At 31.0% G+C, this 57,671-nt stretch carries 57 protein-coding genes, 1 riboswitch and 1 other annotated feature (1 of these 59 running past the window's edge); of the genes, 24 read left to right on the top strand and 33 right to left on the bottom strand.

The annotated features are described in order from the left end of the window. Window positions 1-269 carry the 3' end of a DEAD/DEAH box helicase gene (locus LGK95_RS09505; RefSeq protein WP_226124509.1) on the top strand. 1,303 nt of this gene lie to the left of the window's left edge, so the window shows 269 of its 1,572 coding nt (coding positions 1,304-1,572); the start codon falls outside the window, past its left edge; it ends in the stop codon at window positions 267-269. Between the two features lie 259 nt (window positions 270-528). Here the strand turns inward: LGK95_RS09505 and LGK95_RS09500 are convergent, their stop codons facing one another. From LGK95_RS09500 to ilvB, 17 genes are all read right to left on the bottom strand, one after another. After that, on the bottom strand, window positions 529-1,233 hold the full coding sequence (locus LGK95_RS09500) for an MgtC/SapB family protein (protein WP_226124416.1): 705 nt from the start codon (window positions 1,231-1,233) through the stop codon (window positions 529-531). A gap of 273 nt (window positions 1,234-1,506) precedes the next feature. Next, on the bottom strand, window positions 1,507-2,013 hold the full coding sequence (locus LGK95_RS09495) for a UPF0158 family protein (RefSeq protein WP_226124415.1): 507 nt from the start codon (window positions 2,011-2,013) through the stop codon (window positions 1,507-1,509). Window positions 2,014-2,115: 102 nt separating this feature from the next. Beyond that, complete coding sequence (locus tag LGK95_RS09490; protein WP_226124414.1) at window positions 2,116-2,364, bottom strand: DUF1292 domain-containing protein; 249 nt, start codon at window positions 2,362-2,364, stop codon at window positions 2,116-2,118. Window positions 2,365-2,493: 129 nt separating this feature from the next. Then, window positions 2,494-3,483, bottom strand: a complete 990-nt coding sequence (locus LGK95_RS09485) for a biotin--[acetyl-CoA-carboxylase] ligase (protein ID WP_226124413.1) — start codon at window positions 3,481-3,483, stop codon at window positions 2,494-2,496. 54 nt (window positions 3,484-3,537) lie between these two features. After that, window positions 3,538-4,407 carry a radical SAM protein gene (locus LGK95_RS09480; RefSeq protein ID WP_226124412.1) on the bottom strand — a complete coding sequence of 290 codons (870 nt, stop codon included), beginning with the start codon at window positions 4,405-4,407 and terminating at the stop codon, window positions 3,538-3,540. 157 nt (window positions 4,408-4,564) lie between these two features. Further along, on the bottom strand, window positions 4,565-5,194 hold the full coding sequence (locus LGK95_RS09475) for an HDIG domain-containing metalloprotein (RefSeq protein ID WP_226124411.1): 630 nt from the start codon (window positions 5,192-5,194) through the stop codon (window positions 4,565-4,567). A gap of 154 nt (window positions 5,195-5,348) precedes the next feature. Then, complete coding sequence (locus tag LGK95_RS09470; protein ID WP_226124410.1) at window positions 5,349-5,525, bottom strand: hypothetical protein; 177 nt, start codon at window positions 5,523-5,525, stop codon at window positions 5,349-5,351. A gap of 67 nt (window positions 5,526-5,592) precedes the next feature. Beyond that, on the bottom strand, window positions 5,593-5,823 hold the full coding sequence (locus tag LGK95_RS09465; protein ID WP_226124409.1) for a DUF1292 domain-containing protein: 231 nt from the start codon (window positions 5,821-5,823) through the stop codon (window positions 5,593-5,595). A gap of 288 nt (window positions 5,824-6,111) precedes the next feature. Then, a complete protein-coding gene (locus LGK95_RS09460; RefSeq protein ID WP_226124407.1) occupies window positions 6,112-7,446 on the bottom strand; it encodes a CCA tRNA nucleotidyltransferase in 1,335 nt (444 codons plus the stop codon). 68 nt (window positions 7,447-7,514) lie between these two features. Further along, a complete protein-coding gene (locus LGK95_RS09455; protein ID WP_226124405.1) occupies window positions 7,515-8,378 on the bottom strand; it encodes a DUF6414 family protein in 864 nt (287 codons plus the stop codon). Window positions 8,379-8,495: 117 nt separating this feature from the next. Further along, window positions 8,496-9,701, bottom strand: coding sequence for a DNA polymerase Y family protein (locus LGK95_RS09450; RefSeq protein ID WP_226124403.1), 1,206 nt, complete (start codon window positions 9,699-9,701; stop codon window positions 8,496-8,498). A 217-nt stretch (window positions 9,702-9,918) separates the two neighbouring features. Continuing rightward, a complete protein-coding gene (ptsP, locus tag LGK95_RS09445) occupies window positions 9,919-11,628 on the bottom strand; it encodes a phosphoenolpyruvate--protein phosphotransferase (protein WP_226124401.1) in 1,710 nt (569 codons plus the stop codon). Window positions 11,629-11,639: 11 nt separating this feature from the next. Next, on the bottom strand, window positions 11,640-11,903 hold the full coding sequence (locus LGK95_RS09440; protein WP_226124400.1) for an HPr family phosphocarrier protein: 264 nt from the start codon (window positions 11,901-11,903) through the stop codon (window positions 11,640-11,642). A gap of 13 nt (window positions 11,904-11,916) precedes the next feature. Beyond that, window positions 11,917-12,408, bottom strand: a complete 492-nt coding sequence (locus tag LGK95_RS09435) for a PTS sugar transporter subunit IIA (RefSeq protein WP_226124398.1) — start codon at window positions 12,406-12,408, stop codon at window positions 11,917-11,919. Window positions 12,409-12,655: 247 nt separating this feature from the next. After that, window positions 12,656-13,492, bottom strand: coding sequence for a PRD domain-containing protein (locus LGK95_RS09430; protein ID WP_226124396.1), 837 nt, complete (start codon window positions 13,490-13,492; stop codon window positions 12,656-12,658). Between the two features lie 474 nt (window positions 13,493-13,966). Further along, the gene (gene ilvN, locus LGK95_RS09425) at window positions 13,967-14,455 is read right to left on the bottom strand and encodes an acetolactate synthase small subunit (protein WP_226124395.1); all 489 of its coding nucleotides are present in this window, start codon (window positions 14,453-14,455) and stop codon (window positions 13,967-13,969) included. Window positions 14,456-14,471: 16 nt separating this feature from the next. After that, window positions 14,472-16,082, bottom strand: a complete 1,611-nt coding sequence (ilvB, locus tag LGK95_RS09420; RefSeq protein WP_226124394.1) for a biosynthetic-type acetolactate synthase large subunit — start codon at window positions 16,080-16,082, stop codon at window positions 14,472-14,474. A gap of 103 nt (window positions 16,083-16,185) precedes the next feature. Beyond that, window positions 16,186-16,433: a binding site (T-box leader), on the bottom strand. A gap of 210 nt (window positions 16,434-16,643) precedes the next feature. On the opposite strand from ilvB, the gene LGK95_RS09415 reads away from it, so the two are divergent. After that, on the top strand, window positions 16,644-16,826 hold the full coding sequence (locus LGK95_RS09415) for a plasmid mobilization protein (RefSeq protein ID WP_226124393.1): 183 nt from the start codon (window positions 16,644-16,646) through the stop codon (window positions 16,824-16,826). Window positions 16,827-16,977: 151 nt separating this feature from the next. Here LGK95_RS09415 and hcp (LGK95_RS09410) read toward each other — a convergent pair whose 3' ends face one another. Beyond that, window positions 16,978-18,621 carry a hydroxylamine reductase gene (hcp, locus tag LGK95_RS09410; RefSeq protein ID WP_226124392.1) on the bottom strand — a complete coding sequence of 548 codons (1,644 nt, stop codon included), beginning with the start codon at window positions 18,619-18,621 and terminating at the stop codon, window positions 16,978-16,980. A 289-nt stretch (window positions 18,622-18,910) separates the two neighbouring features. On the opposite strand from hcp (LGK95_RS09410), the gene LGK95_RS09405 reads away from it, so the two are divergent. From LGK95_RS09405 to LGK95_RS09385, 5 genes are all read left to right on the top strand, one after another. Continuing rightward, complete coding sequence (locus LGK95_RS09405) at window positions 18,911-19,477, top strand: ECF transporter S component (RefSeq protein ID WP_226124391.1); 567 nt, start codon at window positions 18,911-18,913, stop codon at window positions 19,475-19,477. A 169-nt stretch (window positions 19,478-19,646) separates the two neighbouring features. After that, on the top strand, window positions 19,647-21,242 hold the full coding sequence (locus LGK95_RS09400) for a Na/Pi cotransporter family protein (RefSeq protein ID WP_226124508.1): 1,596 nt from the start codon (window positions 19,647-19,649) through the stop codon (window positions 21,240-21,242). A gap of 168 nt (window positions 21,243-21,410) precedes the next feature. Then, window positions 21,411-21,812, top strand: coding sequence for a YtxH domain-containing protein (locus LGK95_RS09395; protein ID WP_226124390.1), 402 nt, complete (start codon window positions 21,411-21,413; stop codon window positions 21,810-21,812). Window positions 21,813-21,834: 22 nt separating this feature from the next. Beyond that, entirely contained in the window at window positions 21,835-22,176 is a 342-nt protein-coding gene (locus LGK95_RS09390) for a hypothetical protein (RefSeq protein WP_226124389.1), read from the top strand. Between the two features lie 158 nt (window positions 22,177-22,334). Beyond that, complete coding sequence (locus LGK95_RS09385) at window positions 22,335-24,101, top strand: M3 family oligoendopeptidase (protein WP_226124387.1); 1,767 nt, start codon at window positions 22,335-22,337, stop codon at window positions 24,099-24,101. Between the two features lie 87 nt (window positions 24,102-24,188). Here LGK95_RS09385 and LGK95_RS09380 read toward each other — a convergent pair whose 3' ends face one another. Continuing rightward, window positions 24,189-25,505, bottom strand: coding sequence for a replication-associated recombination protein A (locus tag LGK95_RS09380; RefSeq protein ID WP_449727677.1), 1,317 nt, complete (start codon window positions 25,503-25,505; stop codon window positions 24,189-24,191). A 279-nt stretch (window positions 25,506-25,784) separates the two neighbouring features. Between LGK95_RS09380 and LGK95_RS09375 the strand changes: the two genes are divergently transcribed. Continuing rightward, window positions 25,785-27,083: a dicarboxylate/amino acid:cation symporter gene (locus tag LGK95_RS09375; protein WP_226124383.1), complete on the top strand. Its 1,299-nt coding sequence runs from the start codon at window positions 25,785-25,787 to the stop codon at window positions 27,081-27,083. A gap of 133 nt (window positions 27,084-27,216) precedes the next feature. Here the strand turns inward: LGK95_RS09375 and LGK95_RS09370 are convergent, their stop codons facing one another. Together LGK95_RS09370 and LGK95_RS09365 are read right to left on the bottom strand one after the other, a co-directional pair. Next, a complete protein-coding gene (locus tag LGK95_RS09370; RefSeq protein WP_226124381.1) occupies window positions 27,217-28,317 on the bottom strand; it encodes a toxic anion resistance protein in 1,101 nt (366 codons plus the stop codon). Between the two features lie 76 nt (window positions 28,318-28,393). Further along, window positions 28,394-30,040, bottom strand: coding sequence for a YceG family protein (locus tag LGK95_RS09365; RefSeq protein WP_226124379.1), 1,647 nt, complete (start codon window positions 30,038-30,040; stop codon window positions 28,394-28,396). Between the two features lie 434 nt (window positions 30,041-30,474). On the opposite strand from LGK95_RS09365, the gene rsxC reads away from it, so the two are divergent. Genes rsxC through LGK95_RS09335 form a run of 6 tightly spaced genes read left to right on the top strand, consistent with a single transcriptional unit; the run spans window position 30,475 to window position 35,478 of the window. After that, window positions 30,475-31,797, top strand: coding sequence for an electron transport complex subunit RsxC (gene rsxC / locus LGK95_RS09360; RefSeq protein ID WP_226124377.1), 1,323 nt, complete (start codon window positions 30,475-30,477; stop codon window positions 31,795-31,797). 15 nt (window positions 31,798-31,812) lie between these two features. Continuing rightward, window positions 31,813-32,733: an RnfABCDGE type electron transport complex subunit D gene (locus LGK95_RS09355; RefSeq protein WP_226124375.1), complete on the top strand. Its 921-nt coding sequence runs from the start codon at window positions 31,813-31,815 to the stop codon at window positions 32,731-32,733. Next, window positions 32,734-33,306: an RnfABCDGE type electron transport complex subunit G gene (locus LGK95_RS09350; RefSeq protein ID WP_226124373.1), complete on the top strand. Its 573-nt coding sequence runs from the start codon at window positions 32,734-32,736 to the stop codon at window positions 33,304-33,306. Beyond that, window positions 33,306-33,998, top strand: coding sequence for an RnfABCDGE type electron transport complex subunit E (locus tag LGK95_RS09345; protein WP_226124371.1), 693 nt, complete (start codon window positions 33,306-33,308; stop codon window positions 33,996-33,998). Before LGK95_RS09350 ends, LGK95_RS09345 begins: the two co-directional genes overlap by 1 nt. A 34-nt stretch (window positions 33,999-34,032) precedes the next feature. Continuing rightward, window positions 34,033-34,620, top strand: a complete 588-nt coding sequence (gene rsxA / locus LGK95_RS09340; RefSeq protein WP_226124370.1) for an electron transport complex subunit RsxA — start codon at window positions 34,033-34,035, stop codon at window positions 34,618-34,620. A gap of 6 nt (window positions 34,621-34,626) precedes the next feature. Next, window positions 34,627-35,478, top strand: coding sequence for an RnfABCDGE type electron transport complex subunit B (locus LGK95_RS09335; RefSeq protein WP_319001913.1), 852 nt, complete (start codon window positions 34,627-34,629; stop codon window positions 35,476-35,478). Window positions 35,479-35,700: 222 nt separating this feature from the next. Here the strand turns inward: LGK95_RS09335 and LGK95_RS09330 are convergent, their stop codons facing one another. The 4 genes from LGK95_RS09330 to LGK95_RS09315 all read right to left on the bottom strand — a co-directional run bounded on the left by LGK95_RS09330 (window position 35,701) and on the right by LGK95_RS09315 (window position 38,056). Continuing rightward, entirely contained in the window at window positions 35,701-36,195 is a 495-nt protein-coding gene (locus tag LGK95_RS09330; RefSeq protein WP_226124367.1) for a Gx transporter family protein, read from the bottom strand. A gap of 24 nt (window positions 36,196-36,219) precedes the next feature. Continuing rightward, window positions 36,220-36,606 carry a NusG domain II-containing protein gene (locus LGK95_RS09325; protein ID WP_226124366.1) on the bottom strand — a complete coding sequence of 129 codons (387 nt, stop codon included), beginning with the start codon at window positions 36,604-36,606 and terminating at the stop codon, window positions 36,220-36,222. Beyond that, window positions 36,590-37,519, bottom strand: coding sequence for an FAD:protein FMN transferase (locus LGK95_RS09320; RefSeq protein WP_226124365.1), 930 nt, complete (start codon window positions 37,517-37,519; stop codon window positions 36,590-36,592). The genes LGK95_RS09325 and LGK95_RS09320 overlap by 17 nt, the downstream gene beginning before the upstream one ends. Window positions 37,520-37,849: 330 nt before the next feature. Further along, on the bottom strand, window positions 37,850-38,056 hold the full coding sequence (locus LGK95_RS09315) for a hypothetical protein (protein WP_226124364.1): 207 nt from the start codon (window positions 38,054-38,056) through the stop codon (window positions 37,850-37,852). 470 nt (window positions 38,057-38,526) lie between these two features. Between LGK95_RS09315 and LGK95_RS09310 the strand changes: the two genes are divergently transcribed. Further along, a complete protein-coding gene (locus tag LGK95_RS09310) occupies window positions 38,527-39,108 on the top strand; it encodes a 5-formyltetrahydrofolate cyclo-ligase (RefSeq protein WP_226124363.1) in 582 nt (193 codons plus the stop codon). Between the two features lie 136 nt (window positions 39,109-39,244). Then, on the top strand, window positions 39,245-39,913 hold the full coding sequence (locus LGK95_RS09305; RefSeq protein ID WP_404814414.1) for an HAD-IB family hydrolase: 669 nt from the start codon (window positions 39,245-39,247) through the stop codon (window positions 39,911-39,913). A gap of 78 nt (window positions 39,914-39,991) precedes the next feature. Here the strand turns inward: LGK95_RS09305 and LGK95_RS09300 are convergent, their stop codons facing one another. The 5 genes from LGK95_RS09300 to ribD form a co-directional block, all read right to left on the bottom strand. Continuing rightward, a complete protein-coding gene (locus tag LGK95_RS09300; protein ID WP_226124361.1) occupies window positions 39,992-40,291 on the bottom strand; it encodes a hypothetical protein in 300 nt (99 codons plus the stop codon). Between the two features lie 17 nt (window positions 40,292-40,308). Next, entirely contained in the window at window positions 40,309-40,770 is a 462-nt protein-coding gene (gene ribH / locus LGK95_RS09295; protein ID WP_226124359.1) for a 6,7-dimethyl-8-ribityllumazine synthase, read from the bottom strand. 105 nt (window positions 40,771-40,875) lie between these two features. Next, the gene (locus tag LGK95_RS09290; protein WP_226124357.1) at window positions 40,876-42,078 is read right to left on the bottom strand and encodes a bifunctional 3,4-dihydroxy-2-butanone-4-phosphate synthase/GTP cyclohydrolase II; all 1,203 of its coding nucleotides are present in this window, start codon (window positions 42,076-42,078) and stop codon (window positions 40,876-40,878) included. A gap of 124 nt (window positions 42,079-42,202) precedes the next feature. Beyond that, entirely contained in the window at window positions 42,203-42,850 is a 648-nt protein-coding gene (locus tag LGK95_RS09285; RefSeq protein WP_226124355.1) for a riboflavin synthase, read from the bottom strand. Window positions 42,851-42,879: 29 nt separating this feature from the next. After that, window positions 42,880-43,995, bottom strand: a complete 1,116-nt coding sequence (gene ribD / locus LGK95_RS09280; protein ID WP_226124353.1) for a bifunctional diaminohydroxyphosphoribosylaminopyrimidine deaminase/5-amino-6-(5-phosphoribosylamino)uracil reductase RibD — start codon at window positions 43,993-43,995, stop codon at window positions 42,880-42,882. Between the two features lie 231 nt (window positions 43,996-44,226). Beyond that, a riboswitch (FMN riboswitch) is annotated at window positions 44,227-44,340 on the bottom strand. Between the two features lie 195 nt (window positions 44,341-44,535). On the opposite strand from ribD, the gene LGK95_RS09275 reads away from it, so the two are divergent. The 4 genes from LGK95_RS09275 to LGK95_RS09260 all read left to right on the top strand — a co-directional run bounded on the left by LGK95_RS09275 (window position 44,536) and on the right by LGK95_RS09260 (window position 47,874). Beyond that, window positions 44,536-45,345, top strand: coding sequence for an amino acid ABC transporter substrate-binding protein (locus LGK95_RS09275; RefSeq protein ID WP_226124351.1), 810 nt, complete (start codon window positions 44,536-44,538; stop codon window positions 45,343-45,345). Between the two features lie 98 nt (window positions 45,346-45,443). Beyond that, entirely contained in the window at window positions 45,444-46,085 is a 642-nt protein-coding gene (locus LGK95_RS09270; RefSeq protein ID WP_226124349.1) for an amino acid ABC transporter permease, read from the top strand. A gap of 33 nt (window positions 46,086-46,118) precedes the next feature. Continuing rightward, window positions 46,119-46,859, top strand: coding sequence for an amino acid ABC transporter ATP-binding protein (locus LGK95_RS09265; RefSeq protein WP_226124347.1), 741 nt, complete (start codon window positions 46,119-46,121; stop codon window positions 46,857-46,859). Between the two features lie 442 nt (window positions 46,860-47,301). Then, window positions 47,302-47,874, top strand: a complete 573-nt coding sequence (locus LGK95_RS09260; RefSeq protein WP_226124345.1) for a phosphatase PAP2 family protein — start codon at window positions 47,302-47,304, stop codon at window positions 47,872-47,874. Window positions 47,875-47,942: 68 nt separating this feature from the next. Here LGK95_RS09260 and ptsG read toward each other — a convergent pair whose 3' ends face one another. The 3 genes from ptsG to LGK95_RS09245 form a co-directional block, all read right to left on the bottom strand. Continuing rightward, window positions 47,943-49,478, bottom strand: a complete 1,536-nt coding sequence (gene ptsG / locus LGK95_RS09255; protein WP_319001912.1) for a glucose-specific PTS transporter subunit IIBC — start codon at window positions 49,476-49,478, stop codon at window positions 47,943-47,945. Window positions 49,479-50,061: 583 nt separating this feature from the next. Continuing rightward, on the bottom strand, window positions 50,062-51,204 hold the full coding sequence (thiI, locus tag LGK95_RS09250) for a tRNA uracil 4-sulfurtransferase ThiI (RefSeq protein WP_226124343.1): 1,143 nt from the start codon (window positions 51,202-51,204) through the stop codon (window positions 50,062-50,064). A 38-nt stretch (window positions 51,205-51,242) separates the two neighbouring features. Then, window positions 51,243-52,385 (bottom strand): cysteine desulfurase family protein, encoded by a 1,143-nt coding sequence (locus LGK95_RS09245; protein WP_226124342.1) that lies wholly within the window; start codon window positions 52,383-52,385, stop codon window positions 51,243-51,245. Window positions 52,386-52,761: 376 nt separating this feature from the next. On the opposite strand from LGK95_RS09245, the gene hcp (LGK95_RS09240) reads away from it, so the two are divergent. The 4 genes from hcp (LGK95_RS09240) to LGK95_RS09225 all read left to right on the top strand — a co-directional run bounded on the left by hcp (LGK95_RS09240) (window position 52,762) and on the right by LGK95_RS09225 (window position 57,518). Further along, window positions 52,762-54,480 (top strand): hydroxylamine reductase, encoded by a 1,719-nt coding sequence (hcp, locus tag LGK95_RS09240; RefSeq protein WP_226124340.1) that lies wholly within the window; start codon window positions 52,762-52,764, stop codon window positions 54,478-54,480. Between the two features lie 173 nt (window positions 54,481-54,653). Next, a complete protein-coding gene (locus LGK95_RS09235; RefSeq protein ID WP_226124339.1) occupies window positions 54,654-55,559 on the top strand; it encodes a DMT family transporter in 906 nt (301 codons plus the stop codon). Between the two features lie 61 nt (window positions 55,560-55,620). After that, window positions 55,621-56,967 (top strand): MATE family efflux transporter, encoded by a 1,347-nt coding sequence (locus tag LGK95_RS09230; RefSeq protein ID WP_226124338.1) that lies wholly within the window; start codon window positions 55,621-55,623, stop codon window positions 56,965-56,967. 119 nt (window positions 56,968-57,086) lie between these two features. Next, window positions 57,087-57,518 (top strand): CBS domain-containing protein, encoded by a 432-nt coding sequence (locus LGK95_RS09225; RefSeq protein ID WP_226124337.1) that lies wholly within the window; start codon window positions 57,087-57,089, stop codon window positions 57,516-57,518. The last annotated feature ends 153 nt before the right edge of the window (window positions 57,519-57,671 follow it).

Genomic DNA, 57,671 nt, shown 5'->3' with positions numbered 1-57,671 from the left:
CAGATGATACTAATACAACAACATCAGATAATGTTAGACTATTCTTATCTATAGGAAGAATGGATGAAGTTATGACTAAAGATATTATATCTTTCTTATGTGAAACTGCTAATATTAATAAAAATGAACTTGGCCGTATTGATATCTTAGATAAATTTTCTTTCTTAGATGTACCTGGCAACTTAGTTGATTCTATTTTAAATAATAGTTCAGGTAAGAAGTTAAATAGTAGAAAAGTAAACATTGAGGTTGCTAAATCTAGAAGATAGTTTTGGTAAATCAAAAAAGCACTTATTTATAAATAAGTGCTTTTTTTTTATAGATTTTTATTTTATGCTTTTAATTATGTTATCACCCCCTTTAACATACAATATTAATGAGGTGATAAATATGAATAAGTTTAACAAACTTCTATGCACTCTAACTTTTATATTATTAATCGAGATATTTCTAATATACATCGTAAATAAATAAGTAAACTTTAAATTCTTTTTTTATGTCATAACGTCCTTATTACAATGTCTTTTTTTATAATATTGTAGCTTTGTATATTTCATCAAATGCACATAATTTTTGCACAATTTCACTGCTCTTAAGGTGTCTTGGTGCTAAAACTGTATACATTGTTGTATTATATTTTGATTTTTCTTCTTCATCATCCTCAATTAAAAATTCTATATTCTTAACTTTTATGTTCATGCCCTCAAAATACAGTTCTAATTTTTCTACCATATCTCTCTTGTTAATATATTCAATTTCTAATTTAAGAATATTAGTATTTTTAAAAAACCTAGATTCAAAAGTTTTAAGAAATACTAATACTATAAAAACACATATAGTAGATAATATGGTTAAAGTATAATAGCCCAGTCCAACTGCAAGTCCAATGCATGCGACTGTCCATATACTTGCTGCAGTTGTAAGCCCTTTTACCGATCCCTTCTCATGTATAATAGTCCCTGCCCCTAGGAATCCTACCCCTGTTATAACTTGTGCACCAAGACGACCTATATCCGCTTTCATAGCATTTTGTAGTTCTGGATGCTGAATTATCATATTGGTTGCATCTTCAATTGAATATAATTGAATCATTGACGTAATTGCCGCACCTAAACATACTAATATATGCGTTCTAAAACCCGCTGGTCTGTTTTTAAACTCTCTCTCATACCCTATTAAGCCACCAACTACAACTGCAAGAGCAAGTCTTATTGCTACTTCATATACTGACATTTACATACCTCCAACAAATTGATCATCATCTTATATTACCATAGTTTAAAATGTATAATGAAGTATTTTTTATATATTATAGTATATCACACTAACGTATCACACATTTTAGCCCATTATACATAATATTCAAAACATACCACTTTTCCACTACTTATGTTTTATAACTTTGCTACGATAACTATACCTTTTAATTTTACTGAAGTTTTGAAAACTAAAGATACTAACATATATGATAATAAAAAAAGGCAACCAACAGGTTGCTTTTATATATTAATTTAAATATTTTTGCTCTATGTCATTTGAATTTAACCATGATTTAATGAATTCCTTTATACAACCGTCTTCATATTCATACCACTGCTCTGTCTCAGATTCACCTGTTGCATTTTGGTTATCCATTAGAACGTGCTTAAAATTTTTTATAGGTTCTTTATTATTTAATGCCTTTTGTAATTCTAATTTCAGATCGGTTTTGCTAACTAACTTACTAACGTATTTTTTCATCGCTCCTATATAAAACTCTTCATCTATGAGAGGAGCACTTAAATATCTATTAACCTCATCATCGTTAATAAGTATGGCAACACTAACAAATTCCTTTAACCAACTATCAAAACTACATTCTTTTAAAGTTCCGCTTTCTAGAGCTGAACTTACTTCTGTGGGAATATATATAACCTCACCAGTAATTGTATCTAAGAAACTTTTACCTAAATTATCATCAACATGCGAAATTGTTTCTATAAGTGCTTCCATATTAATTTCTACTTGTATCACAATTCACCCTCCTTTAGTCACAATAGCATTAATTTTATATAAAAAAATTATCCTATTCGTAACGAAAAACCAATAAACCTTAATGGTTTACTGGTCTATTATTTACTGTTCAAAAGTCGATTCGTATTTTTCTAATACCTTTGCGAATTCTTCTTCATCTTCTACCGAAATATATTGTTCTTTTCCGTCTACTATTTCTATTTTATAAACAAAAGCATCATCTTCTTCTCCAATTGGAGCTAATAAAGCATATCTATTTTCATCTAATTCAATGATTTCAATTAATTCAAAATCAACTTTTTCGCCATCTTCATCTACCATTGATATAATTTTATTTTCTTCCATGTCCATTCCCCTTTCAAACGTAATAATCACATTATACCGTTAATTCGGCTAATATGTCTATATAAAAATATGGATTTCGATCATATTATTCTCTAACCGTATGCTCCTTATAATTTAGAAATTTTATAAATTAGCCTATTTATTATATCCATAAATTCCTCTTACAGAGACTTCCCCCGAAACAACATATTCTATTATCCCTTGGCTATTTTCAATAACTAATTCTCCTTTGTCACTTATATCTATAGCTCTCGCTGTTGTTACTTTTCCTCTATTAATTAGCTGAATTTCTTTTCCTATAAGATTGGAGTTTTTCCTACATATCTCTATAGTTTCATTTATATTATCGTTTTTTACATACTCAATATACAGCTTTTCAAAAATGTTTAATATATTAGCAATCAAAATTTTTCTCTCCATATATCTACCACTCTCAAGCTTAATAGACGTAGCCACATCTTTTAATTCATGTGGTATATCTTCCTCTTCCAAGTTTACATTTATACCAATTCCCATAACTAGATAATTAATATGATTTATTTCTCCACTCATTTCTGTTAATATGCCACATACCTTTTTACTATTGAGTATTATATCATTCGGCCACTTAATACTAGTCTTAATTCCCATTTTCATAATAGCACTTTGAACAGCAGCTGCTCCAAGTAAAGTTATTTGTGATATGTTTTCTGTAATAATGTCCGGCCTAAGTATTATCGACATCCATATGCCCTTATATTTGGGTGATATAAAATTCCGTCCAAGCCTTCCACGTCCTGTAGTTTGTTCTTCACTTATTACAACTGTGCCATGTTCTTGCCCAATTTCGGCTAATTCCTTAGCTTTAGAGTTAGTTGAACCTATAGAATCATAATATATAATGTTTTTACCAATACATTCTGTAAATAGATAACTTCTAATCTCTTCAAATGTAAGTATATCCGGAGATGAGATTATTCTATAACCTTTTCTTGAAATTGCTTCTATTTCATAGCCATCTTCTTTAATTACATTTATATGTTTCCATATAGCTGCACGGCTAACTCCTAAAGCTTCACTAATTTTTTGACCAGACACAAAATCATTTCCACTATCTTTAAGTAGCTTAATAATTTTTCCCTTCATAACATCCACACCTTTTCTTGTTTTACAAGTTTCTAAGTAAGATAGTTTATTACCCTATAATCTTCTATTTTCTTCTTGCTTATACTTATGTTTGCCATTTAGAGCAAGGTCAATGTCATTTAATAACTGAGCTTTGTCTCCTGGTAATGTTCCAGCAAGTGACATATAATTTGAAGCATGATTACTTCTAAAAATGCAATTAGTAACCTCTACATTTTGCAAGAATTCTCTTAACTCATACATTATTTCTTTTGGAGTTAATAACTTAAATACACCATTTTGTATGTCTTTATATATTGGTGTTCCAGGCTCTAACATTAAAGTTAAAAATCCTACATAATCTGGATTTATAGCACTTATTAGTTTTGCGGATTCGATTGCATTTTCACTGATTTTTTCTTTGCCGCCTATACCTGATATTAAGGTAGTAGATAATTTTATTCCACTTTCTTTTACCTTACGCCCTGCCAGAATCAAATTTTGCGCAGTTACACCCTTATTTATACTTTTTAATATTTCATTACTTCCGGATTCAACACCTAGATACAAAATACCTAAACCACAATCTCTAAGTTCACGAAGCTCATCTAGAGATTTTCTTATAATATCATTCGGAGTAGCATAAATACCTACTCTTTTACAATCAGGAAATAATTCTCTTATTTTTAATAGAATTGCTTTTAATTTACTAGTTTCAAGGACTAAAGCATCCCCATCAGCTAGAAATATTTTTTTAACTACCCCATAGTCTAATTTTGCCTGCTCCAAATCTTCCATAATTTCTTCTAAATTACGTACTCTAAACTTCTTATCTTTGTACATACCACAAAAGCTACACCCATTATGTGAGCATCCTATTGTGACTTGCACTATAAGACTATAGGCCTCACTAGGTGGTCTATATACCGTTCCTTCATATCTCACTGTAATCATCTCCAATTTTATAAATTTGATGAATATATTCGATGAATATTTTTAGTTATATACATTATCAGTATACCATAGGTTTTCCTATAAAAATAAAACCTTTTATACTATTGTTATTAATCTAGCTTAAATTTCACATTAAAGTGTATGTAAATTATTTAGAGATTGACAAGTACTTCTCACACGTGCGAATAAAATGTTTAATACTTTCCTTCTCCTCTTTAATTTTACTCTCACTGATTCCACCTCTTCCAAGTCTATCACACTGAGATAATAAAGCAATTTCTTTAAAATATATTTCAGCTACCATTCTTTTCATATCTCCAAAAGGTAAGTTTTTTATCACAAAGAGAGGTTGCATATGCCACCTAACCAAAGCTATAACCTGGTTAATTAATTCCTTATCATCTGTAATTGCTTCAAGGAATTTTCTACTAAGTTCTGCACCAACCTTGTCATGATCATAAGATGTTATTTTCCCTTTTTTAATTTTTGTAGTAGGTGTTTTCCCTAAATCATGTAATAATGCGCCCCACATAAATGCTCTCGCATTTTGACTTAGTTTTTTTACTTTTGCTGCATTATCTACAACTAACATTGTGTGTTTCCATACATTTCCTTCTGGATGATACTGTGGAGATTGCGGGGTGTCTACTAAGCAGCTTAATAATGTAAATGGATAATTTGTAAATATCCCTTGTTTATTTATCATTTCATTAAAATAAACAGATGGACTCTCGTCTTCCATTAGATGTCTTTCAATTTCTTCAAAAATTTTCTCCATATATTGATTCCTTTCTTTTTATTAATTTATTGTTTTTATATTTACCTCACTTTTTTATTATGACAAAAAGAGCAAGCTATACTTACCTAAACTATATACTAACATAGTTTAGGTAACAACCACTTGCCCCTTTTGTTAAGTTACGTTTTAGTAGTTATTCGGACTTAGTTCCATAATACTCGCTTTTATTAGTTTTAAGAACACTGTCATTATATGCACTTTCCTCAATAGTTTGAATAATTTGATTTTTAGATACTCCATTTTGTGTTCTATTGCCTTTCTTAATATAATCGCGCCTATTTTCCTTACTAGCTTGCTCCCGATCCATCATATAAAAACCTCCTAATTACTTATTATATAAATATACTTACTAAAATATTTTCTGTGGCTCCGCAGTATTAATTCTCGCTAAACTTCTTTAACACTTTTTTAAACTCTTCTCCCTGACCAATTGATAAGTATTCTGTTTCACCATTAACTACAACTGATTTGTAAGCATATGCCTCATCTGAATCTTTTGGACCTACTATAACATATTGATTTCCATCCAACTTAATGGCCTCAATTAATTCTAAATCTACTTTCTGACCATTTTCGTTTAGTACAGTAATTATCTGATTTGTTTCCATATATACATATCTCCTCTCACTTAAGCACTTCCAAATAAATACGAAATAAGTATGCTACTTTGTTTTGTCTCATACGCAGCCATCAGATTTTGTGTATAGTTATTTCTAAATTCAAAATCTGCATCCTCGCTCTGATTAAAATGATTTCACATACTTGCCTCTTATTTGTTTAACGTACCTTATTATCTTTTACCTAAGTAAATGTTTTATACTAAATTCTTATAATAACATAGCACAAAAATCCCCCCAGACTTTAAGTCTGAGGGAACATAGGAACTAATCGATTAATTATTTTATATATTTTTCATAAATAATGGCTAAAAGTTCTTCTTTGATGTTAAGTTTTGGATCTTCTAATACTTTTACTAAAAGAAATTTAAGCATATCACCTATTTCTTCCCCTGGTTTCATAGAAAATTGTTTTATTAAATCTTTACCGTTTACTGCAAGGTCTTTTACAGATAAAGGAACTTTAGATGCTATAATTTGTATTGTCTTTTCTTCTACTCTATCAATCTCGCTTATGCGACTCTCGTTAAAACGTGAACCTAAAGCATCTGCTCTTTGCAATGCAAAAAGGTCAAAAATTAAATCAGCACCAACTCTATTAATAAGGCGTTTTACAGAAGCATCTGTTGGTTTTGTAAGTACATTCATATGCTCTTTCACTAAAATTTTAATGTCTCTAATACTTTTATTATCAAATTTAAGCCTTCTTAATATTTTCTCGGATAGTACAACTCCCTTTTTATCATGCCCATAAAAATGTCCTATTCCTTGCGTGTCAATAGTAAAACATTCCGGTTTAGCTATATCATGTAATAACCCTGCTACTCTCAAATTAAGCTCTGGTGGGCATTTTTCAACAACTGCTAGAATATGTTTAAATATATCTTTATCATGATGTGGATTTTGTTGGTTAAATCCTACTGCTATTTGAAGTTCCGGTAATATATACTCTAATAGTTTAGTATCTTTAAGTAAATCTAAGGCACTTGTAGTATTATGGGATACTAGCATCTTACATAATTCATCTCTAATTCTTTCATTACTTACATTTGATATAAGTTTACAATTAGCTTTTATAGCTTTCAGCGTTTTTTCTTCTATATTGAAATTAAGCCTAGCTGAAAAACGAATAGCCCTAAGCATTCTTAGAGCATCTTCTTTAAACCTTTTGTTAGGCTCACCCACGGCTCTAATTATTTTATTTTCTAAATCTTTTACACCACCAAAATAATCTACAAGACCATCATCCTCATTAAAAGCTAAAGCATTTATAGTAAAATCTCGTCTTGCCAAGTCTTCTTTTAAACTCGAAACAAAAGTTACATGCTCCGGTCTTCTATTGTCTAGATATTCACCATCTATTCTGTAGGTTGTAACTTCATATCCATCTCCATTTATTATAACAGTAACAGTTCCGTGCTTTATGCCTGTAGGCACCGTTTTTTTAAAGAGTGAAATTATTTCTTCTGGTAATGCATTAGTGGTTATATCATAATCTTTAGGCAAAGATAATCCAATTTCAAAATCACGTATACTCCCGCCAACTATATAAGATTCATATCCATTGTTTTTTAAAGTATTTAATATTGTTTTTACATCATTTGGTATAAACATATATCCTCCAATATTGCATTTTGTTTATTATTACAATTATTCTTAGCTGTTTATTGAAAGGCCATAGATTAAATGTACATTGCTATAGGTATAATTTCAATTACAGGTCCATCAATTACTAGATTATTTGAATCATAATCTCTAATTAGGGCTGTGTCCTTTAGAAATCTATTTTTAAATTCTTTAAAATACTCCTCATTCAAATAATCAAAGTAGGTTCCACTGAGCATATTATTGTTAGTAATTTGATTTCCATTTGGGACTCTTGTCACTTTACCAAGAACAGTAATCCTAGCACCTTCAACATAGTCTAAATTATCTGCCATATGTTTTATCTCTAATGGCACTATAACTTTTGTATTGCTATTTGCTATAGTACCACTAATAAACTTGATACATTTCTCCGCTCTGCAGCATTCCATACCGTCTTTTAAAACTTTTAAAACTTGCCTTTTAACTTTATGTTCTTGAGTTTCATCGCCGTTTTCTAAGGGCTCCGGTGAAAATGCTAATTGCATTTCCATGACTCTAATTATATCTTCTATATACTCTAAAACTGGATTTTTATACAATTCTCCAGTAAACTGAACAAAATCAAATTCCTTTATATTTGCTACATCGTTCTCATTTGTTATGACTTTTAGCATGCTTTGCTCATTTAGCATGTTTTTTAATCTTGACAAAATTGTTATTACGATTGAAACCCTTTCTTCAATTTTCTGTGAAGTGAATTCATTTAGAAGTTGAACATTTAAGTCACCTTGCATTATTTTACCACAAGTGGCCTCATATAAGGGTGTAATTGCACTAACGGTCAATAGCTTTCTAGTACTTTCGCTTTTTATTTCGGCAAATTCCTCAATTACAACTGTATATAAATTGTTTATCATATCTCCATTAGTATATAAAGGTATTAGTGCTCTATTATCCATATTTACATATACCTCCAATAAAGTATCTTAAATTATACTTCTTACCTATCTTATACTAATTTAAAATAATTTAGAACAACTACTTATCATAAATTTTAATCCTGCCAGTTAAGTACACTATTTATCTTTTAGTAATACAGATTTTATAACTATAGTTTTGCCATACTTGAGCCTCAAATCATCTATAGTTTTGTCTATAGCTCTTTTCTTTTCAACGTATAAATTATCAACATCAAATATGGATATTTGTTTAAAATTACTCTCACATAAATTATTAAGAGAAACACCCAATAATCTTATTGGCTCTCCCTTCCATAATTCATCAAATAGTTTTTTTACTGTCTTTACTATTTCCTGCGTTAAATCTGTTGCACTTTTTAAAGTTATACTTTTAGAGTAATCAATAAATTCCTGATTTCTTATAGTTATTGATATAGAGTAGCAACACTTCTTTATATTCCTTAGTCTAGTAGATGTGTGCTCTACCAACTCTATTAATACTTTGTACGCTTCATTTTTATTTTTTATATCTTCAGATAGAGTAATTGAATTATTTATCCCTTTTAGTTCACGTTTATGAAATCTTACCCTTGAATTGTCTATACCATTCGCATATTCCCACATCATATGCCCACTGCTTTTAAAGTGGTATTCTAAAAACTTAACATCGTACTGAGCTAAATCCCCTATGGTAAATACATTTAAATTATTAAGCCTTGGAACAGTTCTTCTTCCAACCATGAAAAGTTCTCCAACTGGTAGATGCCACAACTTCTTCTTAATTTCATTTTTATAAAGCGTATGCACTTTATCAGGTTTCTCAAAATCGGATGCCATCTTAGATAAAAGTTTAACATCTGACATGCCTATATTTACTGTAAAACCTAATTCTTTCTTTATCCTGCCACTAATATCATAGGCTAACTTTAATGCGGCTTCTTTTGAAGTGTTATAACTTGTAACATCTAAAAAAGACTCATCTATTGAGAAATTCTCCACATAAGGTGTATAGTCTCCAAAAATTTTTCTCATATCACTGCTACATCTTTGGTATAATCTAAAATCTGGTGATACTACTACAAGATTGCTACATTTTTTTCTAGCACTAAATAAACTCTCTCCTGTTATTATTCCACTTTTCTTAGCTATCATAGATTTCGCAAGAACTACTCCTCTTCGTGACTCTTCATCCCCACCTATTACAGCTGCTATATTCCTTAAATCAATATCTGAGCCTTGCAGAAGTTTATCAGTAGCAGTCCAAGAAAGAAATGCTGAGTTAACATCTATATGAAATATAAGTTTTTCTTTATTTTTAACCATCTAATCTCATCCTTTATATAAAAATAATTCAATAAAATCTTACGACAGTATTTTGCCTATATTGAGCCAATTATAACTAATATTTTACACATAAATATATTATATATAATTTCACTGCAAAAAAGCAACCTATCCTTAATTAAAGAATAGATTGCTTTGAAAAACATTTTTAATGTACCGTATAAGTTAGCATAAGCATTATCCATTTACATGAGTATTATGCCTTAAAACTAGTTTTTATATATCCCTTTATTTCATCTGCATCTCCAAATGATAATACAGGTACTGACAGTTTTTTGCACTCTTCAAAGCTCGAATTTGTAATAGTTTTACGTGCTCTTAATATTGAAGAAGCACTCATGCTGAATTCATCCAGTCCAAATCCAAGTAGTACAGGAATAAGATTTGTATCTCCTGCCATTTCACCACACATATTTACTGTTATTCCAGCCTTGTGTCCATTATCTATAACAGTTTTAATTAGTCTTAAAACAGCTGGGTGATAAAAATCATATAAATATGATATTTTCTCATTCATTCTATCTACTGCTGTAGTATATTGGATTAAATCATTAGTACCAATGCTGAAGAAGTCTACCTCTTTTGCTAATATATCTGATATTATTGCAGCAGATGGTATTTCTATCATTATACCTACTTCTAGTTTTTCATCAAATACTACTCCTTCAGATTTTAATTCAGTTTTACACTGCTCGAGTATTTTTTTAGCCGTTCTTAATTCTTGAATATTACATATCATAGGAAACATGATTTTAAGCTTTCCATGTGCAGATGCTCTTACTAAAGCCCTTAATTGAGTTATAAATATGTCTGTTCTATCAAGACAAAGTCTTATAGCCCTATAGCCTAAAAATGGATTCATTTCCTCGTCCATTGGTAAATAATTTAGTTTCTTATCTCCACCAATATCTAAGGTTCTTATAATAACAGGTTTTCCATCCATCTTTTCTACAACTGACTTGTACTCGTTATACTGTTCTTCCTCTGTTGGAAGTGCATCCTTTGACATATATAAAAACTCTGTTCTAAATAATCCTATAGCTTCTGCTCCATTTTTTAAAACAGATTCTAAGTCTTCGGCCGATCCTATATTTGCAGCGAGTTCTACTGACTTGCCATCCACCGTAGTAGATTTCATAGTTGCATATTTAAGTAGCTGATGTTTAGCTTCGATGAAGTCTTCTCGGCGTTTTTCATAATCTTTTAAAGTCGCTTTGTCTGGATTAATGATAACTATACCTTCTTCTCCATCAACAACAATTAAGTCTCCGTCTTTAATTTCACGTATACCCTTACCTGCCCCTACAACTGCAGGCAACTCTAAAGAACGTGCAATAATTGAGGTATGAGCAGTTTTACCTCCTATTTCAGTTACAAAAGCTAAAACTTTAGCTTTATCAATTTGTGCTGTGTCTGATGGAGTAAGGTCCTTTGCAACTATTATACATTCTTCTTGAATATCTGCAATTGAAGCTACTTTTATTCCCATTAGTACATTTAACACTCTTTTGCTTACATCTCTGATATCAGCTGCTCTCTCAGTCATATATTCATTTTCCATTTGTTCGAATATAGCTGCTGTCTCCTGTGCTACGGTTTGTAGTGCATATTCAGCGTTGAATTTATCGTTTTCAATTTTCTTTTGAATAGAACCTATAAATTCAGGATCCTCGAGCATACATAAATGTGCTTCGAATATCTCTGCCTTTTCATCTCCAAGTTTTTCTTTTACACCTTCAACTACTTTTTGAAGCTGAGTAATTGATTCTTGCAATGCATTATTAAACCTATCTAATTCAATCTTTGAATCCTTAACCTTGCTCTCATTTATTTCTACGGCTTCTTCCCTAATAACTAATGCCCTACCTATCGCTATTCCAAGTGATGCACCAATTGCTTTTAACATATACATTCCTCCTATTTTAAAAGTCCTTGTTCAATAATTTTAACCATAGCAACTGTAGCTGCTTCTTCATCAGCACCAGTAGCTTTTATTATTAATTCATCATTTTTAACGGCTGCCATACACATTATGGCTACTATACTTTTTGCATTATACTCATTGCCATCTTTTACAATAAGAACTTCTGATTTAAACTTAGAAGCCTCTTTAACTACTGCTAATGCTGGCCTTGCATGTATTCCACTTTCACTTTTAACTATTGCTTTTTTTTCCATCATAATACTAACACCCCTATTTCTTTAGTTTAATTATTATTACATCGTTATTTTTTTCTACATTTCCTAAATTAAATTCAACAGATTCTATTATTTCATTATCTGTAACAACTAATACACTTAAGTTAGTTTTAGCTTTAGCTTTTATTAACTTATTGTCAAAAGTTAATAATTTATCTCCAGCTTTAACTTGCTGTCCCTTTTCAGTAAAAGATTCAAAGCCTTCACCTTTCATCTCTACTGTATCAATACCTATGTGAAGTAGTATTTCTAATCCTTCTTTACTCTTTAATATTAAGGCATGTTTTGTAGGGAACACTTGAAGAATTTCACCATCAATTGGTGCGTATAGTACTCCTTCAGTAGACTCAAATCCTATACCATTGCCTAACATTTTAGATGAAAAAACTTCATCAGGTATTTCCGATATGTCGAAACATCTTCCAACAACTGGAGACTTTATTATTATACTCTTTTCCTCTTTGTTTTTCTTGAAAAAATTAAACATTTTTATCATCCTCGCCTCTCTGTAAGGTAACTACCAATTACTAATTAATAGCTACATAAAATTTCTTAATTAACATTTTTAACCTTGAATTTTAACTTTTATATAAACATTAGTTTGTGCATTGTTAATAAATTCATTTTGAATACTCTTAAAAACAAAAGACATAAACTAATAAGATGCCATATTAGCATTTTATATGGTTCATGCCTGATCTAATCAGTAACACACCTAAATATTATAAACTTTTTTAGTTAGATTGCTTTAATCTATGAATATGCATAGAAATATATCCTACTTCATCTTCACAAACTTCCTTTAAAAGTTTTTTTGATATAAACTTACATACTTTTTTAGAAATTTCAAATTCTTCGCTCATTTGAGTTTTAACGGATTCCAATATTACATTTTTCATAACCTTATCACTTTCTATTCTGTCTAAAGCATACCTTAAATGAGATACTAGCCTAGCATACTCCATTGATTTTTGATTCGTCTTTATTCCAAGTAACTCTTGGATGTATTCCATTACTTCTTTAACAATTCTAGTATATTTAAGACTTTGAGAAACTTCTTCGTTAACTCTAGAAGAATGTATATGAAGAGTAATAAAACCGATTTCACTTTCTGGAAAAAGCACATTTAGTTTTTCTTTTATAAGTTTTGATGCTTTTTCAGCTATATTATATTCATTAGGATACAATGTCTGTATCTCATTTAGGAACGGATTAATTATATCAATTCCAACTTCCATTCTTTTCATTGCAAAACTAATATGATCAGCCAGACCAATATGTATACGAGAGGTTAACTTTTCGCCAAGCATATCTTCTGCTAGTGAAATAACTTCTTCAGTCACTGCTAATATTTTACCTTCTACATTCTTAACGATTTCTACATAGTTATCTTTTTCATTATCGTCAATTTTAATAAACTTCTGTTCTATATTACTTGCTTTAGTTATAAGTTCACCAGTTTTTTTACCAAACCCTATCCCTTTACCAAGAAGAATGTAAACATTATTGTCCTTTTCAGAAACAACAACATTACTACTAAGAGATTTTAATACCTTATAATTAATATCCATGTTAAAATTACCTCTCCTATATTTTAAAATACATTTTACAATTATTCAAGAGTTTTTTAAAAATATATTCTTAAAAGTTTAATAATTCGCGCTAATTTTGTAATATTATGTTTTCTATGAAACTTAAGCTTTTATTTTTTGCTTTATAATGTAATTTTTTTTCTGTAATATTTAAAATCATGACCTGATTGTTTTGCCCTTAAACTTTATTTCCATGTGCAATTATTTAATAATAGACATTAAACATCTAAATTATTAGCAATGTTTAGTAGGTCTTGAAATACATTCTTACCTCCTAAATAATTCAATATAAAAAATCGACTGGATAAAATATATTTTTACCCAGTCGCTCGATATTTTTCTTTAGTCATTCTCCTTATGGTAATCACCATTACATAATTATATTATTCATTTTTATTGAAAAACAGTGGTTATGAATATTTATGTCAAATTTATATGTTAATCATCTTTCTGCTAATACATTTCTGAGCGTCTTTGCAGTACTGCAAGCCCTGTGCGAACAATTTCCTTAATCCCATATGGTTTCATTAATTCAACGAATGCAGATACCTTCTCTTCATCCCCAGTTACTTCAATAATCATATTTTTAGGATTCATTTCTACAATATTAGCTCTGAATGTATTTACCACTTCTATAATAAGAGACCTTGTACTTTGCTCCGCACTTACTTTTATAAGTGCCAATTCTCTAGAAACTGATTTTTCAGGACATATCTCCAATATTTTTATTACATCTATCAATTTATTTAACTGTTTTACAATTTGCTCAATAATTTGCTCATCACCGCTCACAACAATTGTCGTACGTGAAATACTGGGGTCATCTGTAACACTAACAGTTAAGCTATCAATATTATATCCTCTTCGTGTAAATAAACCGGCCATTTTACTTAAAACCCCTGAATGATTTTCAACTAATATAGATAAAATGTATCTATTCATAACTTTTCATCCCCTTCTATAATGTACTCTCTTCTTCGCTTACAATACATTCTATCAAAAAAGTTTTGTTGCTAGCCATAGCTTCTTCAAGTGCTGCTTTTAATTCTGAATTAGAATTAACTTTTTTTCCACAAAATCCATAAGCTTCTACTAATTTAACAAAATTAGGATTTTCACATAAATTAACACCGTAAGTATTATTATAGACACTGCTCTGGTATTCACGAACCATACCAAGATGAAAATTGTTAAATAATAAAAATATTATGTTTAGATGATTTTGTGCAATCGTTCCTAGTTCTGACATACTCATCTGAAAACTGCCATCTCCCATTACTGCAACAACACGTCTATCAGGGAAAGCCAACTTACAACCAACCGACGCAGGAATGGAATATCCCATTGTTCCAAGGCCTCCACTTGTTAGAAATCTTCTATTACCAAGCATTTCAAGATAATGAGAAGTCCAGATTTGATTTTGTCCTACATCTGCAGTAACAATCGCATCATCTTCTATCATTTTTGAAAGTAGTTCTAAAGCATATTGTGGATTTACTTTTCCATTTGTTTCCCTAATTTTAACATATTGTTTTTTCCAACTTTGAATTTCGTCAAGCCATACTTTTGTATTAATTCCTGTTATTCCGTCAGTAAGATCTCCTAATATTTTTTTGCAATCTCCAACTACAGGAATAAGAGCACTAAGATTTTTACCTATTTCCGCTGGATCAACATCAATATGAATAATATCTGCCATTTTTCCAAAACTCTTAGATCCTCCAGTTGCTCTATCTGCAACTCTCGTACCCACAAGAATTAAAACATCAGCCTCAGCTACTGCTTTATTGGCATACTTAAAGCCATGAGACCCAATTAATCCAACATTATAAATAAATTTTGAAGGTATTCCATCCTTACCCATTAAGGTGTGTACCATTGGAATTTTAGATTTTTCTATAAATTTAATTAATTCCTTTTCAGCATTTGCAGACATAACGCCCCCACCTGCACAAATAAGAGGTCGTTTACTGTTTTTAATTTTTTCTATTGCTTTTTTTATTTGCCCCTTATGACCATTAACAGTAGGCTTGTATCCTCTTATATTTACTTCCTTAGGATATTCAAAATCAATTTCTGCATTTTGAATATCAAGAGGTATATCTACAAGTACCGGGCCCGGTCTTCCAGTTTTCGCTATATAAAATGCCTCTTTCATAATTCTAGGAATGTCCTTTGCGTCTTTAACAAGATAACTATGTTTTGTAAAAGAGTCTGTTGCACCAATAATATCTGCTTCTTGAAAAACATCTTTTCCAATTAAATCTGTTCGAACTTGTCCAGTAATTGCTACAATAGGAATAGAATCTGCATATGCAGTGGCTATACCCGTTATAAGGTTAATAGCTCCAGGTCCTGAAGTTGCAATACATACCCCAATCGATCTTGTTGACCTAGCATACCCACTTGCACCATGTCCTGCGGCCTGTTCATGTCTTACCAATATATGTTCTATATTGGATTTTCTTAAAGCTTCATATAAAGGCCCTACTGGAACACCTGGGTAACCAAATACTATTTTCACATTCTCTTTTTCTAGACATTGAATTATTGCATCAGCAGCTTTCATTTTCGTGCCCCCTTCAATTTAATATTCACTAAATATTGAATCCTGTATATGCATCTTTTTATTGTATGAATTGAATTTTGAGTATAAAAAAAAGACCTCTTCCCATTGGGGCGAAAAGTCTATCGCGGTACCACCCATTTTTATATCTTAATTAAATAACGACGTATACTTTATATACACCGGCACGGCTTACCTTATATGTTTTATACATAATATTATATATAATCACAATATAATTTCAGCTTACAACTCAAGGGTGAGTTTCAACATTAACTATTTATGGGTTTACAGCTTCCCCCACTCTCTGAGAAATATGAAGAATGTCTACTTTTTCCCTGTCACAGTTTTCACAATATTCAAATTTATTTTTCTATTTAGAATAGTATACTTTATCAGTTTTTATTTGTCAACTTTTTTATAATACCTGTGTATGATCTATCTATATGTTTACTTGTTCATTTAAATTAAAAAGTATTATAATTAATAATATTGTAATTACATTTATTTACATATATAATATACTTAATAACTAGTAAAAATTTTAATTACAGGGGTGATTTAATGAAAGCATTAAAAAAAGAGGTACTTCAGATAAGGGTTAGTGAGTTAGAAAAGTCAGTTATAAAAGATAAAGCAGAGTTGCTTGGATTATCTATAACAGAGTATGTAAAATTTTGTTGTATATTTAGCAATGCAACAGCTGAATTTATGAAAGATATGTTTGTCAATATAGCATCAACGTAAGAGTAATATTACTATAACCCCCGCAAAACAAATTCTTATAAACCCACTAAGTCATTTAAAAAAATAATTCATTATGTTTAATTTAAGCACAAAAAGGACTAACTAATATAAAAAATAATTTCTATATTAGTCAGTCCCATTTATTTAAATTTTAAGCCATAAACATTTTTATATCGTCTTCTACGCTTCCAATAGGAGCTATTCCAAAGTTTTCCACTAAGACATTAACAACATTTGGGGATAAAAATGCTGGTAATGTTGGTCCTAAGTGAATATTTTTAACGCCTAGGTGAAGTAATGCTAATAATACTATTACAGCCTTTTGTTCATACCACGCAATATTGTATGTTATTGGTAATTCATTGATATCAGATAATCCAAACACTTCTTGTAACTTCATTGCAATAACAACTAATGAATATGAATCATTACATTGTCCTGCATCTAAAACTCTAGGAATTCCACCAATATCTCCGAGTTCTAATTTATTGTATCTATATTTTGCACAACCTGCAGTTAAAATAACTGTATCCGTTGGTAATTCTTTTGCAAAGTCAGTATAATATTCGCGGCCTTTCATTCGTCCATCACAACCAGCCATTACAAAGAATCTCTTAATTGCTCCTGTTTTAACTGCTTCTACAATCTTGTCCGCGAGTGCTATTACTTGATTATGAGCAAATCCTCCAACTATTTCTCCCCTTTCGATTTCAGTTGGTGCACTACACTTCTTTGCATGGTTTATTATATCTGAGAAATCCTTTGGGGCTCCATCTTTTCCATCAGCTATATGATTCAATCCAGCATATCCAGTTGCTCCAGTTGTATAAACTCTTTCTTTATAAGAATCCTTTGGAGGAGTAATACAGTTTGTTGTCATGAGTATTGGTCCATTAAAACTTTCAAACTCTGAATTTTGCTTCCACCATGCATTTCCATAATTACCTACAAGGTGAGTGTATTTCTTGAAAGCTGGGTAATAGTTAGCTGGTAACATCTCACTATGAGTATATACATCTACTCCTGTGCCTTCTGTTTGCTTTAATAATTCTTCCATATCCTTTAAATCATGTCCACTAATTAATATTCCTGGGTTGTTACGAACTCCTATGTTTACTTTTGTAATTTCTGGATTTCCGTAAGTAGTAGTATTAGCTCCATCGAGTAGCGCCATAGCATCTACACCATATTTACCACACTCTAGTGTTAATGCAACTAATTGATCAACTGATAAACTATCATCAGTAATTTGAGCTAATCCTTTTTGCATAAATGAATATAATTCGTTGTTTTCAAATCCTAAGTTATATGCGTGGTCAGCATAAGCTGCCATCCCTTTAATACCATAAGTTACTAGTTCTCTTAAAGATCTTACATCCTCATTTTCTGTATCAAGAACTCCAACTTTTATTGACTTACTCTCAAATTCTTCAGAAACACCTGTCCATGTTGCACATTCTGGAAAGCTTTCATCTAATACTCCACCAGCATTAACTAGTTCAGCCTTAATAACTTCACGTAATTCTAAGGCTTTTGTTATAGCTTCTATGAATCTAACTTTATTAAAATTTGCATTTGTTATAGTCATAAATAATCCGTTTACTACAAATTCATTTATTTCTTTATTTTCTACTCCAATTTCCCTTGCTCTTGTGCTATAAATTGATATTCCTTTTAAAACATAGATTAATAAATCCTGCAGATTAGCTACATCATCTGTTTTACCACAAACTCCTCTTATTGTGCAGCCTGTTCCCTTTGAAGTTTCTTGACATTGATAACAAAACATACTCATTGTAATTCCCCCTATTATTTTTGGATAGATAACTATTTATATAATTATCTTCCTTCTATTAAAATTACTAATTTGATCATTTAACATCAACATAAGTAATTTAACCTTCCGATGAACTAACTTCATTATACTTTCACACAGATTAAAAGTCGGTAACAAATGTTACTTAAATAGAATTTTATAATTTATGTCTTACAATAAATATCTATTTTTATATCAATATAAATATCACCTTTACATGTATTATCTTTACATTGAAGTTTCTCTTTTAATAAGGTATCATTGTTTTATGAAAATAATAGGAAAAGGAGTAAATAATGTGAAAATTGGGAATGTAAATAAATTAGTAAAAACAAGCCTCTTTCTCGCACTTGCTATAGTTTTTCAGGTTCTCGGAAAAGCTGAACCTCAAATAAGCCAAATATTTGTTGGCCCAGCTGTTAATGCAATACTTATACTCACGGCTATAATATGCGGTGGTAGTTATGGAATACTAGTAGGTTCTCTAACCCCATTCCTCGCTTATCTAACTGGTCAACTTGCCAGTGCACTGGGCCCTTTCATCCCCTTTATAATTATTGGGAATATACTATTTGTTCTTAGCTTTATAATTATAAGTAAGCGAGGTAATTATGGCAAATATCTGGGGATCATAATTGGAGCTTTTATAAAATACATATTTTTATCATTTTCAGCCTCAAAGCTTATACCCATATTTAATTTAAATATACCTGCAAAAATAGTTAATAAGTTAATTCTTACTATGGGAATACCTCAGCTAATAACTGCACTTATTGGTGGATGTATTGCATTAATTCTAATAAGAATTTTAAGGAAAAGAAAGGTTTATATGTAGCTCTATCCATATTACACTTTCTTTTATATGTTTTAAAATATGATGAACAATCTTCGAAAACTTAAATAAATTAACACAAACTGTTGAAACTTAACACCATCTTAACATTACTATGATAAGATTTCTTCTGAATAGTGTTTTTAAGAGGAGTGTTAATGTGGATTACAAGATGATTTTTCAGCTTTTAGGTGGTTTAGGACTGTTTGTCTATGGAATGAAGCTTATGGGGGATGGTCTCCAAAAGGCTGCAGGAGAAAAGTTAAAAAGAATGCTAGAAATACTAACTAGCAATAGGTTTTTCGCCGTAATTGTTGGTGCAGGTGTAACTGCTATTATTCAAAGTAGTAGTGCTACTACTGTAATGACTATAGGTTTTGTAAATGCGGGGCTTATGAATTTGTTTCAAGCTGCCGGCGTTATCATGGGTGCAAATATTGGCACTACAATGACAGCTCAACTTATAGCCTTCAAACTTACAGACATCGCACCATTTATTCTCGCAATAGGTGCCGCTTTAGTTTTATTTAGCAAGAAGAAAAAAACTAACGACATTGGCGAGATTGTTTTAGGTTTCGGTATATTATTTGTTGGTATGTCAATGATGGAAACTGCTATGAAGCCTTTAGGTGAATTAGATAGCTTTAAAAATCTTATTCTAGTTTTAGGAAAACACCCATTCATGGGAGTTCTAGTCGGTCTTTGTATGACAGCAACAATTCAAAGTAGTAGTGCTACTATTGGAATATTAATGGCACTTGCTTCAAATAGCAGTATTTCGCTTGCTGTTGCACTTCCTATACTTTTCGGAGATAATATTGGGACCTGTGCTACTGCTCTACTCGCTAGTATAGGAACCACTAAAAATGCTAAGCGAGCAGCGTTTATACATTTGATCTTTAACTTTACAGGCACAGTAATATTTATGCTAGCTTTCAAGTTAGTATTAAAAATTGTTCCAATGTTTGGTGGAGATGTTCAAAGACAAATAGCAAATGCTCACACCTTGTTTAATGTAACAAATGTATTTATACAAATTTGGTTTATCGGTACTTTAGTTAAAATTGTTAACAAATTAGTGCCTGGAGAGGATGAAAAATCATCTGCTCTTGTACTCGAGTACCTAGATAGAAGACTTTTAGAAACCCCGTCGATTGCAGTTGGACAAGTTATTAAAGAAGTTACTAGAATGGGTAAATTATCCTCCCAAAATCTTTCTAATTCAATGCAAGCTTTTTTAAATTCTGATGAAGATAAGATGAACTTAGTTATTAATAATGAGGTTACAATAAATTATCTTAATAGAGAAATAACTAGTTATATGGTGTCTCTTTCAAGCATGCCTCTATCAGAACGTCAATCTGATATTATCACTTCACTATTTAATGTAGTAAATGATATAGAGAGAATTGGAGATCATGCTGAAAACCTAGGTGAGCTAGCTAGAAGCAGGTTGGATCATAAAATAGTTTTTTCAGAAAAAGCAATATCTGATGTTACATATATGTTTGAAACTGTAAAATACTGCGTTGATAACGCAATAACTGCTTTAGAAAATTCTGACTTAGAATCTGCCCGTAAAGCTATGAAAGTAGAAAAAGAGATAGATAAAATGGAAAGAAAACTAAAAAAAGAACATATAACTAGATTAAGTAGCCATGAATGTACTCCAAAGGGTAGCTCTGTGTATCTAGAACTATTAACCAATCTTGAAAGAGTGGGCGACCATTCAAACAATATTGCACAAATGGTAATTGGTTCTAACTAATTTCTGTAACTAACATATTCAACACGGTATGAAACACCTTCCTAATATCATGTAAAAAGATTCCACTTCTTAGTATAAATCTTTTTACATATTTCTTTATCTATTGACAATATCCTACATATTGTTTATAATATATATATGGTTTCTAACTTTAAAGGAGGAAAAATTATGATATTTTCAAGTTGGTTCAAAAACAGAAAAAAAGAAATGCAAAGAAAGTCAAAAATTAAAACTGTGAAAAAAGTAATTTTTGGTACTGCAGCTGGAAGTCTTGGCGGTTTACTCGGAGGTATGCTTTTTTCACCGAAATCTGGTAAAGAAAATAGGAAAGATATTGCTAGTTCATCAAAAGATATTACAAACAATATTAAAGAAAAAACTACAGTACTTAAGCAAACTATTGACAATAAAGTCACTAATGCTAAAGATAGCGTAACAGACGCTAAAGCAAAAATCTCTGAATACTTAAATGAAAAGAAAACTTCTAAAGAAATAACTGAAACAAATGATATTGTAACTGATGAAGATACATTGTCTCCTGACGTAAATGAAAAAAAGAATAAGAAATAATTAAAGAATAGTGGTGCTATTAATGTATGTTGATATATTTAAAGTAGGACAAGGTTTATTTATTTTTCTTGGTTTAACACTTTTGATTATACTTATAATCGGATTGTTAAAACTTATTAAAACCATATCAAGTGTAAACTTGATTATTAAAAAGAACGAAGAAAATATTGATGAAATATTAGATGTTTTACCAAAAACATTTAAAAATTGGTTCGATATAACTGATAATGTAAAAGATGTCACTGAAGTAGTAGTTAAGATAACTGGTAGTGCACTTGAGTCAACAGATTCATTTAAAAGATACTTAGTTTACATAGTAGATATTTTAACTATTATAAAAAACATATTTACAAGTAAAAAGTAGGAAATTTTCCTTAAGTAGTAGGAGTAATCTCCTACTTTTTTTTATACCCTATTTTCACATTATAAAGATATTAAGTTCCATTATTATAATGTATTTTATTTGAAATGGTGTGGTATAATATATTCAATATATAATATTTTGTAAATGGAGGCATTAATATGGATATGAAATGGAGTTTAAATGAGCTCTACACATCCTTTAACAGCAAAGAATGTAAAGAAGATATGATTTGTTTTAAAAAGTCTATAGAACATATAAGCGAGTGGACACATCAAAATTGTAACACTTCTAATAACACTAAAGAAAAAATTGAAGAGTACATTACTTTTGAGAACAAATTTAGTGACCTTGTAAATAAGCTTTATAATTATGCAGAATTATGCTTAAGTGTAGATACCAAAAATATTCAGGCGAGCAAAATATCCGAAAAAATGGCATCACAACTATCTGCATTAGCTAAACCCTCTACTATTTTTGCGAAATGGCTAAACTCAATAGAAAACTTAGAAATTATAATAGAAAGTTCTCCCCTTCTAAAGTCACACAGTTATTATTTAATTGACTTAGCTAATAATGCAAAATATTTGCTTAGTGACACCGAGGAAGAGCTTATGGCTAAAATGAAAAATAGTGGGTCTAATGCCTGGTCTAAACTTCAAAACATACTTACATCAACTTTACTTGTTGATATTACTGTAGACGGTTCTGTTAAGAAACTTCCACTATCTATGGTTAGAAATATGGCCTATGATAAAGATAACAATATACGCAAAAATGCATATGAAGCTGAACTTAAATCTTATGATATTATTGCTGAGTCCTCCGCTGCTGCACTTAATGGTATTAAAGGAGAAGTTATTACTCTAAGTAAGGCTCGTGGATATGAATCTCCGCTCCATAATGCTCTTTTAAATTCAAGGATGGATAAAGAAACTTTAGATGTTATGCTCCTTGCTATGATGGAAAGCCTCCCAGTTTTTGAAAAATACTACAGAAAAAAAGCTGAACTATTAGGCTATTCTGAAGGTCTTCCTTTTTATGAATTATTTGCACCAATCGGAAAAGTAAATATGAGCTTTTCTATCGATGAGGCAAGAGAGTTTGTAGTTAAAAATTTTGCTACCTTTAGTAATAAGCTTGCAAACTATGCTGATAATGCTTTTTCTCATAACTGGATTGACTCCCAGCCTAGAGAGGGTAAATTAGGTGGTGCTTTTTGTGCTAACCTTCATAGCATTAAAGAAAGCAGAATTCTATCTAACTTCACAGGTAGTTTTAATGATGTTTCAACTCTTGCTCACGAACTAGGTCATGGATATCATGGTTTATGTTTATCAGACGAATCTGCATTAAATAGTGATTATCCTATGCCTATTGCAGAAACTGCGTCTATCTTTTGTGAAACAATAATAAGTAATGCAGCACTAGCTAATGCTACTAAAGAAGAAGCAATTGTTATATTAGAAAATGATATATCTAGCAATGCTCAAGTTATTGTAGATATTTTGAGCCGTTATATATTTGAAACTGAAATCTTTAAACAACGCGACGATAGTTCTCTTTCTGTAAGTGAATTAAAAGAAATCATGATAGGATCTCAGAAAAAAGCCTATGGCAGAGGTCTAGATCATAATTTTCTACATTCATGTATGTGGATTTGCAAACCTCATTATTATGATGCCGCTAGTAACTTTTATAATTTTCCTTATGCTTTTGGTTTATTGTTTTCTAAAGGATTATATGCAAAATATCTAAAAATGGGTGACTCATTTGTAACTGATTATGATGCCTTGCTTTCGTCTACCGGAAAAAACAATTTAGTAGATGTTGCAAAAATGATGGATGTAGACATTCATTCTATTGATTTTTGGAGAAGTTCTCTAAATCTTATATCACAAGATATAGAGAACTTTGTTAATATGTAATATTAAAGAAAAAGTAGACAATATAAACTAGGTTTATATTGTCTACTTTTTCTTTAGGATTCTTTCTATAATAATTAGTTAGATACATTATTTTTCTCTACTTTTTAACTTATTTAGTCGTTCTTTAATTTTTTTTTCATACCCATTCTCAGAAACATCATAGTAGTTCGTTCCTAGTAATTCATCGGGCAAATATTGCTGAGCTACATAATTTCCTTCATAAGAGTGTGGATACAAATATTCTACATACCCTACTTTTTTTGCACCACTATAATTTTGGTCCCTTAAATGAGGTGGTACATTCCCAATATTTTTTTCCTCAATATCTTTAAGTGCATTATTAATAGCCATGTAAGAAGCATTACTTTTAGGCGCCGAAGCTATATAAATTGCAGCTGATGCTAATATAATTCTTGCCTCTGGCATTCCTACAAAACGAACTGCCTCCGCCGCATTATTTGCTACAATTAACGCAAGAGGATCTGCATTCCCCACGTCCTCAGATGCAGCAATTACAATTCTCCTTGCAATAAATTTAGGATCTTCTCCAGCATATATCATCCTAGCGAGGTAATGCACTGTAGCGTCCGGGTCGGAGCCTCTCATACTTTTAATAAAAGCGGAAATTACATCATAATGTTCGTCTCTGTTCTTATCATATTTTATATGTTTTTTTTGTAGGCAATCCTCTGCTACTTCAAGTGTTATATTAATCTTGCCATCCTCATCTCTATCCGTAGTAAGTACAGATAACTCTAAGGCATTAAGCGCACGCCTTGCATCCCCATTTGCCATATTTGCAATATAACTTATAGCTTCTTTCTTCATGCAAATATTAGTCTTACCAAAACCTGCCTCTTTATCTTCAATAGCCCTTGTTATAATCATTTCAATATGTTCTTCCTTTAATGGTTCTAATTTAAATAACATAGACCTAGATATTAATGCATTATTTATTTCAAAATATGGATTTTCTGTGGTTGCCCCAATTAAAATTAATATCCCCTTCTCAACAAAAGGTAATAAAGCATCCTGTTGAGCTTTGTTAAATCTATGAATTTCATCTATAAATAATATTGTTTTAGTATTGTACATACCTAAATTGTTTTTTGCTGTAGCCACTACTTCCCTTAACTCCTTAAGCCCATCTGTTACTGCATTAAGCCTAACGAAATTAGATTTTGTAGAATTTGCAATAACTTTAGCCAAGCTTGTTTTTCCTGTACCTGGTGGACCATAAAGTAGTAATGAAGTTATCTTATCAGCCTTTATGGCTCTCCATAAAAGTTTACCTTTTCCTAAAATATGCTCTTGCCCTACATAGTCTTCTAAACTGCCAGGTTTTTGTCTTTCAGCGAGAGGTGCATCTTTCAGTAAATTTTTTTGTGCTTGTAATTCGAACATGTCCATATAATCACCTTTAAATCTTTCATTTTGTTTACCTTATTATATCTCATTTTATTTTTTTATTCAATAATAAAAGCCCCACTATGATTTTTCATTTACCAATTCCTTCATTTTTCTGTATATTTTTATTGCTTTGCAATTAAATTTCTGATAAACTAGCATATGTGTATATTGGCAATATTTTTTAATATTTTTCAGACATTTTGAAAATATTCATGGCATCTGTACCTAATTTCTTTATATTAGATGTCTAAATAACAGAAGAAGGGAGTCCCTATGAAAAAATTTAATTTATCAACGAAAATTCTTCTTGCAATGTTTGTAGGAATGATTATTGGATTACTATTTAATGCTGAAATTAATATTCTACCTCAAAGTTTGTACAAGCCCCTCGAAACTTATGCATTAGCTCCTATTGGAACAATGTTTATAAATGCAATTAAAATGCTTGTAGTACCAATGGTTTTTGTATCCTTAGTAAACGGTGTTGCGCAAATGGGGGATATAAAAAAATTAGGACGTGTTGGTGGAAAAACTATTGGTTTATACCTTATTACAACAGCGCTTGCTATTACAATAGGTATTTCTCTAGCTCTTCTAATAAATCCAGGTTCTAATAGTTCATTAGCTACTGGAAATCTTACATTTAAGGTAAAAGAAGCAGTTCCAATTATGGACATGATTATAGATATGGTTCCTACTAATCCACTCAAAGCGATGGTTGATGGGAATATGCTTCAAGTTATCGTATTTAGTTTGCTACTTGGCGTTGCTATACTTAGTATCGATAAAGAAAAATCTAAGATAATATTGGGCCTATTTGATGCCCTTAATGATGCCATAATAAAAATAATTGATTACATTATGCTATGCGCTCCACTTGGGGTATTTTGCTTAATAACTAAAGTACTAGCTACCCTTGGTCTAAGTTCCCTTGTTAATTTAGGTCTTTATATGATAACTATTTTAATAGCTTTAGCTGTTCATTTGATATTTGTTTATACCCTATTTTTATATGGTTTTACAAAATTAAATCCTATTACTTTTTACAAGAAATTTTGGCCAGTGATGTCTATAGCCTTTAGTACTTCAAGTTCTAACGCCACCCTTCCCGTTAACATGGAGGTTGTTGAAAAGGACTTTGGAGTTAAAAAAAGCATTTTAGGATTTACATTACCACTAGGTGCAACAGTAAATATGGATGGAACAGCCATAATGCAAGGGGTTGCAACAATTTTTATATCTCAACTTTATAATACAAATCTATCATTCACCCAAATACTCACTGTAATATTTACTGCTACCTTAGCATCTATTGGTACTGCGGGTGTTCCAGGGGTTGGTATGATTACTCTTGCTATGGTACTTGAGTCAGTAGGACTACCAATTGAAGGAATAGCTCTTATTATAGGAGTTGATAGAATTCTTGATATGTGTCGTACCGTTGTAAACATAACTGGTGATGCAGTTGTTACAATGATTGTGGCAACTGGAGAAAACGAAATAGATACTGATGTATTTCACAGTAAAGAATCAACTTATGTTAAGAAAGCTGCAATCACCAAAGAAACATAGATATTAAACCAAATTTCTGATAATAAACTAACTTCTCAATATAGTAAAAACAAAGGGAATGCACGCGGATTTATTTAAACAAATCCACGTGCATTCCCTTTGTTTTTATTCATGCCTACTATTCATAAAATTATTAACCTAGTGATTTTTGTTTTAGTTTATCTGTCATGTCATGTAATTTAATTATTCCAGCTTCTCTTAATCTTTTATTCTCGTCTTCAATGTTTTTTGTTTCCTCTATTCCTTGCATAATAGTATTCCAAGTTTTCTCAAGAGTTTCAATTTTTACGCTTGTTCCTCCAGCTAGTTTTGCTATGTCCACACTTTGACTTCTTATATTTTCAGCGTTTTTCATTAATAATTCATTAGTAGTCCTATCGAGTTCTGATAGAGAATCTGATACTAACTTTTGCTTTTTTAAAGCAATAGCTTGAATTATTCCATTTTTAAATACGGGTATAGTTATTATAAAAGCAGAATGCACTTTAGATATCAACTTGTAATTTCCCCTTTGTATCATCTTAATTTGAGGTGCTGTTTGTAGTGATACCATCTTAGCCATTTCCAAATCATATATTCTCTGTTTTAGCATTTCTACAGTTTCTTTGGCATTCTCAAGATTTATAATATTTATTTGTTCTCCATTCGCAGCTATGGCCTCAAGTTTAGGAATATCTTGACTCTCATATTTCTGAGCAACCATATTGCCTGCAGCAATGTATTTTTCTAATTCTCCATAATACTCGAAATTTTGATTATACAGATTTTCAAGCAGTAAGTTAGATTTATTTATTTCTGCTTTATAAACACTAAGCTGAGTATATATTTTATCAATTTCTCCTCCAATTGTTTTATATTTACCAAGCATTTTGTCAATTGCTTGGCTTGGCTTACTAAACAATTTTGCAAAGAAACCAGTTTTCTCTTCTTCAAAATCTTGCTTATCAAATTTTTTCATTATACTTGTAAGTTCTTTAATCATAACACCAGAATTTTCAATGCTATTTGTTTTAATAGAATTTAGTATTTGATCAGCGAACTTAGATATTTGTGCCGCTGGTTCATTTCCAAATTCTAATACGGCATTTGCATCTTTTATATTTATGTTGGATGCAATTTGAACTACTTGAGGTGAAGATTTAAGCTGCTCATTTATGCTTAGTGCCTTTTGCTCTATATTTTTTTCTTCAATGTTTTCATCTTCAATTTTAAGTATTTGATTATTTTTTTCCATGTTTTTCACTCCTCTTAATTATCTTATAACTTATTTTTAATACCTTGTGGGTTTGTATAAAGATATATCTTAACTGTTAATTTCCAAACAAACTTTCAAAAAAACCTTTTTTCTTCTCCACATATTTTTTAAAGTGTAATTTAAAACTGACATCTTCTAATCTATGAATGTCATATCGCTCTGAATATATAAAATTCTCTATATCATTATATCCCGAAGGATTATAAATAATTATATCTATTCCCATTGAATTCATAAAGGCAAGCATTATACAATCTTCAAAAGATAGATTTCCATTTTCTTCATTATTATAAACTACAATTTTAGGAACTTCTTCCGGGTAATCATATGCTTGTAATAATTCAAGTAGTGTCGTATCTAAATTTATTAAGACTGAAAAAATATCAACTTGTAAATCCCTTAAATCTTCATTTTCAACGTTTATACTTACAGGATTAAGGCATAAGTCCTTGATCTTTTCCGCCATAGTTTTTTGAAGTCCAGTTCTTAATTCTTTGTATTTCCACCAAGATGAATTAATCAACTTATCCATATTAAATTGTGAAAAGACATTACTTGGATATATTTGATCAAATTTACCATATTCCAAATGCATCGCATTCATAATCGGTAGATCAATATAAAATTTAGTAAATTTTTGAGTAACTACCTCATTAATTTCCTTAAAGTAAGAATTTATATCCTCATGTGTGCCACAAATCTTAGAGAACATGTTTGGTATAACTACAGTTGAATCTTTAACACTAAACCCTTCCCTTATATATGCTTTTTGCTTTATCCAAATATATATTTCTTCATAGGTTGTATTAAGTGTTACAGCCTCTACATGATAATCTGCAAATTGCCAAGGTCTGTAAAATCCTGAATTGTCTGTGAACAATGTCTTGTTAATCTCCTGCTTAGCATTATACGCAGTGGTTTTAGTTCTATCTTCCATATTAGTAGGAAAAGGTTTTATTTCATTATTACAATTATAAACAATTTCCTTAGAGAAAGTATTATATTTATCAATTTCATAAAAAGAGCCTGAATTTTTCGGATTAAAATATAAAACATCACAACCCAATGTGGATAATAATATCAAATAAAAAACTTCTGCTTTTGTAATCTCACCATAAAAAATTATTTTCGGATTAGTTTTCTTATAATCAAATCTTTCAAATAATTCTTTAGAATAAATATTTATCCAATGAATTATATAGTTGATAAAAAGTTTAATATTATTGTTATCCATTGATTCATTACTTTTAATATAATATTCAATTAATCCCTTAAGATTATTTTTAATTTGCTGGAGCATTACTTTGTTAGATAAATCCGGAAAAAGTCCATTATCACTTATTAAATTTATAATTAGGGAAACATCCAAACTTTCCTCTTTAAATACTTTTATCCAAATATCATTTAATCTATTTTGAAGTCTTATGCTTATATCTTTATCTAATCCCTCACTAAATCTTTTATAGCTGGACCCCATTTTATTTAATTCTTTATCCAAACTATATAGATTCTCATAATAGTCTTTCTCATTAGTTTTTATACCAATAAACCTATAAAAATACTTTGGAATTGTAACAATATTTGAATTATATTCGAATTTGTTTCTTTTATAAACATCTGTTTTTAAACTACTTATGATATCTTCATTAATGTCTAAATTCACACTTTGAATTTCCAAGTTATTCAAATTATTCTTCTCCATATTCACCTTACCTCTTCAATAATGTATTTTCTCGTAAATATAGTTTATTTATCCACACTAATTATACCATAATTATGTAATGTTTTTCATTGTAATATATTTAAACTAAATGGATTAGTTCAACAAACATTGTCAAAATAATCTTGCTCTTTTTTAAGTCATTTTATTTCTCAAAACTATTCTATTATAAACAAAAAAGGTGTAATATAGATAGTATAATATACTTTATATACTTTATATACAACTATGCAAAAGTTTTTTACGCGTTTTATATTTTTCTTTACAAAGTTAAGAATAAATTATAATTTTAACCTTATTTTTAACTAAAAATATTGTAAGGTAGGCAGCAATAAGTATTGGTACCTACTTTATAGAACCACTATAAGTAGCAATTGCATTTGTTACTTTCGAATAGAACTACAAGGAGGTTTATTATGGGACTTTTGACATTCAAAAAAGGTATTCACCCGAATGATAGAAAAGACTTAAGTATGCACAAAGCAATTAAAGATTTGCTACCAAAAGGCAACTTAGTATTTCCTATGCAACAACATATTGGAGCACCTTGCGATCCATTAGTAAAAAAAGGAGATAGAGTTCTTCTTGGACAAAAAATAGGTGAATCAAAAGCTTTCGTATCCGCACCAATATATTCAAGCGTATCTGGAACTGTAGTTGATGTAGCACCACGATTACATAGTAATGGAACAATGGTGACCTCCATTATTGTCGAAAACGATAACACCTATGAAGAATTACATGCTATGACCCCGCATAAAGACTATGAAAAGCTATCAAAGGCTGAACTAGTCTCTATCGTTAAGGATGCCGGAATTGTAGGTATGGGTGGAGCAGGTTTTCCAACTCATATTAAGCTTACACCACCTGCTGAAAAACCAATCGACAGCATTATAATAAATGCTTCAGAGTGTGAACCATATTTAACATGTGATTACAGAATGATGCTCGAAAAATCAAATGAAATAGTCGAGGGTTTAAAAATTATTCTTCAAATGTTCCCAGGTGTATCAGGGTATATTGGAATAGAAAATAATAAGCCTGAAGCAATTGAGGCCATGAAAAAGGCTTGCAAAAATTTAAAAAATGTACAAGTTGCTCCATTAATTACAAAATACCCTCAAGGCGCAGAGAAACAATTAATTTATGCAATTACTGGTAGAGAAGTATCTTCCGGTAAGCTTCCTGCGGATGTTGGATGTATAGTTCAGAATCTTAGTTCTGCTTACGAAATTTATAATGCTGTAGTAAATGGTAGACCACTTACAGAAAGAATACTAACCGTAACCGGAGAAGCAATTAAAGAACCAATGAATCTAAGAGTAAAGTTTGGAACTTCTATAAAAGAAGTTATCGAGGCTGCTGGAGGCTTTAAGGAAGATCCTGTGAAAGTAATTTCTGGTGGTCCCTTAATGGGAACAACTTTAAGTTCCCTTGACATTCCTGTAATTAAAGGAACTTCAGGAGTACTCTGTTTAACAAAAAATCAAGCTAAATTAGAAGAAGAATCTAGTTGTATAAGATGTGGAAAGTGCATGAGTGTCTGTCCTATGTTCTTAAATCCTACTAAACTAAACTCTTTAGTTTTAAGAGGTAATTATGATGTTTTTGAAGAATATCATGGTATGGATTGTATAGAATGCGCTTGTTGCTCTTATGTATGCCCAGCAAAACGTCATTTGACACAAACTTGTCGTGAAGGTAAAAGAACAGTAAATATTAATAGAAGAAAAAAATAGATAGAGGTGACTTATATGTATACAGTATCTTCATCCCCACACATAAAATCGAATGATTCTGTGCAGGGTATAATGAGAGACGTAATAATAGCATTAATACCTGCTACCTTTGCCGGAATATATTTTTTTGGAATGCAAGCATTTTTAGTTACATTGGTATCGGTGCTATCATGTATTGCAGCAGAGGCCTTATGGCAAAAACTTACTCACAGAAAAATTACAATTGGAGACCTTAGTGCAGTAGTAACTGGCTTATTGCTTGCTTTTAATTTGCCAGCTGCTGTTCCACTTTGGCTTCCTGCAATCGGCGGATTTTTCGCAATAATTATTGTAAAACAATTTTTTGGTGGAATTGGACAGAATATAATGAATCCAGCACTAGCTGCTAGAGCATTTTTACTTGCTTCTTGGCCAGTTCACATGACTAATTTTACCGTTGATGGTGTTTCATCTGCTACTGCCCTTGGAATACTTAAAACCGGTAGCGGTGAATTACCTAGTCTAGCGAATGTTTTTATTGGCAATGTAGGTGGTTGCATTGGTGAAACTTCAGTACTTGCATTACTAATTGGTGCAGCATACCTACTATACAAAAGAATAATAACCTGGCATATACCAGTAGCATTTATCGGTAGTACATTCATTTTAACCTATATATTAGGTAGAAATGGTTTAATGACTGGTAATGCATTATACGAAATATTTGCTGGTGGCTTAATGATTGGTGCATTCTATATGGCAACTGATTACACAACTTCACCAATGGCAAAAAAAGGACAAGTTATATTTGGTATTGGCTGTGGAATTTTAACCACCATAATACGTTTGTATGGTGGTTATGCTGAAGGAGTATCTTATTCTATATTAATAATGAGCTTATTTGTTCCATTTATTGATAAGTTTACTGCTCTACGTATTTTTGGGGAGGTGAAATAATTGAAAGATAATATAAAATTAGGATTGATATTACTTTTAATTACAGGAATTGCAGGTTTTTTACTAGGTGGTGCATATGAAATAACAAAGGCACCTATAGCTGCATCAGTTGCTTCCGATAAACAAACTGCTATGAAGGAGATATTACCTGATGCTGATAAGTTTTCAAATTCAGATGTAAATATTAAGAGTAATGCAAAGATTTTAGAGGTTAATGTTGGAACAAAAGGAACTAAAATAGCTGGATACGCTATAAAGGTTGCCCCAAAAGGATATGCTGGTCCTATAGAAACTATGGTTGGAATATCTAGTGATGGTAAAGTTACTGGAATTAGTATTTTAGCTCACACTGAAACACCTGGTCTTGGCGCTAATGCTCCAGAGCCTGCATTTTCAAATGAGTATAAAAACAAACCTACAAAAGAGGATTTAGAAGTTGTAAAAGTAGTTCCTAAAAAAGATAATGAAATACAGGCTATGACAGGGGCCACTATTACATCTAAAGCCGTAACCCTTGGCGTTAACGATGCTATTGATTTTTACAACTCTTCATTGAAAGGAGATAAAAAATAATGAGCATATTTTCTGAAAGATTAAAAAATGGTATTGTAACCGAAAATCCAATATTTGTGCAAGTTCTAGCTATGTGTCCTACACTAGCTGTTACCACCAGCGTAGAAAATGGTATAGGTATGGGCCTTGCATCTACAGCAGTGTTAATTGGTTCTAATCTTTTTATATCACTGTTAAGAAAAGTAATCCCTGATAAGGTTCGTATACCAGCTTACATTACAATAATAGCTGCTTTTGTTACATTAATACAGTTTTTATTGCAAGGTTTTGTTCCCTCTTTATATAAGTCTTTAGGGATTTTTATCCCACTTATAGTTGTTAACTGTGTAATTCTAGGACGTGCTGAATCCTATGCATCAAAAAACAAAATATTTCCTTCGATTTTTGATGCTATTGGAATGGGACTAGGTTTTACAGTAGCATTAGCTATTCTTGGTTCAATAAGAGAATTACTAGGAGCAGGTTCGATACTCGGATTTAAAATATTTGGAAACTCCTTTGAACCGGCTATAATGATGATTTTAGCTCCCGGAGCTTTTATTACCCTTGGAATTTTAATGGCTTTATTAAATCAAAAATCAATAAATAAAACAAACGAAGTTAATAATAAAATTGCACATTTTCATGAAATTAATCCAGAGACTGGTGAGTGTACTGGATGTGGTTCTTGTGCTCATAGTTGCAAAAAATAATTATTTTTAATTTTGTTAAGAAAGGCGGATGGAAATGAAACTTTTTTCAATTTTTATAAGTGCATTTTTAGTAAATAACTTCTTATTAGTTAAATTCCTTGGAGTATGTTCTTTTCTTGGAGTTTCTAAAAAAACTGAAACTGCAAAAGGTATGGGACTAGCAGTAGTGTTTGTTATGTTCTTAGCCTCAATTATGACTTATGGAGTCTACAACTGGATTTTAGTTCCTTTAAACATAACCTATTTATCAACTCTAGCCTTCGTACTAGTTATTGCCGCACTTGTGCAATTTGTTGAAATGGTTATTAAAAAGACTCAACCGAGTTTATATAAAGCACTTGGAATATACCTTCCTTTAATAACAACTAACTGCGCACTTCTTGGTATGGCTGTTATTAATATAGGTGAGAAATATAACCTACTAGAATCCATGGTTAATGCTCTTGGTGCTGCTCTTGGATATATGCTTGCCATTGTACTTCTTTCAGGTTTGAGAGAAAGAATGGAAGAGAATGATAAAATGCCTTTAGCATTTAGAGGTCTGCCTATTTCACTAGTTACAGCTGGATTAATGGCTATCGCATTTTTAGGCTTTAGTGGTTTGAAATTAGGGGGTATTTAAATGGATATAAATAGTTTAATTTACCCAGTAATAAGTATCGGTGGATTAGGACTTGTATTTGGAGTAGTACTTGGTTATGCTAATAAAAAATTTCATGTACCAGTTGATCCTAAAATACCACTTGTTCGCGAAGCATTACCTAGCGCCAATTGCGGTGCATGTGGATATGCTGGTTGTGATGCTTATGCTGCCGCTGTAGTTGAAGGAGATACTCCGCTAAATTTATGCAGTGTGGGCGGAAGTTCTGTTGCAGAAAAAATCGGAGAAATAATGGGCGTAACAGTTGAAACCGCAAATCCACAAGTTGCCTTTGTTAAATGTAAAGGAACTTGCACGGTTTCTAAAGAAAGATATGTGTATGATGGAATCAAGGATTGCCGTCAAGCAGTTATCGCTCCCGGTGGTGGTCCTAAAGCTTGCGTAGATGGTTGTTTAGGTTTCGCAAGTTGTGTAAGAGCCTGTGAGTTTAATGCCCTTCATATAATAGATGGTGTTGCTGTAGTATATAAAGATAATTGCGTTGCTTGTGGGGCTTGTATTGAGGTATGTCCTAAAGACCTAATAGAGTTCGTTCCAGCTAGTCAAGAAGTTCTTATCGAATGTAACTCAAAATTAAAAGGTAAAACAGTAAAAGATAATTGTTCGGTTGGATGTATCGCATGCCAAATGTGTGTAAAAGTTTGCCCAACCCAAGCGATTACTATGGTTAATAACTTAGCTACAATAGACTTTGAAAAATGTGTGCACTGTGGCAAATGTGCTGCTAAATGTCCTACAAAGGTTATCTCGAAACCTCTAAAGGATCAAGTAAACATGAGTGAGACTGTTGAAGCTGTTAAAACTGCTGAAACTAAATAGTTAAAAAGATACTAAGATTTTAATCTTAGTATCTTTTTTTATTTTTTTCTATCTCTTTAACAGACAATTGTAGGATAGGAAATTTCTTCATAGTACCTTGCAATAAGAAGTGCGAATGTGAGCGGCAGATAATTTTATATTCTCAAAAAATTAGAATTTCTTAATAGAATTTCCAGTCCCGAACTCTTTTGTAAGACACCAGAAGAATTTTCCTATCCTCTTTTACAATATTTTTTCTAACCTACTTTTCAATATACTGGCTAGAATCCCAATGAAATACCCTGTAACAATAGAAGAAATTAATAATACTGGCAAATATATATATATTCTTAAATCATTAATTATGAAGGCAGCTACAAGTAGCTGACCTACATTATGAAAAACAGCTCCACAAACACTAATTGTAGGTATGCTTAGAGAATTTTTAAAATACTTATACAGTAATATCATTACTATATTACTTAGTACTCCACCTGCTATACTAAACATAAAAGCTGACATACTTCCTCCAAATATAGAACCTAGAATAGTTCTCAAAATCATTACCAATAATGCTTCTCTCCACCCAAGTAATATTAGTGCAACTAATGAAATAGAATTAGCAAGTCCTAATTTCATTCCTGGAAATAGCACTGGAATCTGAGCCTCAATTAAGTAAATTACTAGAGCCATCGCCACTAGCATACTAAGTAAAACTAATCTTTTAGTCTTTTTCATATCTTCACCTACATATTTTTAATTTTAAAATGTCCCACCATCAATGCTTTTATCCTGATGCCCCTGTATATTAATTATAAGTTTATAAGGTAAACATACAATCATCTCACCTGGATTAGAAATTGATCCACTTTTAACGCACTCTTTATGTGGACAATCAGCAGCTATTATACTAATACTATTATGTTTAACTTCTATTATATTGTAATGGTCCTTATCTGTTTTTATGGTAAATTTTTCAGATTCTACTACCTTATTTAAATCAATTGTTCTAATTACCTTGCCTGCATGCTTAATAACTGCAATGTTTTCTGAACCTTTAATTGACATTTTGTATATTGAAGTAGCACCTAAGGCTATTACCACAACAATTAAAAGAATGATACCAACTATCTTATCGCCCTTTTTCATAAGTGAACTCCTTGTTTGTTAAATCGAAATTATCTTTAAGCCCGGGTGTAACATATATTTTTTTGTCATTTGTTATAAAAATAGCTTCTACACCTTTCATAGACTCTACTAATTTAAGGCCTTTATCTAGTCCCAAGATGTAAGTACTTGTAGATAGTGCATCTCCATCAATAGACTTATCTGATACTATGGTCGTGCTTATAAGACCTTTATTTGCAGGGTATCCACTTTTCGGATCAAATATGTGATGATATCTTATGCCATCCTTAATAAAAAATCTTTCATAGTTGCCTGATGTAACTATTGATTTATCAGTAGCACTAATAGATCCTAAGTATTCTCCGCGTGTACTTAATGGATTCTGCACTCCTATATTCCAGCTAGTTCCATCCGGTTTATTTCCTAAGGCATAAACATTACCACCTAAATTAATAATCGCACTACTAATCTTATTATTTAATAAAACCTTCTTTACCTCATCTGCGGTATATCCCTTTGCTATTGCCCCCAAATCTATGGCTTGATTCATTCGTTTTAGCTTCACCGTTGAATTTTTTTTATCTAAAATAATATCATTATAGTTAACAAATTTTAATTTTTCATCAATTTCTTTTTTTGAAGGAAGCCTCTCTTTGTCAGTTCCTATGCCCCACAAAGATACAATTGGCTCTATTGTTGCATCAAGTGCGCCCCCTGTTAACTTACTGTATTGAACCGATTTTTCTATTACCGAATATGTATCTGTGCTAAGTTTCTCTCCTGAAACTCCAGCTTTTGCATTTAATTTACTAATTTCGGAGGTTTTAATATTAACGGACATCTTTTTTTCTATATTACTTACTTCCTTTACCGCTGCTTGTGTTGCTTTTTCTGCATTTTTACCATAAACCTTGAATTGAACAATTGTACCCATCAAGTACGTCTCTTTTTCAACAGGTTTAGCATTGCTCTTGCAAGATATTAAAAATATTGAAAGAGTCAATAGTAAAAGTATATACCATTTCTTACGTGAATTTTTTATGTTACCTCACCACCTCTAGCTTGTCTTTATACATATTAATATTATACCATATATATAATTCAAATAAACCTTGCTCTATTACATGACTCATATGAAATTATAGACAAAATCAATTCTTCTAGTGTTTTACACAGACCTTATATACACATATATAAGGATATGAAAATAGGATACAGACTAAAATTCTGTACCCCTTTTTGAGAAATATTTAATATCTAAATTTTAATAAGCCCTTTGATCACCATTTAAAATATTTTCAATTTCTACTGCTATTTCACGCCCTTTTTTGTAGGAGTTAAGTCTATCTTGTGGTATTGAATTTTTATATCTGTCCTCGCCAGAAAGGAAATCAACAATTCCTTTCTTCGCACTTGGAACATCTCCAACGTTATTTATTCCATTTACTTCTTTTATTTTTGAATAATCCATGAATATTCCTCCTTTTATATCTTGTAGATACTAAGTAATTATTTATACTAAGCATCATTAATGTTATAGTTATAGACTTCCCAATTTAAAATTTTTAATGTACCAACATTTTTTCTTGCAATGAATAAAGATTAATTTAATAAAAATCATTAAATTAATTCTTGTATGTTATAAAAAGTTTCACCTTTAACATTCTTTTTCATATAATATTTTATACGCTGTTGTCCAAATTAAAACTATTTCTCTATTACAATACCTTATGATTCTTTAAATATCTTAAAAAATATAAGTTAATTATCTCATAATTAATAATAGATTTATATTTATCCAAATAATACTAACTTATATAAAATTTATACAAATTGCATATATGAAAAACATATGTTATACTAATTTAAAATTTACAGTATTTAAGTTATTTTTACGACAACAATTTTCTATATATACTGTAATAATCATTGGAGGTATTTATGGAAAATAATATAAAAGATACATTAAGAAAAAATATGCTACAACAAAGAAAAAGCATGAATGTACAGGATGTAAATACTTTTAGCGCCCAAATTATAAGTATAATTATGAAACTACCCCAATTTGAAAATTCCAGAAATATTATGTTATACCTAAGTTTTAATAAGGAAGTGGATACATATCCTCTTGCTACATGGTGTTTAACCCATGGGAAAAACGTAATTGCTCCATATTGTATACAAACCACAAAGCAAATAATACCTTACAAAATAAATAATATCACTAGTGACCTTACTAAATCTACTTTTGGTGTTATGGAACCAAAACATAATTTACTTGAGAAAATAAATATTGAGGATATAGATTTAATTATAGTTCCTGGCGTAGTATTTGATAAAGCTTGCAATAGAATAGGTTTTGGTGCTGGTTATTATGATAGATTTTTATCAAAAAAACTGAAAAGCACTCCTACTATAGGTATAGCCTATGACTATCAAATAATTGATAAAGTTCCCACTGATGAGTATGATATTCCATTAGATTTCATTATTACTGAAAACAGAACAATATTTCCTAAATAAGTAGTTAGGATACACATATAATAAATATATTAGAAAAATCCCAAATTTAATTATACTGATATTGGAGGTGACCCCTTTGAAAAAAAGAATAGCTGCTTTCTTTGATATTGATGGTACTCTTTATAGAGAAAGTTTAATGACAGAGGTATTTAAAAAATTAATTAAAAGCGAAATTATAGAAAACGATAAATGGTATAAAGAAGTAAAACCATATTATGTTAAATGGGATAAAAGAATTGGTAATTATGATAATTACCTTCTAAAGATGGCTGATATATATACAGAAGCCATAATCGGACTTCATATGTCTCAAATTGAATTTATTGCCAGACAAATTATTAGGCAAAAAGGTGATAGAGTTTATACTTACACCCGTGACAGAATTAAATGGCATAAGAATCAAGGTCACATAATTATTACTATATCAGGAAGTCCAATTGAACTTGTACGCGAAATGTCTATAAAATACGGTTTTGATGACTATATAGGAACAAAGTATGCTTTAGATGATCATAATATTTATACAGGTGATATTATTCCTATGTGGGATAGCGTTAGTAAAAAAAACTCCATAGAGTATTTTGTAAGTAAATACAATATTGATTTAGGTCAAAGTTATGCTTATGGAGATACCTCAGGTGATTTCACTATGTTAAAGCTACTTAGTCACCCTACTGCGATAAACCCAACTAAGGAACTTCTACTGAATATTCTAGACGACGATGAATTAAAAGAAAAGATCAATATAATAATAGAAAGAAAAGATGTAGTATATAGGTTACGACCAGAACATATTGAAATTTAATATATTAATCAAATTTAAAATGGCAAAATAGAAGTTTGGAACTTCTATTTTGCCATTTTAACATACCATCTAATTATTCTAACTTGAAAATTTCTTCTTAGATATCACTGAATAGATAATCCATATAATCAATAATATTCCAATAGTTATATTTGTTATTATATCCTTTAATAAAGGTATACCCTGTCCGAGCAAAGTGCCAATTAAGATTACCCCTCCATATGAAAATAGGACAATCTTATTTAGTTTTATATACTCATCGAAATTCGTGCCCTTATAATTTCTGCCCTGTTTCTTCTTAAAATTCAAACCTGAAACAACAGCAGATGCACCCATCATAATAAATATAATATTGAACACACTATCACTGAGTCCCATTTGTAAATCTCCTTATACTAAATTTCTCTTAATAAATTTGCCATTTCTATTGCTGATACTGCAGCATCATATCCTTTATTACCTGCTTTAGTCCCTGCTCTTTCTATGGCTTGCTCGATATTCTCAGTAGTAAGCACTCCAAAAATAACTGGAACTCCTGTTTCGAGTGATACAGATGCAATTCCTTTAGTTACCTCACCAGATACATATTCATAATGGGATGTGGCGCCTCTTATTACTGCTCCTAAACATATTACACCATCATATTTACCAGACTTTGCCATTTTCTTTGCAACTAAAGGTATCTCAAATGCGCCAGGAACCCACGCAATTTCAACATTTTCTTCTTCAACACCATGACGTTTAAAGCCATCTAGTGCACCTGATAATAATTTTCCACCTATAAACTCATTAAATCTTGCTACAATAATTCCAAACTTTAATCCTTCTGCTATTAAATTACCTTCATATACTTTCATGTCAAATCCTCCTATTAATTTAATATATTTATATTTTAATTAAGTTTATTACTTATACATACTAATATAGTAACCTACTATTTCTTTGAATATATACCACTTTATTTATTTAACATCTAACAAATGACCCATTTTCTCTTTTTTAGTTCGTAAATAAAACTCATCTTTTTCATTATGATTCATTACTATTGGTACTCTTTGAACTATATCAATACCATAGCCTGAAATTCCTGTTATTTTTTTAGGGTTGTTAGTCATAAGTCTTATCTTTGTAGCACCTAAGAGTTCTAATATCTGAGCTCCTATACCATAGTCTCTCATGTCTACTGGAAATCCTAAAGCTAAATTTGCTTCTGCGGTATCCATTCCTTTATCTTGAAGACTATATGCCTTTAGCTTATTAATTAATCCTATACCTCGTCCTTCTTGTCTCATATAAAGCAAAATGCCACTATCTTCTTTCGCTATAGCTTTCATAGCTGCATCATATTGTTCTCCACAATCACATCTCATAGATCCTAGTGCATCTCCTGTAAGGCATTCAGAATGTACCCTTACAAGTACAGATTCACTTTTTGTTACATCTCCTTTAACTAATGCTACATGGTGCTCTCCATTTACTTTATTTACAAACCCATAGATAGTAAATTCTCCATATCTAGTTGGCATCTTAGCCTCAGTAACCTTTTCTACAAGGCATTCAGTTTTTCTTCTGTAAGCAATTAAATCTACTATAGTAATCATTTTTAAATCATGTTTTTTTACATATTCAATAAGCTGTGGCACCCTAGCCATTGTACCATCTTCATTCATAATTTCACAAATTACACCTGCAGGATATAATCCAGCCATTCTTGCTAAATCTACTGCAGCTTCTGTATGACCACCCCTATTTAGTACTCCTCCATCTCTTGCTGCTAGAGGGAATACGTGACCAGGTCTATTAAAATCACTTGATGTCGCTTCCGGGTCCAAAACCTTTAAGATAGTAGTTGCTCTCTCAGCCGCAGATATTCCAGTAGTCGCAGTTACAGCATCAATAGAAACACTAAACGCTGTTCCATGTACATCAGTATTGTTTACCACCATTTGACTTATATTTAATTTATCTAATCTTTCTTTAACTATAGGCATACATATAAGCCCACGTGCATATCTTGCCATAAAATTTATATTTTGGGCACTAGCTTTTTCCGCAGCTATTATTATATCTCCTTCATTTTCTCTATCTTCGTCATCTACCACAACAACCATTTTACCATTTTTAATATCTTCTAAAGCTTCTTCAATGCTACTAAATTTATACATATTTCCACCCCTTAATCATCACTTTCGTGCTGTTGTCATCACTTTCGTGCTGTTGTCATCACTTTTGCGATGTAATGTTATTTATTACATATTAGATTATTGCATCTATACTTATAGACATTTATTAAAATCCATTTTCCTCAAGAAAACTCATATTAATGGGTTTCTTTTCTTTTGGAGCATTACCATATATAAGCAGTTTCTCAACATACTTTGCCATCATATCGCTTTCAAGGTTAACTACATCTCCTATTTTCTTAGTTACTAATGTAGTTTCACCCTTTGTATGAGGTATAATTGATACTTTAAAAATATTTTCATTAACATATGCAACAGTTAGGCTAATGCCGTCCATTGCTATTGAACCTTTATGTACAATATATTTTAATATATCCTTTGAAGTTTCAACAGACACCCAAGTTGCATTATCCTCACTATATAAATCTACAATAGTTCCTATTCCATCAATATGACCACTTACTATATGACCACCCAGTCTATCACTAGCCCTAAGCGCCCTTTCTAAATTAACGTAGGAACCTGGTTTCAATTTTCCTAAATTACTGCTTCTTATAGTCTCCGCCATTACATCAACACTAAAGCTATTTTTATTAAACTCTGTTACCGTAAGGCAAACTCCATTGGTACTAATACTGTCGCCAAGTTCTACGCCCAACATAACCTTTTCAGCTTTTATGGTAATCCTTGCAGACTTAGCCCCTTTTGCTATAGACTTTATCTCACCAATTTCCTCAATTAAGCCCGTAAACATCTATTCACCTCCTTTACAACTAGTTGTTTTTAATGGTTACAATGAACTACGTTTTTCTTTATATACCCCTCTATCATAATATCTTCGTCAAACCTTAAGACTTCAGTATCTTCAAGCATTATAGAATCCTTCACATAATCAATTCCCTTGCCTCCCACTGGAGTTTTACCAGAAGTACCACCAAATATTTTTGGTGATATAAATGTAATTACTTTATCAACGATCTTTTTATCTAATGCTGAATAATTTAAAGTGCTTCCTCCCTCAAGAAGAATGCTGTCTATTCCTCTCTCACCTAATGCTCCCATTAAATAGTTTAGATCTACCCACTTATCTTTACTTGGAGTTATTATAATTTCTACGCCCATTTTCTTAATATCTTCCATTTTAGTATTGCTTGCAAGTTTTGTTGTAACTAAAATAGTTTTTGTTTTTTCATCACATATTAATACCTTTGACTCTAGAGGAATTTTTGCTGTGCTGTCTATGATTATTCTTATAGGGTTTCTGCTTATAATACCTTTTCTCCTTGTAGTGAGTTCCGGATCATCACTTAAGACAGTACCAATCCCCACCATAATTCCAGTTACCATATTTCTTAATTCATGCACATATAATCTGGATTTCTCATTACTTATCCACTTTGAATCCCCAGTAGAAGTTGCTATTTTCCCGTCTATTGTCATAGCTGTTTTCATGATGCAAAACGGTTTTTTCTCAGTTATATATTTTATAAATATTTCATTTGTTTTTCTTATTTCGCGCTCCATTATACCTGTCGTAACTTCTATACCAGCTTTTCTAAGAATTTCTATGCCTTTGCCTGCAACTAATGGATTAGGGTCTATCATCCCAACTACTACTTTTGATATCTTATTTCGAACAATAGCTTCGGCACAAGGCGGTGTTTTACCATAGTGTGCGCAAGGTTCGAGAGTTACATACATTGTTGCACCTTCTACATCGCAGGCGGCACTCTTAAAAGCATTAACCTCTGCATGTGGTCCACCAAAATGTTCATGGTATCCTTCTCCAATTATTTTATTGTTTTTTACGATAACTGCACCTACTAGTGGGTTAGGATTTACGAAACCTACTGCTTTTCTAGATAATTCAAGTGCTCTTTTCATATAATAGTTGTCCAAATTATCACCTTCCTAACTCTATAATTGTGATGCGAAAATTAACCACATCGCGTATTTACTGTATGTATAACTTAAATCATTTATATAATAAAAGCCCTGAAAACAATGTTTTCAGGGCTTAATAAGCAAGTTATATATCTAGCTAGACTAAATACATATGAATTCAAAATACAATATCATTTTATTAAATATTTTAATATTTAACAAATGAAAATATTATGTATTTATCATCTCTTCCTTCTTTCATCCAGACTTTACTGTCGGCCCTGGAATTAAACCAGATCTACCTTTCGGCTCGCGGGCTATACCGCCGGTTGGGAACTTCTCCCTACCCTGAAGGATCTATTAAATTTTCAACCTAAGAATAACACTTTGTTATTTTATTGTCAAGTAATCATCTTTTATAATAAATTTTATGTAATTACTATAGACTTTTTTTATTTAATTATATATATATGTATTTATTTATAACTTTTACTTTACAAAGTTAATGCGATAAATTAAAATTATACTTATAGGATATATAAAGGAGTGTTTAATATGAAAAGAAAACTTAAATTACTAATAGTTGCAATGGTTGCAATGCTTGCTTCTGTTATTTTAGCTGGATGTGCAAATAAGAATGCAACAGATAATTCTTTAAATGATATAAAAAATAAAAAAGAACTAATAGTTGGTCTTGATGATAATTTTCCTCCTATGGGATTCAGAGGTAGTAATGGTGAAATTGTAGGTTTTGATATTGATATGGCAAAAGAAGTAGGCAAAAGATTAGGCGTTAAAGTAACCTTTAAGCCTGTAGAATGGGACGGAATTATATTAAGTTTAAATAATAAAGATATTGATGTTATTTGGAACGGATTAACAATAACTGATAAAAGAAAAGAACAAATAGGTTTTTCTAAAGTATACCTTCAGAATAAACAAATAATTATTGTAAGTAACAAATCAAGTATTTCTAAAAAAAGTGGTTTAAGTGATAAAAACGTGGGACTACAATTAGGTAGTAGTAGTGAAACCGCACTTGCTAAGGATACAGTGCTTACTAAATCACTAAAACAAATTAAAAAATATTCAAACAACACAGAGGCTTTATTAGATTTAAACGCTGGGCGTATAGACGCTGTTATAGTTGATGAAGTAGTTGGAAGATATTATGTTAGCAAAAAACCTGGTGATTATAAAGTACTTGATGAAAATCTAGGTGTAGAAGATTATGGAGTAGGTTTAAGAAAAACTGATACTAGTCTTATAACTGAAGTAGATAAACTGCTCGGCGAAATAAAAAGTGATGGAACAGCCAACACTATATCAAAAAAATGGTTTGGTAAAGATATAATATATAAATAACTAGTGACTATAACAAGTAACTACTCAAACATTACTTTTAAGAAATGTTTGAGTAGTTATTATAACGATTATGAATTTTTTTAAAAGGAGTGTTTTACTTGACTAATCTTATAGACTCTACAACTTATATTTTACAAGGAAGCATATTTACAATTGAGTTGTATATCGCAACAATTATTTTAAGCATACCCCTCGGAATAATAGGTGCACTAATTAAAGTATCCAGTATAAAAATACTTAATAAAATTGTGGATATTTACACTTGGCTTTTTCGCGGAACGCCTTTACTTCTTCAACTTTTTTTCACATATTTTGGACTACCTATTATAGGCATTAGGTTTACTCCTTTTACTGCCGCAGTTCTTACCTTTTCTTTAAATTACGGAGCTTATTTTACAGAAATATTCAGATCCGGTATTCAATCTATAGATAAAGGACAATATGAGGCCTCCAAAGTTTTAGGCATGAGTTATAGACAAACTATGTCAAAAATAATATTACCACAAGCCTTTAAACGAATAATTCCTCCTACTTGTAATGAGGGAATAACTCTAATAAAAGATACGGCTTTAGTAGCTGCAATCGGTTTACAAGACATACTTCGCGCTGCTAGAGAAATCGTAACTAGAGATTTTACAATAACTCCTTTTTTTATTGCTGCAATAATATATTTAATATTTACTTCACTTATTGTTATGGCATTTAAAAAACTAGAAAAAAAGTATTCAGTCTACGAATAAATATAATTATGTTAAATGAAGGAAGGTGTTACTATGGATTTACTAAAGATATCTAAAATAAATAAAAGTTATGATAAAAATCAGGTTTTAAAGAATGTATCCTTTAATCTAAAAAAAGGCGAAGTAATATCAATTATTGGTCCTTCTGGATCTGGTAAAAGCACTCTTCTTAGATGTATAAGTGGACTTGAGCATATGGATATTGGTCTTATTGAATTTAATGGAGCAACCATTGCAGAAGCGAAGAAGAAATTTAATAACATAGAAACAATAAATGCATATAAGAAAATAGGTATGGTTTTTCAAAACTTTAATTTATTCCCACATAAAACCGTTCTCGAAAATATAATACAAGCTCCTATGATAGTTAATAAAATAGATAAGAAAGCGGCCACTGACATTGCAACGAAATTACTTATCAAAGTAGATTTGCTCGACAAGATTAATTCTTATCCCTGTACACTATCAGGTGGACAAAAGCAGAGAATTGCTATTGCCAGGTGCCTTGCAATGAATCCTGAATTAATCTTATTTGATGAACCGACTTCTGCATTAGACCCTAGACTAGTAAGTGAAGTATTAAAAGTCATCAGGGATCTCGCAATGGAAAAAATCTCACTCCTAGTAGTTACACATGAGATGCAATTTGCAAGAGAAATATCGGATAAAATTATTTTTATGGAAAATGGGGAAATATTAGAAAACTCCACACCTGAACTGTTATTTTCAAATCCCAAACACGCAAGAATAAAACAATTTTTAAATTTGTCATAAATAGCGATATAAAAAAACAAAGGAGTTTAATTAATTAAACTCCTTTGTTTTTTGCTAAATTATACTAATAACGTTCAATTCCCGGGAAATATACTTTTATCATTACCGTATTGCATCCTTTATACGACAAATCAAGATTTTCGCCTTTTATATTTTACTACTTATTGTAGAATTTTATTGGCTATGATGAATTGAAATTTAATTTAGCACCTTTTTATCCTTATATTTGGAATAGTTGGAATAGTTAATTCCACTATCTTATAATATAAATGTATCTTTTAATCATAGCTTTTGATATAATATTAGATAATATAATTGATGCTTGTGGCTTAATTAGAATTTTGGATTCTTTGTATTGAACAAATATTTATAAACACATCAATATTTAATGTAATATAGAAAGGATGATTAAATAAAAATGCCTTATTATTTAACAAGTTCTATGAATTTGGGATTGGATCAGTTTTTTATAGCTCTTTCAAAATCATCAGACCCTTCTTTCCAGATTTTGATTACCTTACTTGGTTTTGTTATATTATATCTACTCAATAACAAGTTGGAAGCTATTTGCTGTGTATTTAATATTGGTGTTACTGGTTTTATTAACTTGGTACTCAAGAACACGATAAAAAGATCTAGACCCATCGGTATAAAATTAGTTGAAGCTCATGGTTATAGTTTCCCTAGTGGCCATTCTTCTATATCTACAGCTATTGGCATTGTTCTTATTTACTTTATACTTAAACGAATTAAGAATAAGAAAATTGCTTATCTAATAAGTGGTGTTATACTTACATATCTAATTCTCGTAGGAATTAGTAGAGTATATGTGGGTGCTCATTATCCAACAGACGTTCTTGGTGGATGGTTTATTGCTATAGTATGGTCTTTTATTTCTATAACTGCTTATAAATATTGTGTGCGCAAAGGCGTGGGTAAATATTTAGATAAACATTTTACTATCAAACTTAATAAATCAAAAGATAAATCAAAAGATAAATTTAAATCTATGTAAACTAAATAAATACTACAAAATAATAAAATGCCTATGTAAATTAATTTACATAGGCATTTTTTTTTATATTATTTATCTAAACCCTTAGCTATAACTTCTTTAATTTCTGTTTTTATATGCTCTGCTCTTGTTCCAAATATTGCTTGAATACTGTCACCAACTTCAAGCACACCAGCAGCTCCTAATTTCTTAAGTTCTGCTTTATTCACATTTTTAGCATCCTTAACACTTACACGTAAACGAGTAATGCAAGCATCTAAATTTGTAATATTTTCTTTTCCACCTAGTGCTACTAATACCGCTATTGCATGTTCTTGAACATTAAGATTTGTTTGTGCATTACTTTTATCTTCTTCCTCCTCTACTTCACGACCGGGAGTTTTAAGATTCCATTTTCTTATAGCAAAACGGAAACCGAAGTAATAAAGAGCTGCAAATACTAATCCTACAGGGATTACTAACCACCAAGCTGTTCTATTTGGAATTACTCCAAATAGTAAGTAATCTATAAGTCCCCCTGAAAAAGTCATTCCTATTTTAACATTTAAAAGTTGCATTGTCATAAAGGATAATCCTGCGAATACACAGTGAATTCCGAACAATATTGGCGCTACAAATAAGAATGAGAACTCAATCGGTTCTGTAATTCCTGTTAAGAAAGAAGTTAAAGCTGCAGATCCCATAATACCAGCTATTAGCACCTTTTTTTCAGGTCTTGCTTCATGAATAATTGCAAGTGCTGCTGCTGGAAGCCCGAACATCATAAATGGGAATTTACCTGTCATAAATGTTCCTGCTGTAAATGGTACACCATCTTTTAACTGAGCCATAAATATAGCTTGATCTCCGTTTACTAATTGACCAGATTTGTTTATATACTCACCAAATTGATACCAAAATGGATTATAGAAAATGTGATGTAATCCAAATGGGATCATTGATCTTTCTATTACTCCAAATACAAAGGCTGCTAGCGTTGGGTTAGCCTCAATCATATTTTTCGAAAAAACAGTTAACCCATGTTGGATTGGAGGCCATATGAAACTCAATGCAATACCTGCTCCAATTGCAGCTACTGCTGTAATGATAGGTACAAATCTCTTACCTGAAAAGAATCCTAAATAAGAAGGTAATTCAATGTTATAATATTTTTTATACAATTGCGCTGCTATTATACCTATTATAATACCGCCAAATACTCCTGTTTGAAGTGTTGGAATACCTAATATTTCTTTAAACTCCGGATGTGCATGACCTAATGTTAACTCGTGAGTAACTCCAGCAACAACACCTAAAGTTTTGCTCATTATTAAGAACCCAACTATTGCTGCAAGTCCTGCAACCCCTTCACCATCGGCTAAACCTACTGCTACTCCTACTGCAAATAATAGCGCAAGGTTACTAAAAATAACATCACCAGACTGTTCCATAATTTTAGCTACTAATTGGATCCAATCAGCATTAAATATTGGAGCGCTTGCTAAAAACTGTGCACTTTGAAACATATTACCGAATGCAAGCAATATTCCTGCAGCTGGTAATAGTGCTACTGGTAGCATTAAAGATTTTCCTACCTTTTGTAAAATACCAAAAGCTTTTTTCATTTATATTCCCCTCTCTTTTTTTAACATATTAGCAAAAATAAAAGGCACAAGCAAAGTCATAATTATAGCTTCACGTAAATGTGGCTATATTATTATAATGACTTATGCTCATGCCTGATTATCTCAGTAACACGCTAATTTAACTATAAAATTTTTTTCATTGTAAACTATTACACAATATTTTAACTAATAATAGTATGTATACACATACTATCTACATGATATCATCTATTATTACTTTTTTCAACATTTTTTTCGAAATATTTTTTATTTTTTAATAACACTATTACTTTATTAAGCTATTATATTTTTTCTAATTAAAAGTAAGCTAACAAAGTGATAAATCATCTTGTTAGCTTACTTTTAACAATCACATATTTAGTTTTTTTATACTATTCGTTATTTAACTGTATTTCCCTTTTGATTCTTTTTCTGAGTTTTATCTTTTGTATCCTTTGAACCTGATCTTTTTTCTGTACCTTTTTTAGCCATGTTAATCACCCCTTCAATGTGTATTTCATTTATTATTATTTACATTTTATTTGATTTAATACACATGATCGATTGATTAACATGAATATGTTTATTTATAAATTTCCATGTCGGTTATAGCCTTCTCGACCAATTTATCAATATCTAAAACTGATTCAGACTTAATTATCTCAATTAACCTTGGTTTTGTTTTCGGATGTTTGGGAACAAAAATTGTGCAACAATCTTCATAAGGTAGAATTGAAGTTTCATAGGTATCTATTTTTCTTGAAACATCTATAATATCTACTTTATCCATAGCAATCAAAGGTCTAAACACTGGCCTATCAGAAACATCATCACTTACTATAAGCCCTTCCATAGTCTGACTAGCTACTTGTCCTATGCTTTCTCCAGTTGTTACTGAGTTTACACCATATTTTTCGGCAAGTGCACATGCAAGTCTCATCATAAATCTTCTCATTATTATTGTTAATTCATCTTCTCTGCACTTTTCTATAATTTGCATTTGAATTTCAGTAAAAGGTACTACATATAGTGTTAGTTTTCCAGTATATTCTTTTAGTATGTTTGTTAATTGTTTTACCTTATCCTTTGCCCTCTCACTAGTATATGGGTGGCTATGATAATAAACTGCACTTAGTTCTACACCACGTCTTGCCATCATATAACCTGCAACTGGGGAATCTATACCTCCTGATAACATAAGCATAGTACTGCCATTCATGCCATAAGGTAAACCACCTACTGCCTTTATTCTTTTAGCATATATGTATGCCATGTTTCTTATTTCAACATTAATTGTACACTCTGGCTTATGAACATCTACACTTACCTCTGTATTGTTTTGTAATATATAAGACCCCGCTTTTCTGCTTACCTCCATAGAACCTGGGCTAAAATTCTTATTTGCTCTGTTTGTTTCTACTTTAAAAGTTTTAGCGGAAGTCTCTTGTAACTCCAAAAGTGCTTGCTTTACAATGTTATCCAATGAGGCTTCAACCTGTGTAACTACGCATACTTCCATTACACCAAATACATTTTTAACCTTTTCTATAATTTGTTCCATTTGCTCGGAATATATAAACCATCGTCCAAGGTCTTCAACGAATTCATAATTTAAGTCTTTGATTACATTTTTTATATTGTCTTTAAGTTTTTTTTCAAATTTACCTCTGTTGAGACCTTTTAAAAATATTTCAGGTGCAAATTTTACAAGTATTACTTTTCTCATTTTTTGACACTCCTCTGCTTCTTATAAAAACTTACCAATTATCTTTTGTTAAGCTTTCTTAAAAATTTTAGTGATTTATTTAATTCGATTATAACATAGTCTACTTCATCTTTATTATTGTATTCAGAAAAACTAAACCTTATAGTTCCATTTTGCTGCTCTAGTGTTCTACCAAGTGAGTTTAATATTTCACTGCTTTTATGATTTTTAGATGAACATGCGGATCCAGTAGACACATATATTCCTTTTTGCTCAAGGGAATGAAGAAGAACTTCCCCTTTTACTCCAATAAATGAAACGCTTAAAATATAAGGCGTAAAATCAGCTTCTAATGGACTATTAATTATAACATCATTAACCTTTGCCAGTTCCTTTATAAAATATTCCTTAACTTCTAATACTTTATTAAAATTTTCATTTTGATTTTTACATATAATCCGCGAAGCCGTCTCAAATCCCACTATACCTGCAAGATTTTCTGTACCAGATCGTAAATTTCTTTCTTGACCTCCACCACTTATTAGGCTAATTGGAATAAGTCCCTTCCTTATATATGCAAATCCAACTCCACGAGGTCCATGAATTTTATGTGCACTAGTAGATAGCAAGTCTATTTTACATTTTTGTACATCAATTGGTATTTTCCCATAACTTTGTACTGCGTCTACATGAAACTTAGCCCTACTACTTTTCTCTTTAATTAATTTCCCTATAAGCTCAATGTCCTGCACTACCCCTATTTCATTATTAACGTGCATTACACTAACTACTTGAGTGTCCTTAGTTATACTGTCTATAATCCCTTTTATATCAATCCTACCATTCTCATCTACATCTATATAAGTTACTTTTATTCCTGAATCCTCGAGAGCCTTAAAAGTGTTAAGTATACTTGGATGTTCTATTTTTGTAGTTATTATATTTGAAGAGATTTTAGCGAAGCCTTTTATAAGGAAGTTATTACTTTCACTACCACCTGATGTAAATATTATTTCCTCACTACTAGCATTTATACTCCTAGCAATATTTAACCGCATCTCTCTAAGTTTTTGCTCTGCCTTAAACCCTAAAATATGAGCTGAAGATGGGTTACCATAATAATTTTTCATAGTACTACTTACATCCCCAATAACTTCATCATAAGGCATGGTAGTTGCGCTGTTATCTAAATATATTTCCATGTTTTTATCTCTCTCCTCTTATATAATCCACTAAATACCTTCATTAATTCTTAGTGTTTTACTCTGCTTTATCTAATTATAAATATGTATATTATCAATGTCAATGGATATAAAAGAAAGTATATGCTACTTTTTTCACAAGGACTAAAGTATGGAAATTCTATATCCTTTTGAGGTCATGTGATTTTATGCTATATAAAAAAATTAAATATTATATGATTTGGTAACTATAGTTACGGATAAATTATTCCTTCTGCACTATAATAATCTCATAAGCTTGAAGTGCTTAGTTAGGTTAATACAATTTAAGCAAAAACAATGTGTATATAACTATATGAAAATATAAAATAAGAACAAAATTTAGGAGGAATAATATATGAGTATGTTTTGTTATCAATGTCAAGAAGCAGCCGGTGGAAAAGGTTGCACAGTTAAGGGTGTTTGCGGTAAAACTTCAGATTTAGCAGAAACTCAGGATTTACTAATATTTATCACAAAAGGTATATCAGTTTATAGTATAAGGGCCAGAAAATTAGGGGTTGTAAATAAAGACGTAGACAACTTTATAATGGAAAGCTTATTTTCAACTATAACTAATGCAAATTTTGATAAAAAAGTATTTATTCAAAGAATTAAATTAGGATTACAATTAAGAGACACTATAAAGAAACAATATATTTCAGCTGGTGGTTCCCTTGATATCCCAAGAGACGCTAGCAATTGGCTTGAAAAAGTAATGAGCATCCTAGGCACTAAGTATACTGTAGAGGAAGCTTTACCTGAAGCTGCTACATGGTTTGCTGACACTGTAGATGCCTTTTCAGAAAAAGCATCTACAGTAGGGGTACTTTCTACAAAGGATGAAGACATTAGATCTTTAAGAGAATTATTAGTTTATGGTATAAAGGGAATTGCAGCTTATCTTGCTCATGCTTTTAACTTAGGTTATAGCGAAGAAAATATTCATGGTTTTATGCAAAAGGGCTTAGCAGCTACACTTGATAACAATTTAGACGCAAATGACTTAGTAGCATTAGTACTTGAATGTGGTAAATTTGGTGTGGATGCTATGGCATTACTCGATAAAGCAAATACTACGAGCTATGGTAATCCTGAAATGACTAAAGTTAATATAGGAGTTAAAAATAGACCTGGTATATTAATAAGTGGACATGATTTAAAAGACATGGAAGAATTATTAAAGCAAACAGAAGGCAGCGGAGTAGATGTATACACTCATAGTGAAATGCTACCTGCAAACTATTACCCAGCATTTAAGAAATATTCGCATCTTGTTGGAAATTACGGAAATGCTTGGTGGAAGCAAAATGAAGAATTTGAAAGTTTTAACGGAGTTATACTAATGACAACGAACTGCATAGTTCCTCCAAAAGCTTCTTATAAGGACAGGCTTTATACTACAGGCGTTACTGGTTTCTCTGGAGTTAAACATATTCCAGAGGGCAAAAACGGAATGCCAAAAGATTATTCTGCTTTAATTGCAAAAGCTAAAAAATGTAAAGCACCTAAAGAAATAGAAAAAGGTGAGATCATAGGTGGATTTGCTCATAATCAAGTAATTGCTCTAGCAGATAAAGTAGTTGAAGCAGTTAAATCAGGAGCAATTAAAAGATTTTTCGTTATGGCCGGCTGTGACGGACGTATGAAAAGCCGCGATTACTATACTGATTTTGCAAAAGAATTACCAAAAGATACTGTAATTCTAACCGCTGGTTGTGCAAAGTATAAATATAATAAACTTGATTTAGGTGATATTGCTGGAATTCCAAGAGTACTCGATGCTGGGCAATGCAATGACTCATATTCACTAGTAGTTATAGCCCTTAAATTAAAAGAAGTTTTTGAACTTGATGATATTAATGAATTGCCAATTTCATATAATATAGCATGGTATGAACAAAAAGCTGTAATAGTTCTACTCGCACTACTTCATCTAGGGGTAAAAAATATTCATTTAGGACCAACTCTACCTGCTTTCTTATCTCCAAATGTAGCTAAAATCCTAATAGATAACTTTGGAATTGCTGGCATATCAAACGTAGATGATGACATAAAAATGTTTATGACTAATTAGTCTATCTTAATAAATTAATTCAGTAAATGACGAGAATACATTGTGTATTCTCGTCGTTTTTTTAGGTTAATACCTATTTCTATGGTAAAATAAACTGTTACAACATGTAAATTGACAACTAATATTTGTGTAATCCTACATAATTTATAAATTTGTTTAAGGAAGTGATAACCATGATAAATATTAGCAAGAAAAAGAGTATGCTGGCTGATATATCTTTGCTCTTCGTTGCAGTTATTTGGGGTGGAGGTTATATAGCTGTAAAAGGTGCTTTGGATAGCTTCTCTCCTTTTTATATAATGGCAATGCGGTTTGGTATATCTGTAATAATTATGCTATTTGTTTTCAGAAAAAAGATTAAACGTATTACAAAATATGACCTTAAGGTTGGATCAGTGGTTGGCCTTCTCCTATTTCTAGGCTTTGCAGCTCAAACTGTTGGTATGAAATATACGACTGCTAGTAAAAATGCTTTCCTAACTGGAACTAATGTAGTTATAGTTCCCTTTCTCTATTGGATAATTAGCAAGAAAAAGCCGGATGCATTCTCATTAATATCTGCCTTTATGTGTTTCATTGGTATAGGGATGTTAACCTTAGATGGGGGTATACATATTGGACTAGGAGACAGTTTAACGCTTTTATGTTCAGTATTTTTTGCAGCTCATATAGTTTCTGTTGAGTATTTCATTAAAAAATCAGATGCAATATTACTCGTAATAATCCAATTAGGTGCGGCCGGAGTTTTCTCAATTATAGCTGCTCTAATTTATGAACCAATCCCACATTCATTAAATTCAAATACAATATTTGCAATTCTTTATTTAGGTATTTTTAGTACTATGATTGCATTTATAATACAAAATTTAGCTCAAAAGTACACTACCTCTACCCATGCGGCTATTATTTTATGTCTGGAATCGGTATTTGGTTCTATTTTTTCTGTTACAATACTACATGAAGTATTTACATATAAAATGATTTTAGGATGTTTGACTATACTACTTGCAATTATAACAACAGAAACTAAATGGAACTTTTTAAGAACTAAAAAATTAACGACAGATAGAAAATTATGAATTAAATTAATTATGATGTTATAGTATATATATAATTAAAACTAGATAAGAGGCGACAATCGTGAAATGGATACGAAAAGATGTATTTAATTTAGCAATTCCAATAGTAACAGAACAATTATTTGTTATATCTTTAGGTATGATAAATACTATGATGGCTGGGCATATAGGGAAAGAAGCAGTTTCTGCGATTGGAATGGTGGATTCCATAAATAATATATTTATAGCATTCTTTTCTGCCCTTGCAATAGGAGGTATGGTTGTTGTAGCTCAATTCGTTGGTCAAGGAAATATAAAAAAAGCTAACGCGGCTATGCAACAAGCGCTTTTTTCTGGACTTATAATTACTTTCATCCTAACTATTATGATGTTTCTATTAAAGGGTCCTATAATTGCTGCACTTTTTGGCTCAGCAGAACCTGAAGTAATAAGAAATGCTCATACATATTTAGGCATAACCTTACTTACTTATCCTTTAATAACTATAGATTTAGTTGCAAATGGACTTCTGCGTGGCGCTGGAGATACAAAAACGCCTATGAAAATCAGTATCTTTATGAACATCATAAATGTAAGTTTAACGTACACTTTTATAAATATATTAGGTATGGGAATAGTAGGAGCAGCACTTGGAATCGCAATTGCAAGAGTTAGTGGCGGCATAATTATATTAATAGTTCTTATACGTGGTTCAAAGATTTTAAAACTTACAAATATAAAGAAATTCAAGTTTGATAAATCATTATTAAAGCTTGTATTTGGTATTGGAGTCCCTGCGAGTGTAGAGTCCTTGGTCTTCAATGGTGGAAAGTTAATCACTCAAGTTTTTATAGTAAATATGGGAACTATAGCAATTGCATCAAACGCTATTGCGGGTTCCATTGCTACTATGCTTAATGTACCTGGAAATTCATTATGTATTGCAGCAACTGCTCTTGTTGGAAAATATATGGGGAAAGGTGACAGTCTTGAGGCTGAGAAATCACTATCCTATATTACAAAGCTTTCAACTATTGCTTTAGCTATAATAGCTGTAATATTTATACCATTTGCTACAAATGTTGCCTCACTATTTACAACTAATAAAGAAATAATTCATTTAGCTTCTATTGTACTTATAGTAAATTCTGCATGCATTCCATTATGGTCGATATCATTTGTGCTACCAGCGGGTCTTAAAGGAGCAGGAGATGTAAAATACACACTAGTAACTGCAATAATAGGGATGTGGCTTTTTAGAATTACATTAGGTTATCTACTAGGAGTTGTGTTGCATTTTGGGCTTGTTGGCGTATGGATAGGTATGATTGTAGATTGGGTAGTTCGTGGTTCCCTTTATGTTATAAGATTCAGAAAAGGAAAATGGAAATTTAAAACAGTAATTAAAATGGCAACAACCCCTAATTAAGTAAATGTTTTCATAAGATATTAATAGATTATACATCATTAAATCTATAAGACATGTTATAATGAAGTTGAACGACAACTGACAAACTAAAATAAAAATCTTTAAAGGATGGGTAAACTATGAACATAGCTTTTTTTCTTACTCCTAAAAATGAAGTTGTTTATGAAAAACCGAATTCTACTATGAGACAAGCACTAGAACGAATGGAGTACCACAGGTATTCATCTGTACCCTTAGTAAATGAAACAGGTATTTATGTAGGTACTTTAACTGAAGGTGATTTATTATGGAAATTAAAGAATACTCCTAATTTAAGTTTTAATGATACAAATAAAATTATAATTCAAGATATCCCAAGGCATATATCTAACAAAGCAGTATTAATTAGTTCAGATATTGAGAGCTTAATATCCTTGGCAAAGGATCAAAACTTTGTTCCTGTTGTAGATGACAATGGTGTTTTTATAGGGATAATTAAAAGAAGTGATATAATCACTTATTGTTACAATCTATTATACGAACACAATGAGTTAAAAAATTCAAATAAATAACATTATAATAAATATATAAAAACAAAGCACCTCCACTAGCTATGAACTGAACCCCATACAGCGTACACAAAATAGCAAGCACTATCATAGAATATCTTTAAATTAAGCAATCTGACATCGTTTTTCATATGGTGTCAGTTTTGTTTTTAGTTG

This window comes from Clostridium algoriphilum (assembly GCF_020443705.1).
GTDB classification, from domain to species: Bacteria; Bacillota; Clostridia; order Clostridiales; family Clostridiaceae; genus Clostridium_AD; species Clostridium_AD algoriphilum.
This window is presented reverse-complemented; position numbering and strand designations above follow the sequence as displayed.

What these genes read in the sequence shown, in the direction of transcription:
- LGK95_RS09225 (WP_226124337.1), top strand. Translation starts at nt 57,087, where the DNA reads ATGAACATAGCTTTTTTTCTTACTCCTAAAAATGAAGTTGTTTATGAA.
- LGK95_RS09285 (WP_226124355.1), bottom strand. Translation starts at nt 42,850, where the DNA reads ATGTTTACGGGCTTAATTGAGGAAATTGGTGAGATAAAGTCTATAGCA.
- LGK95_RS09260 (WP_226124345.1), top strand. Translation starts at nt 47,302, where the DNA reads ATGAATTTGGGATTGGATCAGTTTTTTATAGCTCTTTCAAAATCATCA.
- LGK95_RS09385 (WP_226124387.1), top strand. Translation starts at nt 22,335, where the DNA reads ATGGATATGAAATGGAGTTTAAATGAGCTCTACACATCCTTTAACAGC.
- LGK95_RS09330 (WP_226124367.1), bottom strand. Translation starts at nt 36,195, where the DNA reads ATGAAAAAGACTAAAAGATTAGTTTTACTTAGTATGCTAGTGGCGATG.
- LGK95_RS09430 (WP_226124396.1), bottom strand. Translation starts at nt 13,492, where the DNA reads ATGGATATTAATTATAAGGTATTAAAATCTCTTAGTAGTAATGTTGTT.
- LGK95_RS09440 (WP_226124400.1), bottom strand. Translation starts at nt 11,903, where the DNA reads ATGATGGAAAAAAAAGCAATAGTTAAAAGTGAAAGTGGAATACATGCA.
- ribH (WP_226124359.1), bottom strand. Translation starts at nt 40,770, where the DNA reads ATGAAAGTATATGAAGGTAATTTAATAGCAGAAGGATTAAAGTTTGGA.
- LGK95_RS09485 (WP_226124413.1), bottom strand. Translation starts at nt 3,483, where the DNA reads ATGAAGGGAAAAATTATTAAGCTACTTAAAGATAGTGGAAATGATTTT.
- LGK95_RS09465 (WP_226124409.1), bottom strand. Translation starts at nt 5,823, where the DNA reads ATGGAAACAAATCAGATAATTACTGTACTAAACGAAAATGGTCAGAAA.
- LGK95_RS09365 (WP_226124379.1), bottom strand. Translation starts at nt 30,040, where the DNA reads ATGGAGAAGAATAATTTGAATAACTTGGAAATTCAAAGTGTGAATTTA.
- ilvB (WP_226124394.1), bottom strand. Translation starts at nt 16,082, where the DNA reads ATGAAAGCTGCTGATGCAATAATTCAATGTCTAGAAAAAGAGAATGTG.
- LGK95_RS09460 (WP_226124407.1), bottom strand. Translation starts at nt 7,446, where the DNA reads ATGTTTATACCAAATGATGTAAAAACAATATTAAATACTTTAAAAAAC.
- hcp (WP_226124340.1), top strand. Translation starts at nt 52,762, where the DNA reads ATGAGTATGTTTTGTTATCAATGTCAAGAAGCAGCCGGTGGAAAAGGT.
- LGK95_RS09310 (WP_226124363.1), top strand. Translation starts at nt 38,527, where the DNA reads ATGGAAAATAATATAAAAGATACATTAAGAAAAAATATGCTACAACAA.
- LGK95_RS09345 (WP_226124371.1), top strand. Translation starts at nt 33,306, where the DNA reads ATGAGCATATTTTCTGAAAGATTAAAAAATGGTATTGTAACCGAAAAT.
- thiI (WP_226124343.1), bottom strand. Translation starts at nt 51,204, where the DNA reads ATGAGAAAAGTAATACTTGTAAAATTTGCACCTGAAATATTTTTAAAA.
- rsxA (WP_226124370.1), top strand. Translation starts at nt 34,033, where the DNA reads ATGAAACTTTTTTCAATTTTTATAAGTGCATTTTTAGTAAATAACTTC.
- LGK95_RS09265 (WP_226124347.1), top strand. Translation starts at nt 46,119, where the DNA reads ATGGATTTACTAAAGATATCTAAAATAAATAAAAGTTATGATAAAAAT.
- LGK95_RS09235 (WP_226124339.1), top strand. Translation starts at nt 54,654, where the DNA reads ATGATAAATATTAGCAAGAAAAAGAGTATGCTGGCTGATATATCTTTG.
- LGK95_RS09470 (WP_226124410.1), bottom strand. Translation starts at nt 5,525, where the DNA reads ATGATGGATCGGGAGCAAGCTAGTAAGGAAAATAGGCGCGATTATATT.
- ilvN (WP_226124395.1), bottom strand. Translation starts at nt 14,455, where the DNA reads ATGAATAGATACATTTTATCTATATTAGTTGAAAATCATTCAGGGGTT.
- hcp (WP_226124392.1), bottom strand. Translation starts at nt 18,621, where the DNA reads ATGAGTATGTTTTGTTATCAATGTCAAGAAACTTCAAAGGGAACAGGC.
- LGK95_RS09390 (WP_226124389.1), top strand. Translation starts at nt 21,835, where the DNA reads ATGTATGTTGATATATTTAAAGTAGGACAAGGTTTATTTATTTTTCTT.
- LGK95_RS09290 (WP_226124357.1), bottom strand. Translation starts at nt 42,078, where the DNA reads ATGTATAAATTTAGTAGCATTGAAGAAGCTTTAGAAGATATTAAAAAT.
- LGK95_RS09375 (WP_226124383.1), top strand. Translation starts at nt 25,785, where the DNA reads ATGAAAAAATTTAATTTATCAACGAAAATTCTTCTTGCAATGTTTGTA.
- LGK95_RS09405 (WP_226124391.1), top strand. Translation starts at nt 18,911, where the DNA reads ATGAAAATAATAGGAAAAGGAGTAAATAATGTGAAAATTGGGAATGTA.
- rsxC (WP_226124377.1), top strand. Translation starts at nt 30,475, where the DNA reads ATGGGACTTTTGACATTCAAAAAAGGTATTCACCCGAATGATAGAAAA.
- LGK95_RS09395 (WP_226124390.1), top strand. Translation starts at nt 21,411, where the DNA reads ATGATATTTTCAAGTTGGTTCAAAAACAGAAAAAAAGAAATGCAAAGA.
- LGK95_RS09245 (WP_226124342.1), bottom strand. Translation starts at nt 52,385, where the DNA reads ATGGAAATATATTTAGATAACAGCGCAACTACCATGCCTTATGATGAA.
- LGK95_RS09475 (WP_226124411.1), bottom strand. Translation starts at nt 5,194, where the DNA reads ATGGAGAAAATTTTTGAAGAAATTGAAAGACATCTAATGGAAGACGAG.
- LGK95_RS09305 (WP_404814414.1), top strand. Translation starts at nt 39,245, where the DNA reads ATGACAGAGGTATTTAAAAAATTAATTAAAAGCGAAATTATAGAAAAC.
- LGK95_RS09325 (WP_226124366.1), bottom strand. Translation starts at nt 36,606, where the DNA reads ATGAAAAAGGGCGATAAGATAGTTGGTATCATTCTTTTAATTGTTGTG.
- LGK95_RS09300 (WP_226124361.1), bottom strand. Translation starts at nt 40,291, where the DNA reads ATGGGACTCAGTGATAGTGTGTTCAATATTATATTTATTATGATGGGT.
- LGK95_RS09455 (WP_226124405.1), bottom strand. Translation starts at nt 8,378, where the DNA reads ATGGATAATAGAGCACTAATACCTTTATATACTAATGGAGATATGATA.
- LGK95_RS09315 (WP_226124364.1), bottom strand. Translation starts at nt 38,056, where the DNA reads ATGGATTATTCAAAAATAAAAGAAGTAAATGGAATAAATAACGTTGGA.
- LGK95_RS09380 (WP_449727677.1), bottom strand. Translation starts at nt 25,505, where the DNA reads ATGTTCGAATTACAAGCACAAAAAAATTTACTGAAAGATGCACCTCTC.
- LGK95_RS09500 (WP_226124416.1), bottom strand. Translation starts at nt 1,233, where the DNA reads ATGTCAGTATATGAAGTAGCAATAAGACTTGCTCTTGCAGTTGTAGTT.
- LGK95_RS09370 (WP_226124381.1), bottom strand. Translation starts at nt 28,317, where the DNA reads ATGGAAAAAAATAATCAAATACTTAAAATTGAAGATGAAAACATTGAA.
- LGK95_RS09490 (WP_226124414.1), bottom strand. Translation starts at nt 2,364, where the DNA reads ATGGACATGGAAGAAAATAAAATTATATCAATGGTAGATGAAGATGGC.
- LGK95_RS09450 (WP_226124403.1), bottom strand. Translation starts at nt 9,701, where the DNA reads ATGGTTAAAAATAAAGAAAAACTTATATTTCATATAGATGTTAACTCA.
- LGK95_RS09275 (WP_226124351.1), top strand. Translation starts at nt 44,536, where the DNA reads ATGAAAAGAAAACTTAAATTACTAATAGTTGCAATGGTTGCAATGCTT.
- LGK95_RS09435 (WP_226124398.1), bottom strand. Translation starts at nt 12,408, where the DNA reads ATGTTTAATTTTTTCAAGAAAAACAAAGAGGAAAAGAGTATAATAATA.
- ptsG (WP_319001912.1), bottom strand. Translation starts at nt 49,478, where the DNA reads ATGAAAAAAGCTTTTGGTATTTTACAAAAGGTAGGAAAATCTTTAATG.
- ptsP (WP_226124401.1), bottom strand. Translation starts at nt 11,628, where the DNA reads ATGTTAAAAGCAATTGGTGCATCACTTGGAATAGCGATAGGTAGGGCA.
- LGK95_RS09415 (WP_226124393.1), top strand. Translation starts at nt 16,644, where the DNA reads ATGAAAGCATTAAAAAAAGAGGTACTTCAGATAAGGGTTAGTGAGTTA.
- LGK95_RS09400 (WP_226124508.1), top strand. Translation starts at nt 19,647, where the DNA reads ATGATTTTTCAGCTTTTAGGTGGTTTAGGACTGTTTGTCTATGGAATG.
- LGK95_RS09320 (WP_226124365.1), bottom strand. Translation starts at nt 37,519, where the DNA reads ATGGGTACAATTGTTCAATTCAAGGTTTATGGTAAAAATGCAGAAAAA.
- LGK95_RS09355 (WP_226124375.1), top strand. Translation starts at nt 31,813, where the DNA reads ATGTATACAGTATCTTCATCCCCACACATAAAATCGAATGATTCTGTG.